Annotated in this window: 56 protein-coding genes (2 of these 56 only partly in view); 15 read left to right on the top strand and 41 right to left on the bottom strand. The window is 70.7% G+C overall.

Annotated elements, in window-relative coordinates; genetic code table 11:
* Positions 1-147: the 5' end (the start) of an HAD family hydrolase gene (locus BCF44_RS33145; protein WP_116178360.1), read on the bottom strand. It extends 600 nt beyond the left edge of the window; the window shows 147 of its 747 coding nt (coding positions 1-147); its start codon is at positions 145-147; its stop codon lies off the left edge, out of view.
* Positions 148-446: 299 nt separating this feature from the next.
* Here BCF44_RS33145 and BCF44_RS33140 point away from each other — a divergent pair, with 299 nt between their 5' ends.
* The gene (locus BCF44_RS33140; RefSeq protein ID WP_116178499.1) at positions 447-1667 is read left to right on the top strand and encodes an FAD-dependent oxidoreductase; all 1221 of its coding nucleotides are present in this window, start codon (positions 447-449) and stop codon (positions 1665-1667) included.
* 11 nt (positions 1668-1678) lie between these two features.
* On the opposite strand, the gene BCF44_RS33135 is transcribed toward BCF44_RS33140, so the two are convergent.
* The 3 genes from BCF44_RS33135 to cimA all read right to left on the bottom strand — a co-directional run bounded on the left by BCF44_RS33135 (position 1679) and on the right by cimA (position 4952).
* Positions 1679-2332, bottom strand: coding sequence for a LuxR C-terminal-related transcriptional regulator (locus tag BCF44_RS33135; RefSeq protein WP_116178359.1), 654 nt, complete (start codon positions 2330-2332; stop codon positions 1679-1681).
* Between the two features lie 173 nt (positions 2333-2505).
* A complete protein-coding gene (locus BCF44_RS33130; protein ID WP_116178358.1) occupies positions 2506-3279 on the bottom strand; it encodes a fumarylacetoacetate hydrolase family protein in 774 nt (257 codons plus the stop codon).
* A 59-nt stretch (positions 3280-3338) separates the two neighbouring features.
* Positions 3339-4952 carry a citramalate synthase gene (cimA, locus tag BCF44_RS33125; RefSeq protein WP_116178357.1) on the bottom strand — a complete coding sequence of 538 codons (1614 nt, stop codon included), beginning with the start codon at positions 4950-4952 and terminating at the stop codon, positions 3339-3341.
* 322 nt (positions 4953-5274) lie between these two features.
* On the opposite strand from cimA, the gene BCF44_RS33120 reads away from it, so the two are divergent.
* A complete protein-coding gene (locus BCF44_RS33120) occupies positions 5275-5943 on the top strand; it encodes a Tm-1-like ATP-binding domain-containing protein (protein ID WP_170217871.1) in 669 nt (222 codons plus the stop codon).
* 174 nt (positions 5944-6117) lie between these two features.
* On the opposite strand, the gene BCF44_RS33115 is transcribed toward BCF44_RS33120, so the two are convergent.
* The 10 genes from BCF44_RS33115 to BCF44_RS33070 form a co-directional block, all read right to left on the bottom strand.
* Complete coding sequence (locus tag BCF44_RS33115) at positions 6118-7158, bottom strand: 3-isopropylmalate dehydrogenase (RefSeq protein WP_116178498.1); 1041 nt, start codon at positions 7156-7158, stop codon at positions 6118-6120.
* Between the two features lie 249 nt (positions 7159-7407).
* Positions 7408-9006 (bottom strand): phosphoglycerate dehydrogenase, encoded by a 1599-nt coding sequence (gene serA, locus BCF44_RS33110; protein ID WP_116178355.1) that lies wholly within the window; start codon positions 9004-9006, stop codon positions 7408-7410.
* 128 nt (positions 9007-9134) lie between these two features.
* Positions 9135-9764, bottom strand: coding sequence for an SMI1/KNR4 family protein (locus tag BCF44_RS33105; protein WP_170217870.1), 630 nt, complete (start codon positions 9762-9764; stop codon positions 9135-9137).
* On the bottom strand, positions 9761-10579 hold the full coding sequence (locus BCF44_RS33100) for a hypothetical protein (RefSeq protein WP_116178354.1): 819 nt from the start codon (positions 10577-10579) through the stop codon (positions 9761-9763). The genes BCF44_RS33105 and BCF44_RS33100 overlap by 4 nt, the downstream gene beginning before the upstream one ends.
* Positions 10580-10587: 8 nt before the next feature.
* Positions 10588-11274 (bottom strand): NucA/NucB deoxyribonuclease domain-containing protein, encoded by a 687-nt coding sequence (locus tag BCF44_RS33095; protein WP_116178353.1) that lies wholly within the window; start codon positions 11272-11274, stop codon positions 10588-10590.
* The gene (locus BCF44_RS33090) at positions 11267-12001 is read right to left on the bottom strand and encodes a WXG100 family type VII secretion target (RefSeq protein ID WP_116178352.1); all 735 of its coding nucleotides are present in this window, start codon (positions 11999-12001) and stop codon (positions 11267-11269) included. The genes BCF44_RS33095 and BCF44_RS33090 overlap by 8 nt, the downstream gene beginning before the upstream one ends.
* Positions 12002-12146: 145 nt before the next feature.
* Entirely contained in the window at positions 12147-12416 is a 270-nt protein-coding gene (locus tag BCF44_RS33085) for a DUF397 domain-containing protein (protein ID WP_116178351.1), read from the bottom strand.
* Positions 12417-12476: 60 nt separating this feature from the next.
* On the bottom strand, positions 12477-13490 hold the full coding sequence (gene ilvC / locus BCF44_RS33080; protein ID WP_116178350.1) for a ketol-acid reductoisomerase: 1014 nt from the start codon (positions 13488-13490) through the stop codon (positions 12477-12479).
* 35 nt (positions 13491-13525) lie between these two features.
* Positions 13526-14032: an acetolactate synthase small subunit gene (ilvN, locus tag BCF44_RS33075; protein WP_116178496.1), complete on the bottom strand. Its 507-nt coding sequence runs from the start codon at positions 14030-14032 to the stop codon at positions 13526-13528.
* A 5-nt stretch (positions 14033-14037) separates the two neighbouring features.
* On the bottom strand, positions 14038-15876 hold the full coding sequence (locus BCF44_RS33070) for an acetolactate synthase large subunit (RefSeq protein WP_116178349.1): 1839 nt from the start codon (positions 15874-15876) through the stop codon (positions 14038-14040).
* Positions 15877-16258: 382 nt separating this feature from the next.
* On the opposite strand from BCF44_RS33070, the gene BCF44_RS55830 reads away from it, so the two are divergent.
* Together BCF44_RS55830 and ilvD are read left to right on the top strand one after the other, a co-directional pair.
* Positions 16259-16639: a PH domain-containing protein gene (locus BCF44_RS55830; RefSeq protein WP_170217869.1), complete on the top strand. Its 381-nt coding sequence runs from the start codon at positions 16259-16261 to the stop codon at positions 16637-16639.
* A 69-nt stretch (positions 16640-16708) separates the two neighbouring features.
* A complete protein-coding gene (gene ilvD / locus BCF44_RS33060; RefSeq protein ID WP_116178347.1) occupies positions 16709-18553 on the top strand; it encodes a dihydroxy-acid dehydratase in 1845 nt (614 codons plus the stop codon).
* 61 nt (positions 18554-18614) lie between these two features.
* Here the strand turns inward: ilvD and BCF44_RS33055 are convergent, their stop codons facing one another.
* From BCF44_RS33055 to BCF44_RS33045, 3 genes are read right to left on the bottom strand one after another with little or no spacing between them, the layout of a single operon-like run.
* On the bottom strand, positions 18615-19163 hold the full coding sequence (locus BCF44_RS33055) for a GNAT family N-acetyltransferase (protein WP_116178346.1): 549 nt from the start codon (positions 19161-19163) through the stop codon (positions 18615-18617).
* 3 nt (positions 19164-19166) lie between these two features.
* Positions 19167-19748, bottom strand: coding sequence for a DoxX family protein (locus tag BCF44_RS33050; RefSeq protein ID WP_116178345.1), 582 nt, complete (start codon positions 19746-19748; stop codon positions 19167-19169).
* 52 nt (positions 19749-19800) lie between these two features.
* Positions 19801-20226: a MarR family winged helix-turn-helix transcriptional regulator gene (locus tag BCF44_RS33045; protein WP_116178344.1), complete on the bottom strand. Its 426-nt coding sequence runs from the start codon at positions 20224-20226 to the stop codon at positions 19801-19803.
* Between the two features lie 74 nt (positions 20227-20300).
* Here BCF44_RS33045 and BCF44_RS33040 point away from each other — a divergent pair, with 74 nt between their 5' ends.
* Complete coding sequence (locus BCF44_RS33040) at positions 20301-21242, top strand: quinone oxidoreductase family protein (RefSeq protein WP_116178495.1); 942 nt, start codon at positions 20301-20303, stop codon at positions 21240-21242.
* Here BCF44_RS33040 and BCF44_RS33035 read toward each other — a convergent pair.
* From BCF44_RS33035 to BCF44_RS33025, 4 genes are read right to left on the bottom strand one after another with little or no spacing between them, the layout of a single operon-like run.
* Positions 21239-22165 carry a 2-hydroxyacid dehydrogenase gene (locus BCF44_RS33035; protein ID WP_246015863.1) on the bottom strand — a complete coding sequence of 309 codons (927 nt, stop codon included), beginning with the start codon at positions 22163-22165 and terminating at the stop codon, positions 21239-21241. The genes BCF44_RS33040 and BCF44_RS33035 overlap by 4 nt on opposite strands.
* 14 nt (positions 22166-22179) lie before the next feature.
* Positions 22180-22332 (bottom strand): hypothetical protein, encoded by a 153-nt coding sequence (locus BCF44_RS55825; RefSeq protein WP_170217868.1) that lies wholly within the window; start codon positions 22330-22332, stop codon positions 22180-22182.
* A complete protein-coding gene (locus BCF44_RS33030) occupies positions 22284-23879 on the bottom strand; it encodes an amidohydrolase family protein (protein ID WP_116178343.1) in 1596 nt (531 codons plus the stop codon). Before BCF44_RS33030 ends, BCF44_RS55825 begins: the two co-directional genes overlap by 49 nt.
* A gap of 2 nt (positions 23880-23881) precedes the next feature.
* Complete coding sequence (locus BCF44_RS33025; protein WP_116178342.1) at positions 23882-24526, bottom strand: VC0807 family protein; 645 nt, start codon at positions 24524-24526, stop codon at positions 23882-23884.
* 129 nt (positions 24527-24655) lie between these two features.
* Between BCF44_RS33025 and BCF44_RS33020 the strand changes: the two genes are divergently transcribed.
* A complete protein-coding gene (locus tag BCF44_RS33020; RefSeq protein ID WP_116178341.1) occupies positions 24656-25837 on the top strand; it encodes a PQQ-dependent sugar dehydrogenase in 1182 nt (393 codons plus the stop codon).
* A gap of 65 nt (positions 25838-25902) precedes the next feature.
* Here BCF44_RS33020 and gatB read toward each other — a convergent pair whose 3' ends face one another.
* From gatB to gatC, 4 genes are all read right to left on the bottom strand, one after another.
* Complete coding sequence (gene gatB / locus BCF44_RS33015; protein WP_116178340.1) at positions 25903-27405, bottom strand: Asp-tRNA(Asn)/Glu-tRNA(Gln) amidotransferase subunit GatB; 1503 nt, start codon at positions 27403-27405, stop codon at positions 25903-25905.
* Positions 27402-27602: a hypothetical protein gene (locus BCF44_RS33010; protein WP_116178339.1), complete on the bottom strand. Its 201-nt coding sequence runs from the start codon at positions 27600-27602 to the stop codon at positions 27402-27404. The genes gatB and BCF44_RS33010 overlap by 4 nt, the downstream gene beginning before the upstream one ends.
* Positions 27599-29122 carry an Asp-tRNA(Asn)/Glu-tRNA(Gln) amidotransferase subunit GatA gene (gatA, locus tag BCF44_RS33005; RefSeq protein WP_116178338.1) on the bottom strand — a complete coding sequence of 508 codons (1524 nt, stop codon included), beginning with the start codon at positions 29120-29122 and terminating at the stop codon, positions 27599-27601. The genes BCF44_RS33010 and gatA overlap by 4 nt, the downstream gene beginning before the upstream one ends.
* A gap of 76 nt (positions 29123-29198) precedes the next feature.
* Complete coding sequence (gatC, locus tag BCF44_RS33000) at positions 29199-29498, bottom strand: Asp-tRNA(Asn)/Glu-tRNA(Gln) amidotransferase subunit GatC (protein WP_116178337.1); 300 nt, start codon at positions 29496-29498, stop codon at positions 29199-29201.
* A 204-nt stretch (positions 29499-29702) separates the two neighbouring features.
* Between gatC and BCF44_RS32995 the strand changes: the two genes are divergently transcribed.
* Complete coding sequence (locus tag BCF44_RS32995) at positions 29703-30356, top strand: ACT domain-containing protein (RefSeq protein WP_170217867.1); 654 nt, start codon at positions 29703-29705, stop codon at positions 30354-30356.
* Between the two features lie 3 nt (positions 30357-30359).
* Here BCF44_RS32995 and BCF44_RS32990 read toward each other — a convergent pair whose 3' ends face one another.
* Positions 30360-31067 (bottom strand): 3-keto-5-aminohexanoate cleavage protein, encoded by a 708-nt coding sequence (locus tag BCF44_RS32990; RefSeq protein WP_116178335.1) that lies wholly within the window; start codon positions 31065-31067, stop codon positions 30360-30362.
* A 164-nt stretch (positions 31068-31231) separates the two neighbouring features.
* On the opposite strand from BCF44_RS32990, the gene BCF44_RS32985 reads away from it, so the two are divergent.
* On the top strand, positions 31232-31651 hold the full coding sequence (locus tag BCF44_RS32985) for a hypothetical protein (protein WP_147328722.1): 420 nt from the start codon (positions 31232-31234) through the stop codon (positions 31649-31651).
* On the opposite strand, the gene ligA is transcribed toward BCF44_RS32985, so the two are convergent.
* The 5 genes from ligA to BCF44_RS32960 form a co-directional block, all read right to left on the bottom strand.
* Positions 31637-33763, bottom strand: a complete 2127-nt coding sequence (gene ligA / locus BCF44_RS32980) for an NAD-dependent DNA ligase LigA (protein WP_116178333.1) — start codon at positions 33761-33763, stop codon at positions 31637-31639. The genes BCF44_RS32985 and ligA overlap by 15 nt on opposite strands.
* A 106-nt stretch (positions 33764-33869) precedes the next feature.
* Positions 33870-34619, bottom strand: a complete 750-nt coding sequence (locus BCF44_RS32975) for a hypothetical protein (protein WP_116178332.1) — start codon at positions 34617-34619, stop codon at positions 33870-33872.
* Between the two features lie 159 nt (positions 34620-34778).
* Positions 34779-35741 (bottom strand): serine hydrolase, encoded by a 963-nt coding sequence (locus tag BCF44_RS32970; protein ID WP_147328721.1) that lies wholly within the window; start codon positions 35739-35741, stop codon positions 34779-34781.
* A 200-nt stretch (positions 35742-35941) separates the two neighbouring features.
* Entirely contained in the window at positions 35942-36598 is a 657-nt protein-coding gene (locus BCF44_RS32965) for a response regulator (RefSeq protein ID WP_116178330.1), read from the bottom strand.
* On the bottom strand, positions 36591-37631 hold the full coding sequence (locus tag BCF44_RS32960) for a sensor histidine kinase (protein ID WP_116178329.1): 1041 nt from the start codon (positions 37629-37631) through the stop codon (positions 36591-36593). Before BCF44_RS32960 ends, BCF44_RS32965 begins: the two co-directional genes overlap by 8 nt.
* A 111-nt stretch (positions 37632-37742) precedes the next feature.
* Between BCF44_RS32960 and BCF44_RS32955 the strand changes: the two genes are divergently transcribed.
* Positions 37743-39089 (top strand): alpha/beta hydrolase, encoded by a 1347-nt coding sequence (locus BCF44_RS32955; RefSeq protein ID WP_116178328.1) that lies wholly within the window; start codon positions 37743-37745, stop codon positions 39087-39089.
* Between the two features lie 116 nt (positions 39090-39205).
* On the opposite strand, the gene BCF44_RS32950 is transcribed toward BCF44_RS32955, so the two are convergent.
* Together BCF44_RS32950 and BCF44_RS32945 are read right to left on the bottom strand one after the other, a co-directional pair.
* Complete coding sequence (locus BCF44_RS32950) at positions 39206-41065, bottom strand: glycoside hydrolase family 9 protein (RefSeq protein ID WP_116178327.1); 1860 nt, start codon at positions 41063-41065, stop codon at positions 39206-39208.
* A 327-nt stretch (positions 41066-41392) separates the two neighbouring features.
* Positions 41393-42427, bottom strand: coding sequence for a methionine synthase (locus tag BCF44_RS32945; RefSeq protein ID WP_116178493.1), 1035 nt, complete (start codon positions 42425-42427; stop codon positions 41393-41395).
* Positions 42428-42671: 244 nt separating this feature from the next.
* On the opposite strand from BCF44_RS32945, the gene BCF44_RS32940 reads away from it, so the two are divergent.
* On the top strand, positions 42672-43415 hold the full coding sequence (locus BCF44_RS32940) for a 3D domain-containing protein (protein WP_116178326.1): 744 nt from the start codon (positions 42672-42674) through the stop codon (positions 43413-43415).
* Positions 43415-44746, top strand: coding sequence for a cellulose binding domain-containing protein (locus tag BCF44_RS32935; protein ID WP_116178325.1), 1332 nt, complete (start codon positions 43415-43417; stop codon positions 44744-44746). The genes BCF44_RS32940 and BCF44_RS32935 overlap by 1 nt, the downstream gene beginning before the upstream one ends.
* A 63-nt stretch (positions 44747-44809) precedes the next feature.
* Here the strand turns inward: BCF44_RS32935 and BCF44_RS32930 are convergent, their stop codons facing one another.
* From BCF44_RS32930 to BCF44_RS32920, 3 genes are read right to left on the bottom strand one after another with little or no spacing between them, the layout of a single operon-like run.
* Positions 44810-45202 (bottom strand): hypothetical protein, encoded by a 393-nt coding sequence (locus tag BCF44_RS32930; RefSeq protein WP_246015862.1) that lies wholly within the window; start codon positions 45200-45202, stop codon positions 44810-44812.
* Entirely contained in the window at positions 45202-46008 is an 807-nt protein-coding gene (locus BCF44_RS32925) for a heavy metal-binding domain-containing protein (protein WP_246015860.1), read from the bottom strand. The genes BCF44_RS32930 and BCF44_RS32925 overlap by 1 nt, the downstream gene beginning before the upstream one ends.
* A gap of 1 nt (position 46009) precedes the next feature.
* Positions 46010-46816, bottom strand: coding sequence for a heavy metal-binding domain-containing protein (locus BCF44_RS32920; protein WP_116178324.1), 807 nt, complete (start codon positions 46814-46816; stop codon positions 46010-46012).
* A gap of 74 nt (positions 46817-46890) precedes the next feature.
* Between BCF44_RS32920 and BCF44_RS32915 the strand changes: the two genes are divergently transcribed.
* Together BCF44_RS32915 and BCF44_RS32910 are read left to right on the top strand one after the other, a co-directional pair.
* Positions 46891-47241, top strand: a complete 351-nt coding sequence (locus BCF44_RS32915) for a DUF1304 domain-containing protein (RefSeq protein ID WP_116178490.1) — start codon at positions 46891-46893, stop codon at positions 47239-47241.
* Positions 47242-47313: 72 nt separating this feature from the next.
* Complete coding sequence (locus BCF44_RS32910; protein WP_246015858.1) at positions 47314-48555, top strand: GGDEF domain-containing protein; 1242 nt, start codon at positions 47314-47316, stop codon at positions 48553-48555.
* On the opposite strand, the gene BCF44_RS32905 is transcribed toward BCF44_RS32910, so the two are convergent.
* Positions 48533-49426, bottom strand: coding sequence for a LysR family transcriptional regulator (locus BCF44_RS32905; RefSeq protein ID WP_116178323.1), 894 nt, complete (start codon positions 49424-49426; stop codon positions 48533-48535). The genes BCF44_RS32910 and BCF44_RS32905 overlap by 23 nt on opposite strands.
* Positions 49427-49496: 70 nt before the next feature.
* Here BCF44_RS32905 and BCF44_RS32900 point away from each other — a divergent pair, with 70 nt between their 5' ends.
* Together BCF44_RS32900 and BCF44_RS56875 are read left to right on the top strand one after the other, a co-directional pair.
* A complete protein-coding gene (locus BCF44_RS32900; protein WP_116178322.1) occupies positions 49497-50405 on the top strand; it encodes a serine/threonine dehydratase in 909 nt (302 codons plus the stop codon).
* A gap of 132 nt (positions 50406-50537) precedes the next feature.
* The gene (locus BCF44_RS56875; protein WP_211353317.1) at positions 50538-52373 is read left to right on the top strand and encodes an Ig domain-containing protein; all 1836 of its coding nucleotides are present in this window, start codon (positions 50538-50540) and stop codon (positions 52371-52373) included.
* 48 nt (positions 52374-52421) lie between these two features.
* Here BCF44_RS56875 and BCF44_RS32885 read toward each other — a convergent pair whose 3' ends face one another.
* The 4 genes from BCF44_RS32885 to ngcE all read right to left on the bottom strand — a co-directional run.
* Positions 52422-52817: a hypothetical protein gene (locus tag BCF44_RS32885; RefSeq protein ID WP_116178321.1), complete on the bottom strand. Its 396-nt coding sequence runs from the start codon at positions 52815-52817 to the stop codon at positions 52422-52424.
* Positions 52818-52881: 64 nt separating this feature from the next.
* Positions 52882-53820, bottom strand: a complete 939-nt coding sequence (locus tag BCF44_RS32880; protein ID WP_116178320.1) for a carbohydrate ABC transporter permease — start codon at positions 53818-53820, stop codon at positions 52882-52884.
* Between the two features lie 13 nt (positions 53821-53833).
* Entirely contained in the window at positions 53834-54763 is a 930-nt protein-coding gene (locus tag BCF44_RS32875) for a carbohydrate ABC transporter permease (RefSeq protein ID WP_116178319.1), read from the bottom strand.
* A gap of 3 nt (positions 54764-54766) precedes the next feature.
* Positions 54767-55947, bottom strand: partial view of an N-acetylglucosamine/diacetylchitobiose ABC transporter substrate-binding protein gene (ngcE, locus tag BCF44_RS32870; RefSeq protein WP_116178318.1) — the 3' portion only. Its footprint extends 256 nt past the window's final position; the window shows 1181 of its 1437 coding nt (coding positions 257-1437); the start codon falls outside the window, past its right edge — the gene reads right to left on this strand; it ends in the stop codon at positions 54767-54769.

The raw sequence follows: 55947 nt of genomic DNA, 5'->3' as shown, positions 1-55947 counted from the left end.
GGGCCACGCGTTGTCGTGTCCGATGAGGGCTGTCAACGCCGTTCTCGCGGATCCGTCGTAGTCAATGAGCGTGTCGTCGATGTCCAGGCAAACGGCACGGATTTCGACGGTCTTCTCGGTGGTGAATGCGGAGAGAACTGGCGTCACCAGGAGAGGCTAGGTGCGGATCCCTTGTCCGCGATTCGGCTAACAAGGTGAAGCTGCCCCTTGCTCACGGTCACTCTCCGCCTCGACCCGATTCCGCTGCGCGTGCGGCACGGCTTGTTTCTTCCTGTCGGACAACGGGTTTCTCCGAGTGGTGGCGCAACGGTGACGCGCCGCGACCGGGTCGCGATGGGCGACGTGCTGGGCGTCACGTCTGACTGTCCGGGTGACACGTCTTGACGGCCTGCCGGGGCGGGAGCATCCTGAGCTTATTCAACAAGCGTTGAAAAGAGGGGATGACGATGGAACGGACGACGTGCTGCGTAGTGGGTGGCGGCCCGGCCGGCATGGTGCTCGGACTGCTGCTGGCCAGGGCCGGCGTGGACGTGACCGTGCTGGAGAAGCACGGCGACTTCCTGCGGGACTTCCGGGGTGACACGGTGCACGCCTCGACGCTGCGGCTGCTGGACGAGCTCGGCCTGACCGAGAAGTTCGCCAAGGTGCCGCACCAGCTCATCACCAGGCTCGGGCTGCCGGTGGGGCCGGACACCACCGTCACCGTCGACCTGAGCAAGCTGCCCGGCCCGCACAAGCACGTGGCGATGGTGCCGCAGTGGGACTTCCTCGACATGATCGCCGACGCGGCGGCCGCCGAACCGAGCTTCCACCTGCGGATGAACACCGAGGCGACGGGCCTGAAAACCAAGGACGGCCGCGTCACCGGCATCACCTACCGCACCCAGGACGGCGAGACCGGCGAGATCGCCGCCGACCTCACCGTCGCCTGCGACGGCCGCCGCTCGGTGCTGCGCGCCGCGCTGGGGCTGGGGATCCGCAGCTGGCGGGTGCCGATGGACTGCTGGTGGCTGCGGGTGCCGCGGCACGCCGGCGACCCGAGCGGCGTCGGCGGCATCCTCGGCCGCAAGCGCATGCTGGTCTACATCGATCGCGGCGAGTACTTCCAGCTCGCCTTCCTGATCGAGAAGGGTTCGGACGCGCGCTGGCGGGAGGCGGGCCTCCAGGCGTTCCGCGACAGCCTGGCCGAGATCGTGCCGTGGCTGGCCGACCGGGTCGACACCATCGAGTCGCTCGACGAGTGCAAGCTGCTCGACGTGAAGCTGGACCGCCTGACCAAGTGGTACAGCGACGGCCTGCTGTGCATCGGCGACGCCGCGCACGCCATGTCGCCGGTGGGCGGCGTCGGCATCAACCTGGCCGTGCAGGATGCCGTTGCGGCGGCAAGGATTCTGGCCGAGCCGCTGCGCCGCGGCGCCGTCACGACGGCGGATCTGGCCAAGGTGCAGCGCCGCCGCGGGCCGGCCACGAGGGTGACGCAGGGCATGCAGCAGCTGATGCACGACAACGCTGTCGGCCCGGCGCTGCGCGGCCAGATCGACCTGTCGAAGCGGACGCCGCTGCCGCTGCGGCTGCTGAACCGGTTCCCGAAGCTGGGTCTGATTCCCGGCTACCTGGTGGCGATCGGATTCCGTCCGGAACACGCGCCGGACTTCGCGCGGCGTTGATTCCCCGGAATTCAGGCGCCGCGCGGCACCCGTCCACTGAGGACCATCGCGACCACTTGCGCCCGGTCCTTCGCGCCCAGTTTGCGAAGAATCGCCTTCACGTGCGTCTTCACCGTGTCGGTGCTGATGAACAGGTGGTGCGCGATGGTCTGGTTGTCCAGGCCCTTGATCATCTCGGCCAGCACGTCGAACTCGCGGGCCGACAGCTGCGGCAGCACGGCGTGCGGCGGCAGGTCGGCGGACAGCTGGACCTGGCCGCCCAGGCGGGGATCGAGCACGTGGGTGGCGCCGGCGAGGACCTCGTTGAACACCGAGAGCAGTTCCCGCAGCGGCGTCGTCTTCAGCAGGTACGCGGCGGCGCCCTGGTCCAGCGCCGCCTTGGCCCACTCCGGGCTGTCCATCTCGCTGACCACCACGGTGGTCGCCGACGGGCGCTGCGCCCGCACGTCGCGGACCGTGCGCAGCGCCCCCGCGCCGGGCACCGCGAGATCGGTCACGACGAGGTCGACGAACAGGCCCCGCAGGCAGCGCAGCGCCTCCGACGAGGTGTGGGCCACACCCACCACGCGGAAGCGCTGGGTGCGCTGCAAACAGACGCGCAGCCCCTCCGTGATCAGCTGAGAGGCGTCGACCAGCAGCACCCTTGCGGGGTCGGGGACCACCATGCGATCACCTCCGCTGCGCCGCGGCAAACCGGTCGGGGCCAGATTGCTGACCTCACTGGTTTCGCAATCGGCTCAACGCGGGATAGCACGACATGGTTCAACAGCGGAAGCCACCGAAGGGCCGGTCAGCGCGAAGTTGCGCCGACCGGCCGTCCGATCATGGTCCAACGCGCCTAGACCGCGGCGACCTTGTTGGTGAGCGTCCCGATGCCCTCGATCGAGACCGACACCGACTGCCCGTCGGTCATCGGGCCCACGCCGGCCGGGGTGCCGGTGAGCACCACGTCGCCGGGCAGCAGGGTCATGCCGGCGGTGATCCACTCCAGGATCTCGCCGATGCCGTGCAGCAGGTCACTGGTGTTGCCGTCCTGCTTGAGCTCGCCGTCCAGCTCGGTGTGCAGGCTCAGGTTGGACGGGTCGAGGTTGGTCTCGATCCACGGGCCCAGCGGGCAGAACGTGTCGTGCCCCTTGCCCCGCGTCCACTGCCCGTCGGCCTTCTGCTGCTCGCGGGCGGTGACATCGTTGGCGATGGTGTAGCCGAGGATGGCCGCGCCGGCGTCCTCGGCCTTGAGCCGGCGCACCGGCAGGCCGCCGATGACGATCGCCAGCTCGCCCTCGTAGTCCACGCGACCGATGCCGGCCGGCACCTCGATGGTCGCGTCCGGGCCGATCACCGACGTCGACGGCTTGATGAAGATGACCGGGTCGGCCGGCGGCTCGCCGCCCATCTCGCGGGCGTGGTCGGCGTAGTTCTTGCCGATGCACACCACCTTCGACGGGCGGATCGGGGCCAGCAGCTGGACCGAGGCCAGCGGCCAGGTCCGGCCGGTGAACTTCGGGTCCTCGAAAACCGAGGTGAGAAGTTCCGCAGCGATCAGGCTGTCCGGCTCGCCGCCGATGGCGACGAAGGACGCCCCTTCCGAGTGGGAAATTCGAGCAAAGCGCACGGGCCCGAGCCTAGTAGGACCGGCCGCCGCGATGTCGCCGGCGGCCGGTCGTCTTCGTCTCAGGCCAGCGCCCGCACCCGCATCGCCTTGTGGGCCAGGGCGTCGCACAGGGCGAGCCAGCTCGCCTCGACGATGTTGTCGTGCACGCCGACGGTGGTCCACTCGTGCTCGCCGTCGGTGGACTCGACCAGCACGCGGGTGATCGCGTCGGTGCCGGGGTGGTCGGTGAGGATGCGCACCTTGTAGTCGGCCAGCTCCACACTGTCCATCCAGGACAGGTGCGGCCGAAGTGCCTGGCGCAGCGCGGCGTCCAGGGCGTGCACGGGACCGGTCCCCTCGGCGGTGGCGATCACGCGCTCGCCGCCGACGTGCACCTTGACCGTCGCCTCGGACACGATCACGCCGTCCTGCCGGTGGTCCAGCAGCACCCGGTAGGACTCCAGCACGAACGGCGGCTCGTCCACTTCGGACAGCTCGGACCGCAGCAGCAGCTCCAGCGAGGCGTCGGCGGCCTCGAAGGACCAGCCCTTGGCCTCCAGCTCCTTGACCTTCTGCACCGCGCTGCCCACGGCGTCCGGCCGGCCGGCCAGGTCGAGCCCGAGCTCTCGTCCCTTGAGCTCGAGACTCGCCCGACCGGCCATCTCGGTGACCAGGACCCGCATGCCGTTGCCGACGGTGGCCGGATCGATGTGGTTGTACAGATCCGGGTCCACCTTGATCGCGCTCGCGTGCAGCCCCGCCTTGTGGGCGAAGGCCGACGCCCCGACATAGGCCTGGTGGGTGTCGGGGGCGATGTTCGCGATCTCGGCGAGGGCATGGGACACGCGGGTCAGCTCGGCGACGGAGTCGGCGGGTAGCACCGGCATCCCGAGCTTGGTCACGAGGTTTCCCACGACGGCGAACAGGTCGGCGTTGCCGGCCCGCTCGCCGTAGCCATTGGCGGTGCACTGCACGTGCGTCGCGCCGGCCTGGACCGCCGCGATGGTGTTGGCCACCGCGCAGGACGTGTCGTCCTGGCAGTGGATGCCGACGCGCAGGCCGGTGCGGGCCATCACCTCGGTGACGGTCTGCCCGAGCTGCACCGGCAGCTGGCCGCCGTTGGTGTCGCAGAGCACCACCACGTCGGCGCCGGCCTCGCCGGCCGCCTGCAGCACGCGCAGCGAGCACTCGGGGTCGTAGGCGTAGCCGTCGAAGAAGTGCTCGGCGTCCAGGAAGACGCGGCGGCCGTTCTCGACCAGGTACCGGACGGTGTCCGCGACCATGGCGCAGTTCTCGTCGACGTCGGTGCGCAGCGCGCGTTCGATGTGCCGGCGGTCGGACTTGGCGACCAGCGTGACCACCGGGGCCTGCGAGTCGAGCAGCGCCCGCACCTGCGCGTCGTCCTCGACTTTCACGCCCGCCTTGCGGGTGGCGCCGAAAGCGACCAGTACCGCGTGCTTCAGCTCCAGCTCGCCGGCCGCGGCGCGGGCGAAGAACTCGGTGTCCTTGGGCAGGGCGCCAGGCCAGCCGCCTTCGATGAAGCCGACGCCGAGGCCGTCCAGCAGGCGGGCCACCGCGAGCTTGTCCGTGACCGAGTATGTGATGCCCTCACGCTGGGCGCCGTCTCGCAGGGTGGTGTCGAAGAGGTGGAAGCCGTCGCCGAGTGGCGTGCCGGCCGGGGTAGTCCTGCTCAACGGTCTGCTCCTTGCGAGAGGGTTCGTGAGGTGGCCCTGAAAAGCAAAAAGACCCCCTGCGGAAGCAAGAGGTCTGCGCGCCGGGTGCCTTCGGGGGCACTACCCGGCGCGCTGCGCAATGATGATCACGGTGTGGAGAGCCACACCGGCATGCTGCCACACACCGACCCTCGCGACCAAGCATCGGACGAAAAATCCCACCATCCGGGAAATTTCACCGAGACAGCCCATGAGCGGTCCACCTCGGCAAGATTGGACTGGTCCAATTTCCGGTTTAGGAGCAGCCTTGTCACAGCCGCCTTCGTCGAAGGGAGAAGGCTGCGTGGTCACTGTCGTCTTGCTGGGCGCGCCGAACGCCGAAGGCGCCGAGTACGCCTGGCTGATGGACCGCGTCCGCGTCGGAGGCTGCGATCCGGTCGTACTGGAGGGCCCCTCGGCCGCCGACGTGCTGGTCGAGCTGCATGAGCAGGGCCGACTGCACGGGGTGCTCGCGGTCGGCGGGCCCACCGGCGGCTCGCCCGCATACGCCGCCCTACGGGCGCTGCCGATCGGCGTGCCCAAGCTGCTGGTGACCGCGCGGGACCACGAGACCCACGGCGGCGTCACCGACCTGACCACCATGCACTCGGTCGTCGACATCGTCGGCATCGACCAGGTGTCCGAGCGCATCCTCGACAACGCCGCCGCCGCGATCACCGGTATGGCCCGCAGCTACCACGCGGGGCGGCACAACCCCACCCGCCACCACCGGCCGCTCGTCGCGACCACCGTGCCCGCCACCCGGCGGCAGTTGGAGCACTGGGGCTACGCCGTGGTCGTCGTCCCCGACAGCCGGCCCCTGCCGTCGCTTGTGGACAGCGGCTTCCTCGCCGGCGTCATCTCCACCGACCCCCTGGCGACCTACTCCGTCCCCCACGTCGTCTGCGACGACGCCGCCTTCGCCGTCGAAGCCGCCGACGACCTCCACCACGTCATAGCCGGCTCCCCCTAACCCCCGCGAGTCGCGCTCACAGACACACCGAATGTAAGTCTGGGGCAGAAACGAGTCTCAAGGCTCAGTTCTACCCGAAACCTACATTCGGTGTGTCCCAGAGCGCGACTCGCGGGGGTTCACACATGCGTGTGCCCCTCGGCCTGGGGCCGAGGGGCACACGTGTTTGCGATGTCAGGCGGTGGTGCGGGTGTTGCTGGAGACCAGTGCGGCCAGGCGGTCGCCGATGGCGTAGGTGGCGCCGGGCGAGGCGTGGTCGCGGGTGGCCAGGTCGAAGGCGACGGAGGCCTCGATACGGCGGGCGGACTCGTGCTCGCCGAGGTGGTCCAGCATCAGCGCCACCGACAGCACGGCGGCGGTCGGGTCGGCGATGCCCTGCCCGGCGATGTCGGGCGCGCTGCCGTGCACCGGCTCGAACATGCTCGGGTTGCGGCGGGTGACGTCCAGGTTGCCGCTGGCAGCCAGGCCGATGCCACCCGTCACGGCGGCGGCCAGGTCGGTCAGGATGTCGCCGAACAGGTTGTCGGTGACGATCACGTCGAACCGGGCCGGGTCGGTGACCATGTGGATGGTGGCGGAGTCGACGTGCTGGTAGTTGACCGTCACCTCGGGGTGCAGCAGCGACACCTCCTCCACCACACGCGACCACAGCGAACCGGCGTGGGTCAGCACGTTGGTCTTGTGCACCAGCGTCAGGTGCTTGCGCGGGCGGGCCGCGGCGCGGGCGAAGGCGTCGCGGACGACCCGGTCGACGCCGAACGAGGTGTTGATGCTGACCTCGGTGGCGATCTCGTGCGGGGTGTCCTTGCGCAGCAGGCCGCCGTTGCCGGCGTACAGGCCCTCGGTGCCCTCGCGCACCACGACCATGTCGATGTCGGGCGGGTCGGCGATCGGGCTGCGCACGCCGGGGTACAGCCGAGCCGGCCTCAGGTTCACGTGGTGGTCGAGCTCGAAACGCAGCCGCAGCAGCAGCCCGCGCTCGAGAATGCCGCTGGGCACGGACGGGTCGCCGACCGCGCCGAGCAGGATCGCGTCGTGCTGGCGCAGCTCGCCGAGAACCGACTCCGGCAGCAGCTCCCCGGTGGCGTGCCACCGCGCCGCACCAAGGTCGTACCGGGTGATCTCCGCCGTCGGAACCACCTCGCCGAGCACCTTCAACGCCTCGGCAACCACCTCGGGCCCGATCCCGTCACCTGGGATCACCGCGAGCCGCATCCACACACCTCCCGGAGTACGGTCCCCCTGCACGGGACCATCCATCTCTCGCGTGAGGCTACCCGTACTTCCCCTACTAATCGGAGTCCGGACACGCTTCTGGGGTGATCTCTCCCGAAGTGCGGGACACCCGGATGGCGCAATCGCCACCCGTACGGGTGACATTGGACCCCTGACCGGCCCCAACATGCGGTGAAGGGGGTCTTCCCGGCGTCGAACGCCGGGAAGGCCCCCTTCCGAACAAAACGGTCAGATCAGCGAGATGGCCCGCACGGTGTGCGCGCCCACGGCGGCGCCGATCGGCTCCAGCACGCCGGCGTCCACCGCGCGGTCGGCGCGCAGCAGCATGACGGCGTCGGAGCCGTCCTTGGTCTGCGAGATCTGGGCCGCCTCGATGTTCACGCCGGCCTCGCCGAGCAGGGTGCCGACGGTGCCCATCACGCCCGGCCGGTCCGGGTACTCCAGCAGCACGAGCTCGCCGGCGGCGCGCAGGTCGAAGCCGCGACCGTTGACCTCCACCAGCTTCTCCACGGCGTCCAGGCCGGACAGCGTGCCGGACACCCGCAGCGCCGTCCCGTCGGGCAGCGCGGCGCTCACGGTGACCAGGCTGCGGTGGTTGGCGCTCTCCGGCTCCTTGACCAGCTCGACGGCCACGCCAAGGGTCTCGGCCAGCGCCGGCGCGTTCACGAAGGTGACCTGCTCGTCGACGATGCCGGAGAACACGCCGCGCAGCGCGGCCAGCGGCAGCACCGAGACATCCTCGTTGGACAGTTCGCCGCGCACGGTCACGGTCACCGAGGCCGGGGCCTTGCCGGCCAGCGCCGACAGCACCACGCCCAGCTTCTGCGTCAGCGGCAGGTACGGGCGCACCTCGTCGTTGACGACGCCGCCGCTGGCCACGTTCACCGCGTCCGGCACGAAGTCGCCGCGCAGCGCCAGCCGCACCGAGCGGGCCACGTCGGTGCCGGCGCGGTCCTGCGCCTCGGCGGTGGACGCGCCCAGGTGCGGCGTCACGACCACGTTCGGCAGCTCGAACAGCGGCGAGGCGGTGGTCGGCTCGGTCTCGAAGACGTCGATGCCGGCGCCGCCGACATGACCGTCGCGAATGGACTCCGCCAGCGCCGTCTCGTCGACGAGGCCGCCGCGGGCCGCGTTGACGATGATCACGCCCGGCTTGGTCCGCGCCAGCTGCTCCTTGCCGATCAGGCCCTTGGTCTCCGGGGTCTTCGGCAGGTGGATGGAGATCGCGTCGGCGCGCTCCAGCAACTCGTCCAGGCTCACCAGCTCGATGCCCAGCTGCGCGGCGCGGGCCGGCGCGACGTACGGGTCGTAGGCGATCAGCGTGGTGCCGAAGGCGGCGAGGCGGGCCGCGAACAGCTGGCCGATCTTGCCGAGGCCGACCACGCCGACGGTCTTGCCGGACAGCTCCACGCCCGAGAACGAGCTCCGCTTCCAGGCGCCGCCGCGCAGGCTGGTCGAGGCCTCCGGGATGCGGCGGGCGACCGCCAGCAGCAGCGCGACCGCGTGCTCGGCGGCCGAGGTGATGTTGGACGTGGGCGCGTTGACCACCAGCACACCGTGCTTGGTGGCGGCCGGCACCTCCACGTTGTCCAGGCCGACGCCCGCGCGGGCGACCACCTTGAGCTTGCTCGTGGCCTCGAACACCTCGGCGTTGACCTGGGTGGCGGAGCGGACCAGCAGGGCGTCCGCGTCGGCGACGGCGGACAGCAGCGCGGCACGGTCTGTGCCGTCGACGTGGCGGATCTCCACCTCGTCGCCGAACACGTCGATGACGGACGGCGCGAGCTTCTCGGCGATCAGGACGACAGGGCGACTGGCATTGGTCACGACACAGCTCCAGGTTTGACGCGCGCGACTTCCTCGGACGGGCCCTCCCGCACGACGCTGTGCTGGACCTCGTCGCATCCTACGAGTTGGCCGCCTCGTGGGAAGGGGTGATGTTAACTTCGCCGTAACTACGACGTGCTGAAGCGGATCCGCGCGCCGTCGGGCAGATCGTGCACCTGCTGGGCGATCGGGCCGCGGATGCGCATGGCGGTGGCCGCGTCGCGGACGACCAGGTTGTCGGCGTCGTAGGCGCCCCCGCCGACGAAGAACTGGAGCGGGATCAGCCGCTGGTCCGGCTCCAGGGCGCCGTTCTCACGCTGGTAGTTCAGCGCGAACCCGGCGGCGCCGTGCACGTCCGGGTCGGCGAGCAGCCACTCCGCCCAGGACTCCAGGCTGTCGCCCAGCGACGTGGTGCGGGCGGTCTCCGGGTTGAGGGTGACCACCTCCTCGCCGTCCCTGATGGCGAACTGCACGCCGAACAGGTCCTGCCCGAAGCAGAAGTAGTCGTCGGCCAGCCCCTCGTAGGTGTACTTCCAGGTGTCCGCGTCGTTCCACGCTATGAGATCGGGCCCGAGGCCGTCGTCGCCGGCCCGGAACACCTGCACGCCCGCGTTGAACAGGAAGAAGCCGTTCATCCGGGTGAGCAGCGCCGCCAGCTCGGCCAGCGGCCCCTCCTCGACGCCGAAGTCCAGCTCGATCTGCGGGCCCATCGGCCCCCGCGCCCGTCCCAGCAGTTCCTCGGTCTTCGGACCGATCATCGCTTCTCCCTCTCAGGCCCGATCGGGTGGGTCAGGTAGTGCTCGCGCACCTCGTCGGTCACCAGCACCCGCAACACCGGCTGCACCACGGGATCCGGCGGCAGGCAGTCCCACACGGCGTACGGCCACCACAGGTCGTGCGCCGCCAGCAGCAGCCGGCGACCCTCGTCGGTCCGATCCAGCGTGGCACACCAACCGGCCAGCCACACGCACACCTCCCACTGCGGCGGCAGGCCCACGCGCTCGTGGAGGTCCCATGCCCGCTCGAACTGGTTGGTACGCAGCAACGCGTTCCACAGCGCCCGCTGCTGGTTGGGTTTCAGCTCGTTGTAATCGTCGTCCAAATAATCGGCGCCGATGACGCCGTCCAACGGCGACGGCGGCTCGCCCCAGGGTGAATAGTTCGGCAGCAGCGTCACCGCCGACCGGTCGGCCAGCTCGGCGGCCAGCCACGTGAGGCGCTCGCCGAGCACGCTGTCCGGCGGCACCGACGACGCCAGCCGCGCGCACCGCTCGGCGGCCGGCTGCCCCGCGTGCACCTCGGCGGCGAGCAGCGCCACGCTGAACGGCTCGTCCTCGTCCCGGATCGGGCTGTCCCGGGGCCCGTCGGCGGTGATCAGCTCCTCGGTGAGATCCGCGGCCTCGGCGAAGGCGTCCTGCCAGAACAGGATCGAGATCAGCACGGCGGCCGCCTGCGCACGCTGTCCGAGGGCGCGGGGGCCGTCCTTGGCGACCAGCGCGCGCAATGCCGGCAGCACCTCGCGGAACTGGCCGCTGCGGGCCCGGGCGGCCAGCTGCTTCGCGTTCTCGGCCATCGGGCTCCTCACTTCACGGTGATCTTCACCTTGGTCCCCTTGGGCAGGCCCCTCAACTTAGTGCCCATGGACGACCCGGACCCCTGATTGTCCGAACTGTCGATGTGTTTGACGCTGGCCCCCTTGCCGCCCTCCTCGAACATCGCCGGCGGATACTCGTCGCGGTCCTGGCCGGGCGCGGTGGGAATGCCGCGCAGCGATTCGTCCCGATTGGCCGCCTCGCCCTCCCGGTCGATCGTCACAATGGACGGTTTCGGCGCGCCGGCGGACTGCCGGTTGCCGCGCGAAATCGTGCCGGACTGGGCCTCCTGGATGTGCTGCGCCGATTCCGGGTATTTCCTGCTGTCGACGGTGATCTCGTAGTCGTGGGCCGGCGCGTGTTCCGGGTCGAGAATGCGCGTCACATTGCTGCGCACGGCGTCCTGCTTGGCCGACTGGACCTTGCTGGCCTTGGTCTTCCCCAGGCCCAGGTAGTCCTTCTCGCCGTCCTTGGGCTCCTTGCCGACCTCGTCCAACAGGTCGAGGAACTTCTTGCGGTGCAACGCGTCCGCGGACTCGAACTTCTGGACGACGTCCTCGGCGCCCCGGCCGGCGTCCTTGTACAGCCCGCTCACCGCGCGGCCGGCGTCCTTGCTCAGCGTCAGCCCGACCCGCTTCGCCGCCTGCTCCAGGGCGGCCACGATCGCGTTACTCACCGAAGCTCAGCCCCGCCACCGCGCCGCCGAAGTTGGACGCGTGCGTCGCGACCTGGTCGGCGTGCCCCTGGAGGGTCTGGGCGTGGGCGCGGACGGCGTCCGGCACGATGCTGAAGCCCTCGCCGCCGCCGCTGGCGCCGGGCTCGGGATCGCCCAGCGCGGCCTCCAGCCCCTGGAACACCAGGCCGCCGAGCGCCCGCTCGACCACCTGTTCCAGCGGTTCGACCGCCGCCTGGATCACCTCGCCGACGATCTGCTGCTCCAGCTGCTGGATCAGCCCGTTGACGACCTTCTCCGCGGCCTCCACGATCAGCGCCTCGGCCGCCTCCGCGGCGCCCAGGGTCGCGACGGCGGCGGCCTGGTCGGCGGCGAAGGACACCGCCAGCCCGACCAGTTCGCCGATGGCCACCATTTTCGCGGCGACGATTCCGTCGGCCGCCAGATCCAAGGCGGTGGCGACGACCCCGCACGCCTGGGTCAACTCGGTCATGTGGCTGTCGGACATTCGAGCCCACGACTCGACCAACTGCTCGTACGAGGCGCCGGAATAGCTCTGACCCATTTCCTGGATCGTCGCGGACGCCTGCTGGTGCGTGTCGTTGATGTTGTTGGCGAAATCCCGGACGTGCGAGGCGAATACCCGCACCTGGTCCTCGTCGACGGCCGGCCAGTTGATGCCGATCAGATTCAGCAGCCAGACGACCTGGTCCGGCAGTTCTATGCTCATCACAGCCCCCGTCCCGGCCTGCCAGCCCCGAGGGGATGGTAGGTCGGGGCCGACGCCGGTCAGCGCCGGTCACGGGGAAATACGACATCCGGGTACGGCTAACGGATTCGCCTGATGGCGCGGCTCCGCCGTGTTATGCGCCAGATCACCAGGGCTCGTCGAACTCGCCGTCCCTGGCCCCCTTCACGAAGGCGTCCCACTCCGCGGGCGTGAACACCAGCACCGGACCGGTCGGCTGGGCCGAGTTGCGCATCGCGACGTAGGTGACGCCGTCGGTGTGCGGCACGAAGGCCACCTCGACGTGCTCGCCCTCGCTCTCGGCGCCGTCGCCGCGCTGCCACTTCGCCCCGCTCAGGTCCAGGCTGCCGCGAACCTGCGCCTTGTCGTCGTAGATCGGTGCCGCCTCGTCGCTCATGGCGCGCAGCGTAGAACGGCCCCCGCTCCGGGCGGAGCGGGGGCCGTCGCGGAGAAAAGATCAGGCCGTCTCGGTGATCGGACGGTCCACCCAGGACATCAGGCCGCGCAGCTTCTTGCCGACCTGCTCGATCGGGTGAGCCTCGCCCTCCTGCTGGAGCTTGGTGAAGTTCGGCCGACCGGCCTCGTCCTCGGCCACCCACTCGTTGGCGAAGGTGCCGTCCTGGATCTCGCCCAGGATCTTCTGCATCTCGGCCTTGACCGACGAGGTGATCACGCGCGGGCCGCGGGTCAGGTCGCCGTACTCGGCGGTGTCGGAGATCGAGTAGCGCATCTTGGCGATGCCGCCCTCGTACATGAGGTCGACGATCAGCTTGAGCTCGTGCAGCACCTCGAAGTAGGCGATCTCCGGGGCGTAGCCGGCCTCGGTGAGCACCTCGAAACCGGTCTGCACCAGCGCGGAGGCGCCGCCGCAGAGCACCGCCTGCTCGCCGAACAGGTCGGTCTCGGTCTCCTCCTTGAAGGTGGTCTTGATGACGCCGGCGCGCGAGCCGCCGATGCCCTTCGCGTAGGACAGGGCGAGCGCCTGCGCGCCGCCGGTGGCGTCCTGCTCGACCGCGATCAGGCAGGGCACGCCCTTGCCGTCCACGAACTGGCGGCGCACGAGGTGGCCCGGGCCCTTCGGCGCGACCATCGCGACGTCCACGTTGGACGGCGGGGTGATCAGGCCGTAGCGGATGTTGAAGCCGTGCCCGAAGAAGATCGCGTCGCCGTCGTTGAGGTTGGGCGCGATGTCGTCGGCGTAGATCTTGCGCTGCTTGGTGTCCGGGGCCAGGATCATGATCAGGTCGGCCTCGGCGGCGGCCTCGGCCGGGGTGAGCACCCGCAGGCCCTCCTCCTCCGCCTTCGGCCGCGACTTCGAGCCCTCCGGCAGGCCGATGCGAACGTCCACACCGGAGTCGCGCAGGCTCAGCGCGTGGGCGTGGCCCTGGCTGCCGTAGCCGATGACGGCCACCTTGCGGCCCTGGATGATGCCGAGGTCGGCGTCGTCGTCGTAGAAGGTCTCGACAGTCATGACTTTCCTCAGGTTCCTTCCGGAATTTTCGGGATTCAGCGGGCCGCTGTGGCGGTGATGGACCGTGCGCCGCGTCCGATGGCGACCATGCCGGACTGCACCATCTCACGCAGACCGTAGGGCTCCAACATCCGCAGCAGCGCGTCGAGCTTGTCGCCCGTTCCGGTTGCCTCGATGGTCAGCGCTTCGGGCGAAACGTCGACCACCTTGGCGCGGAACAACTGCACCGTCTCCAGCACCTGGCTGCGCACGGTGGCGTCGGCGCGGACCTTGACCAGCAGCAGCTCCCGCTGCACGGCCGTGGTCGGCTCCAGCTCGACGATCTTGATGACGTTGATCAGCTTGTTCAGCTGCTTGGTGACCTGCTCCAGGGGCAGCTCGTCGACGCCGACGACGATGGTCATCCGGGAGATGTCCGGGTGCTCGGTGGGGCCGACCGCGAGCGACTCGATGTTGAAGCCGCGCCGGGAGAACAGGCCCGCCACGCGGGCGAGGACACCGGGCTTGTTCTCGACCAGGACGGACAAGGTGTGCTTGCTCATGCTCATCACTCGTCCTCGTCGAACAGCGGGCGGATGCCGCGGGCGGCCATGATCTGGTCGTTGCCGGTGCCGGCGGCCACCATCGGCCACACCTGCGCGTCCTTGCCGACCACGAAGTCGATGACGACCGGGCGGTCGTTGATCTCCATCGCCTGCTCGATGACCTTGTCCACGTCCTCCTTGCTCTCGCAGCGCAGGCCGACGCAGCCCAGCGCCTCCGCGAGCAGCTTGAAGTCCGGGATGCGGTGCTTGTGCGTGCCCAGGTCCGTGTGCGAGTAGCGCTCGGCATAGAACAGGTTCTGCCACTGCCGGACCATGCCCAGGTTGCCGTTGTTGATGACGGCGACCTTGATCGGCGCGCCCTCGATGGCGCAGGTGGCCAGCTCCTGGTTGGTCATCTGGAAGCAGCCGTCGCCGTCGATGGCCCACACGACCTTGTCCGGCGCGCCGAACTTCGCGCCCATCGCCGCCGGCACGGCGAAGCCCATCGTGCCCAGGCCGCCGGAGTTGATCCAGGTGCTCGGCTTCTCGTACCGGATGAACTGCGCGGCCCACATCTGGTGCTGGCCGACGCCCGCCGTGTAGATGGCGTCCGGGCCGGCGATCTGCCCGATCCGCTCGATCACGAACTGCGGCGACAGCGCGCCGTCCGACGGCCAGTCGTAGCCCAGCGGGTAGGTCTCCCGCCAGCTGCTGGTCTCGGTCACCCACGGCTCGAGGTCGGCGGTGGCGGTGTGCTCCCGCTCGGCCTGCACGGCGGCGATCAGGTCGCCCAGGATCTCCTTGCAGTCGCCGACGATCGGCACGTCCGCGCGGCGGTTCTTGGAGATCTCGGCCGGGTCGATGTCGGCGTGCACGATCTGCGCATCCGGCGCGAACGAGTCGAGCTTGCCGGTGACGCGGTCGTCGAACCGGGTGCCCAGCGCGATCAGCAGGTCCGCCTTCTGCATGGCGGCCACCGCGGCGACCGTGCCGTGCATGCCGGGCATGCCCAGGTGCTGCGGGTGCGAGTCGGGGAACGCGCCGCGCGCCATCAGCGTGGTGACGACCGGGATGCCGGTCAGCTCGGCCAGCTCGCGCAGCTCGGCGGTGGCGCCGGACTTGATGATGCCGCCGCCGACGTAGAGCACCGGCCGGTGCGCGGCGGTAATCAGCTTGGCCGCCTCCCGGACCTGCTTGCCGTGCGGGCGCGTCGTCGGCCGGTAGCCCGGCAGGCGCAGCTCCGGCGGCCAGGAGAAGGAGGTGGTCTCCTGGAGCACGTCCTTGGGGATGTCGACGAGGACCGGGCCGGGTCGGCCGGTGCTCGCGATGTGGAACGCCTCGGCGATCGCCCGCGGGATCTCCGCCGGGTCGGTCACCAGGACGTTGTGCTTGGTGATCGGCATGGTGATGCCGCAGATGTCGGCTTCCTGGAACGCGTCGGTGCCGATCAGGGCCCGGCTCTGCTGGCCGGTGATGGCGACGACCGGCACCGAGTCCATGTAGGCGTCGGCCAGCGGGGTGACCAGGTTGGTCGCGCCCGGGCCGGAGGTGGCCATGCACACGCCGACCTTGCCGGTGGCCTGCGCGTAGCCGGTGGCGGCGTGGCCGGCGCCCTGCTCGTGGCGGACCAGCACGTGCCGCAGGCTCGTGGAGTCGAGCAGCGCGTCGTAGGCCGGCATGATCGTGCCGCCGGGAATGCCGAACACGACCTCGCAGCCGACGGCCTCGAGCGAGCGGACGAGCGAGGCGGAGCCGGTCACACGGACCGGGGCGCCGCCGGGCGGCGCCGGTTTCGGGGGCGGGCCGGGGCGCGGCGGTGTCGCGCCGGGGACCGGGGCTTGTCGCGAGGGTGCGCTGGTCATCGGGGCTGCCTCGGGGTCGGTGGTACTGCGGAAAGTACGTGGTCCAACAAGCATGAAAAAACCCCCGCCAACCACATGTGGAACGTGGTCGAACGAGGGTCGCGCGCCGACGCGGACTCAGCGGTCCTAGGCGTCGGCGCGCCTCGGAAGTACGAGGCCGGTGTTGCGCAGCATGTCCGGCACGTTACTGCCGGGTCGGCGGCAGCGTCAACTCTGCGGGAAAACGCTCCCGGATGGTGGAACGAAAAGACCAGGTGCGAGGATCGCCGCTGAGGGAGCTTGCGACCTCAGCCATCAAGAACTGCGACTGCTCGGTCAACGCCAGGCCGAGCGTAGCGAGGAGCTGTCGTTGACCGAGTCCGCTCCCTCCTCAGTCCAACGAGTGATATTCCGCGCTCCCACCACCGGCCTGCTGCCGGTGGGTTTCCTCGCGCTGTGCGAGACGCCGGTCGTGGCCACCGCCGGACCCGTCTTCACGCTGCTCTACCTGGTGCCGATCGGCCTGGCGGCATGGATCCTGCGGACCAGGACGGTGGTCGACTCCGAGCAGCTGCGCACCCGCAGCCTGTTCGGCGCGCGCACGCTGGCGTGGGCCGACATCCGCTCGCTCAAGCTCCCCCGCCGCGGCTGGGTGAACGCCGTGCTGGCCGGCGACGAGCTGGCCCCGCTGCCGGGCGTGCGCACCCGGCACCTGCCGATGCTGGCGGCACTGTCCGGCGGGCGGCTGGCCGATCCCAACGCCGCCGCCGAGGACGCGGAGTAACCTGAGGTCCGAGCCGCGACCCGGTCCACGTCAACTTTTCCGCAAGGCCAATCCGTTTTTGGAGGAGCAGTGCCCCAGCTGCGCTCCCGCACCACGACCCACGGCCGCAACGCCGCGGGCGCCCGCGCGCTCTGGCGGGCGACCGGCATGACCGACACCGACTTCGGCAAGCCGATCGTGGCGATCGCCAACTCCTACACCCAGTTCGTGCCGGGCCACGTGCACCTGCGTGATCTCGGCGACATCGTGGCCGAGGGGGTGCGCGCGGCCGGCGGCGTGCCCCGCGAGTTCCACACCATCGCGGTGGACGACGGCATCGCGATGGGGCACGGCGGCATGCTCTACTCGCTGCCCTCCCGCGAGATCATCGCCGACTCGGTGGAGTACATGGTCAACGCCCACCAGGCCGACGCGCTGGTGTGCATCTCCAACTGCGACAAGATCACGCCGGGCATGCTGAACGCGGCGCTGCGGCTGAACATCCCGGTGGTGTTCGTGTCCGGCGGCCCGATGGAGGCCGGCAAGGCCGTCGTGGTCGGCGGCGTGGCGCAGGCCCCGACCGACCTGATCACCGCCATCTCGGCGTCGGCCAGCCCGGCTGTCGACGACGAGGGGCTGACCGCCGTCGAGCGCTCGGCCTGCCCCACCTGCGGCTCGTGCTCGGGCATGTTCACGGCCAACTCGATGAACTGCCTCACCGAGGCGCTGGGCCTGTCGCTGCCCGGCAACGGCTCCACGCTGGCCACGCACGCGGCCCGCCGGGCGCTGTTCGAGAAGGCCGGCAGCACCGTCGTCGAGCTGTGCAAGCGCTGGTACGAGCAGGACGACGAGTCGGCGCTGCCGCGCTCCATCGCCAACCGCAAGGCGTTCGAGAACGCGATGGCGCTGGACATGGCGATGGGCGGCTCCACCAACACCGTGCTGCACATCCTCGCCGCCGCGCGCGAGGGCGAGATCGACTTCACGCTGGCCGACATCGACGCGATCGGCCGCCGCGTGCCCTGCCTGTCCAAGGTGTCGCCGAACTCCGACTACCACATGGAGGACGTGCACCGGGCCGGCGGCATTCCCGCGCTGCTGGGCGAACTCTGGCGCGGCGGGCTGCTCAACGAGGACGTGCACGCGGTGCACAGCCCGACGCTGGCGGAGTGGCTGTCCACCTGGGACGTTCGCGCCGAGTCGCCGTCCGAGGAGGCGCTGGAGCTGTACCACGCGGCGCCGGGCGGTGTCCGTACGACGCAGGCGTTCTCCACCGACGCGCGGTGGTCCTCCTTGGACACCGACGCCGAGGGCGGCTGCATCCGGGATGTCGCGCACGCGTACACGAAGGACGGTGGCCTGGCGGTCCTGCGCGGCAACCTGTCCGTCGACGGCGCGGTGATCAAGTCCGCCGGCATCGAGGAAGAGCTGTGGCGCTTCCAGGGCCCGGCGCGGGTGGTGGAGAGCCAGGAGGAGGCCGTGTCGGTCATCCTCAACAAGGAGGTCCAGCCCGGCGAGGTCATCGTCGTGCGCTACGAGGGCCCGGCCGGCGGCCCCGGCATGCAGGAGATGCTGCACCCGACGGCGTTCCTCAAGGGCTCCGGCCTCGGCAAGAAGTGCGCGCTGATCACCGACGGCCGGTTCTCCGGCGGCTCGTCGGGCATCTCCGTCGGGCACATCTCGCCGGAGGCGGCGCACGGCGGCGCGATCGGCCTGGTCGAGAACGGCGACCAGATCCTGATCGACGTGCACGAGCGCAAGCTGGAACTGCTGGTGGACGAGGCGGTGCTGGCCGAGCGCCGGGCGAAGATGGAGTCCAGCGAGCGGCCGTGGCAGCCGAAGGACCGGCAGCGGCAGGTCACGCTGGCGCTGCGTGCCTACGCCAAGCTGACCACATCGGCGGCGACCGGCGCGGTGCGCGACCCGGGGCTCTAGTCACTCTGGTGTTTGGAAGGGGCCCTTCCTGACGTCGAACGTCAGGAAGGGGCCCTTCACATCACTTCCAGGGCCGGGGATCGGTCACCAGCAGGGACCAGATCTCGGCGTCGTGGCGGCGTCCGCCGAACAGGTACGACTCCCGCATCACGCCGTCCAGGCTCATGCCCAGCCGCTTGGCCACGGCCTTGCTGCGCTCGTTGGCCGGCATGGTGATCCATTCGATCCGGTGCATGCCGCGCACCTCGAACGCCCAGTCGATCATGAGCTGGGCGGCCCGGGTGATCAGGCCGTGGCCCTGGGCGTGCGGGGCGAGCCAGACGCCGAGCTCGCAGTTGCCGGCGGCCGCGTCGAACTGCGGGAACAGGATCGCGCCGACCAGCTCGCCGCGCAGCCGGATGCCGAGCAGCCGGCCGGCGCCGTTGGCCTGCCGGTCGGCGTAGCGCTGCAACAGCTCGCGGGCGCTCTCCGTGTCGGTCACCGTGTGGGCCAGCGGCACCCACGGCGCGAGGTGCTCGCGCAAGCCGTCGATGTGCTCGGCGAACTCGCCGGCCTGCCAGGGTTCCAACGTGGTGAGCTCGGCGTCCGGCGCCAGCGGCAAGGAAAGCATGGGTCAGTTATGCAGCAGCAGCTGCAACGCGGCAACCGCGATAACGGCCAGCGAGAACAGCGAGGTGCCGTACGCCAGGGCGTGCCGGTACCAGGGCAGGCCGCGGTCCAGCGAGATCCGGCCGGGGCCGCAGAACTGCACCGCGAAGGCCGCGCCGGCCAGCGACGCCGCGACCTCGTAGGCGTTCAGGCCGCCGTTCCACTGGAGGATGATCGAGTTGCCGACCACCACCAGCACGGCCGCCGCGGCCAGCGGCGTGAACAGGCCCAGGATCAGCAGCACCGCGCCGCCCAGCTCGGCGTAGCCCAACGCCGAGGCGAGGATGTCGGTGTACTTGAAACCGGCCTGCTGCAAGGACTTCGCGAAGTCGCCGAGCCCGTGGCCGCCGAACCAGCCGAACACCCGCTGCGCGCCGTGCACGCCGACCAGGCCGCCCAGCATCAGCCGCAGCCCGAGCAGGCCCAGGTCCGCGCCGCCGTGCCAGAGCGCCACGGGCCGTGACGGCTCCTCGTAGGCAAGCGTGTTGCCGAACGGCTGCTCTTCGTCGTCGTCGAGGTGATGCAACCCCGTCTCGAAACTGCTCACCGCCGGCAGGGTAGGCAACCTTTGGCCGTCCCGGGACCGCCGAACAGAGCAGCTAGACGTGCGCGATTCGTTCCAGAAGGGCCTTCAGGCACGCCCGGTCGTCGGCCGACAGCTCGTCCATCAGGAGGCCGTCGGCCTCGGCGACCAGCAGGTCGAAGCCGGCCAGCGCCGTCCGGCCGACGTCACTGATGGTGACGATGTTGCGCCGCCGGTCGGCCGGGTCGGGCTCGCGGGTGACGTAGCCGTCGCCCTGGAGGTCGTTGAGCACGGCGACCACGTCGCTGCGGTCGAGGCCCAGGCGGCGGCCGATGTCGGCCTGGGACTGCTGACCGTGCTCGGTCAGCGTGGCCAGCACCGCGTAGTGCCACTTGCCGATGCCGGCCGCGGTCAGCCGGTCCCGGGCGAGCACGTGGGCGCGCTGCGCCGCGCGGCCCAGCAGCCAGACCACGGTGCCGCTGAGCCGATGCGGTTCGGACATGGCGTCACGGTACCCGCGACGCTATTGTTGGTGTCGCCAACGTTGGCGAGACCAACAATAAGGGGTGGATGTTCGTGCGACTCGTTCGCTTCCATGCTCACGGCGGTCCCGAGGTGCTCCAGGTCGAGGAGGCTCCGACGCCCGAACCGGGGGCCGGCCAGGTGCTGCTGCGCGCCGAGGCCATCGGCGTCAACTTCGCCGACACCAAGATCCGGGCCGGCGCCGACGGGATCTTCGCCCGTCCGCTGCCCGGCAGCCCGACCGGCGACGTCGTCGGCTCGGTCGTCGCCATGGGCCCCGACGTCAGCGGATTCGCCGTCGGGGATCGGGTGGCCGCCCTCGTGGCGGAGGGTGCGTATGCGGATTTCGTTGCGGTGGACGCAGCGTGGGCGGTTCCAGTGCCAGCCGGCCTGGACGCCGCGTCTGCCACCGCGCTGCCGATGCTCGCGCCGGTGGCCTTGCGGGTGCTGCGCATGGGCCGGCTCGCCGCCGGCGAGACCGTGCTGGTGCAGTCGGCCGCCGGCGGCATCGGCCACCTCGCCGTCCAGCTGGCGAAGCTGCTCGGTGCCAAGGCGGTCGGTGTTGTCGGATCCGCCACCAAGGCGGACTTCGTACGCTCCCTCGGCGCTGACGACGTCGTGACCACCGAAGGCGAGTGGCCCACCGGCGTCGACGTCGTGGTCGACGCCGTCGGCGGCCAAACCCTGTTGCGGGGCCTGGACTCCCTCGCCCCGTTCGGTCGGGCGGTCATGTACGGGGCCGCCAGCGGCGAGATCCCGACCGTGCCCGGGCGGAGCCTGTTCGGCCTCAAGTCGCTCGCCGGCTTCGGCGTGATGCCCTGGCGGCAGGCCCGCCCCGAGCAGGCCCGCGCCGAGGTCGCGGAGCTCACGCAACTGATCGTCGAGGGCAAGCTCCGTGTTGCCAAGCACGCCGAGTTTCCCTTGCCGGAGGCGGCAAAGGCGCACCAGGTGCTGGAAGACCGGACGAACCTCGGCCGGGTCCTGCTGGTCCCCTAGTACTCGCCACGCACCAGGTTACGCGGCTCCTCGCCACGGACGAAGCGCGCCACCTCGGCGGCGGCGACGCCGTAGGCGCGCTTCTCCCGACCGGTGCAGCTGCCGGCGACGTGCGGGGTGAGCAGCAGTCCGTCAACGCTCCACAGTGGATGGTCGGCGGGCAACGGCTCCGGGTCGGTGACATCGAGCGCCGCCCGGAGCCGGCCGGTGCGCAACTCGGCCACGAGGGCATCGGTGTCGACCACGGGACCCCGCGCGGCGTTGACGAGAATCGCGCCGTCGGCCATGCGGGACAGGAACTCCGCGTCGACCATCCCGGAAGTGTCAGACGTGAGTGGTACTACCAGGACGACCGCGTCGTGCGAGCCGAGCAGCCCGGGCAACTCGTCCTCCCCGCGCACGCCGTCCCGCGCGGTGCGGCCGACCAGTGTGGTCGTCACGTCGAACGGCTCCAGCCGCCGGGCAAGCTGGACGCCGAGGTCGCCGGCGCCGACGATCAGCACCCGCTTGTCCTGCAACGTGTCGGTGACCTGGAAGTCCCACCGGCCGGCCCGTTGCGCGTCCAGGAAGAAGGGAAGGTGGCGATAGAAGGACAACAACACTGCGACGACCCACTCCGCGGTGCTGCCGCCGTGCGCGCCCCGGCAGGTGGACAGGGCCACGCCCGCGGGCAGCCGGCCGAGCCACACCTCGGCACCGGCGCTGAGCAGCTGCACCAGCCGCAGCTTGGGTAGCTTCTCGACCAGCGGCACGGCCCGTTTGCCGGCCAGGAATGGCGGGATGAGCACTTCGGCCTCGGCGGCCTCGACCGGCAACTCGCCGTCGACGTCGTAGCGGACCGGGTGGACGCCCTCGATCGCGGACAACGCCTCGAGCGCGTGCTCGTCGGGCACCAGCACGGTGATCCTGTCGTGATCGGTCACGCTACGACCCTAGTTCAGTCCACCCGCAGCTCGGCGAGGTGCAGCCGGCGGCCGCCCGGCTGAACGGCGTTGAGGCCGACCGAGTGCACCCGGCTGCGGTCCAGCGGGCCGAAGGCGGTCAGCGGCAGCACGTGCGTGCGGTGCTCGGTGCCCAGCTCGACGGGCACGACGGCGGCTTGCCGGGCGGGAAGCCGGCGTCCACCGTGACGACCACGAGCGTCGGCTCGTCGGACCGCGCGGTGACGGTCACCGAGTGCTTGCCGGTGAGGTTCGCGCCGTCGGCGTCGTCCGCGGTGGTGCGGAACTGCACGCCCGCGAACGCCGGGGTGAAGCCGCCCTGGTCGCCGACCTCGGTGTCGATACGCAGCGCGTGCCCGGACGGCGCGGTGGCGTCGGCCTCGACGCTGAGCTCCACCTTGGAGTTCGCGCCGGCGATCGCGTGCAGGCCGGTGCCCCAGCGAGTTTCGGCGGTGCCGTCGGCGAAGTCGCTGACGAGCCCGTGCTCGGAACCCGCCGGCGCCGGGCGGCCGCCGGTCGTCGTCACGCGGGCGTCGAGGTGCGCGCCCCAGGCGTCGCGGTCCACCCGCCGGCCGGCGATCCACACTCCGTCGATCCGCCGGGTGTGCCGGATGTCGGTGAGCGGATCGCCGTCGACGAGCACGAGATCGGCGCGCAGGCCCGGGGCGATGCGGCCACGGTCGCGCAGCCCGAACACGGCTGCCGGCGCGGAGGTCGCGGCGGCCAGTGCCTCGCGCGGCGACATGCCGGCGTGCACGAGCAGTGCCAGCTCCTGGTGCAGGCTCGCGCCGGGCGCGGTCGCCGGCATGCCGACGTCGGTGCCGGCGAGCACCGTCGCGCCCGCGCGCCGGGCTGCCCGCACGTTCTCCTCGACCGTGTCGTAGGTCCAGCGGTCCGGGATCTGCCATGTCTGGCCGAGGTTGTCGCGAGAGTCCTGACTGAGCAGCGGGCGCAGGTGGCGGTCGTCGAGCACGTCGCCGGTCTTGTGCGGGAAGAACCCGTTGTAGAGGGTCGTGAGCGTGGGCACCACCACCGCGCCGACCAGCCGCGACGGGTCCTGCCAGGCGTCGACCGGGGCGTGCATCAGCAGGTCCGCGCCGGCGGCGATGGCGACGGCGGCATCGGCGGCGATGGTGACGTGCACCATCGCCATCCGGTGCTGCGCGTGCGCCGCCTCGATCAGCGCGACCAGGGTCGCCTCGTCGATGCTGAGCTCGTCGCCGTGCGTGGTGTCGTAGATGATCTTGATGTACGCCGCGCCCTCGGCGATCCGTGCGGCGACGAAGGCCTCGGCGTCGACCGGGTCGCTGAGCGTCGGCACGTCGACACCGAACTCCGTGCAGTGCCCGCCGGGCACGGTCGCCGGGTAGCTCGCCGTCCGGACGTCGGCCACCGGGCCGACCTCGGACAGGCCCCGTCCCCACTGTGCGGCGACCTCCGGCGGGCTGAACATGTCCAGCGCGGTGGTCACGCCGAACACCGCCGCCTCGGTGGTGGCCAGCGGGGCCCACAGGTGGACATGCGAGTCGATCAGGCCCGGCAGCAGCGTCCGGCCAAGGCCGTCCGCGCGCTCCACGTCCGGCTGGTCCGGATCGGCACTCAGGGTGACGATCCGGCCGTCCCGCACCAGGACCGTGCAGTCGGGGACCGCGCGGTAGCCGTCGAAAACGGTGACGTTGGTGAACAGCGTGTCCATGGTCAGGCTCCCTGCTCGATCTGACGGCGGGCCTCGCCGGCGCGGCGGCCGTAGCCGGCGGTCCAACTCATGAGGGCGATCAGGACAACTGCGGTCAGCACCGGCGACAACGCCGCGGCCAGGTCCAGCGAGGCGCCGCCGTAGACGATCGCGATCCGGCCGAGCGCCTCGACCAGCAAGCCGATTCCCCACACCGCCGTCATCACGCGCATGCAGCGCCGGAACAGCGGCGACAGCCAGGACCGGTTCCACTCCTCGACCTTCGCCGGGTCGCCGTCCTCCGTCGCGAACGGCCTGATCAGGTAGAACATCAGCGGCCTCGGCGCCAGCATGCTGGCCAGCGTCACCACGCCGAAGACCCCGGTGTAGAGCGAGTCCTTGGCGACGCCGAAGCGCGGGTCGCCGGTGACGACCGTCAGCGCGACGCCGACCGCGAGGCCGAGGAGCACGCAGAGCGAGACCGCGTTGACCTTGCCGGTCCGGGCCACGCCGAACCCCGTCCAGGCCGCGCCGAGCAGGATCGAGACCAGCAGCGCCGTCGCCGTGGAGACCGACGTGAACGCCTGGATCAGGAAGAACGCCGCTGGCGCGAGCGCGATGTCGAGCAGCAGCTGGACCACCCACGGCCGTCCCTTGCGCTTGCCCATGCCCACCTCCCAAGTTGGATACTTGAGTCTCACATAAGACTTCAGTTCCAGTCTAGAGAGACGCGGGTCTCAGTTCCGCCGATGAGCACTCACTCCGGGTTCACGCAGGCCCGCTTACGCTCGGGCATCATGCGGAGTGCTAGCCGGGTCGTCGCCACATCGGTGGCTCTCGGTCTGCTGCTGGCGGGCTGCGCGAGCTTCCCGGACCAGGGCAATGGCGGGAACGCGCAGAGCTGGCAGCCGCAACCCAAGCTCACCGACGCCCCGGGGCCGCAGCCGAACGCGCCCGGCAGCGGCTCGGACAGCGGCGGCACCATCCCCGGCCCGGGCGGCGGGTCGCGCACCCCCGTGCCGCCACCACAGGGCTGCACCGACTTCGACGCCAACGTCATCGGCACCTGCATGGCCCCGCTGGCCGCCGTCGCCGCGCTGCCGGGCGGCGCCACCGGCCTGGCCGCGGAACGCACCACCGGCCGGGTGCTCGCCGTGCAGCACGGCGCCGACCCCAAGCCCGTCGCCACGATCGCCGTCGACGCCTCGACCGACGGCGGGCTGACCGGCCTCGCGCTGTCGCCGACGTACCAGCAGGACCAGCTGGTGTACGCCTACGTCACCACCGCCACCGACAACCGGATCATGCGGTTCGCGGTCGGCGACGTGCCCAAGGCCGTGCTCACCGGCATTCCCAAGGGCCCCAAGCACAACCGCGGCGTGCTGGCCGTCGACCGCAGCGGCGCGCTGCTCGTCGCCACCGGCGACGCCGGAAACCCGGCCGCCGCAAGCGATCCCACCTCGCTGGCCGGCAAGGTGCTGCGCATCGACGGCTTCGGCCACGCCGCGTCGGGCAACCCCAACCCGGCCTCGCCGGTGGTCGTGAGCGGGCTCCAGGACCCCGGCGGCATGTGCACCGCCGCCGACGGCAGCTCCGCGTGGGTCACCGACCAGACCGACGCCGCCGACCAGCTGTTCCGCATCACGCCCGGGCAGCCCCAGCTCGGCAGCCCGGCCTGGACGTGGCCGGACCGGCCCGGCGTCGCCGGCTGCGCCGCGTTCACTGACGAGGTCAGCGTCGCCACCGTGCACAAGCCGGGCCTCCAGGTGCTGTCGCTGGCCAAGACCGGCGGCTTCAGCGGCCGGCCCAGCACCATCCTGGACGGCCAGGGCGGCTACGGCCTGATCGGCGCGATGGACGTGATCGACCAGAACACGCTGCTGGTCGGCACCGTCAACAAGGACGGCGGCAAGCCGGTCTCCAGCGACGACCGCGCGATCGTCCTCCCCAAGCCCAACGGCAGCTCGCCCAAGGACTGACCCCCAAGACCAAGGGCCCCTTCCTGACGTTCAACGTCAGGAAGGGGCCCTTGCAAAGACGAAAATCAGCCGCAGCGCTCGATGATCAGCTCGCGGACCCGCTTGGCGTCGGCCTGGCCCTTGGTGGCCTTCATGACCGCGCCGACGATGGCGCCGGCGGCGGCGACCTTGCCGCTGCGGATCTTCTCGGCCACGTCCGGCTGCGCGGCCAGGGCCTCGTCGATCGCGGCGGTCAGGGCCGAGTCGTCGGAGACGACCTTGAGCCCCCGCTTCTCCACGACCTCGTCCGGCTCGCCCTCGCCGGCCAGCACGCCGTCGACGACCGCGCGGGCCAGCTTGTTGGTGAGGCTGCCGTCCGCGACCAGCGCCGCCACCCGGGCGACCTGAGCCGGGGTGATGGGCAGCTCGGCCAGCTCCTGGTTCAGGGTCTTGGCCTGCTGCGACAGGTACGAGACCCACCACGACCGGGCGTCGTCGGGCTTGGCGCCGGCGTCGACGGTGGCCGCGACCAGCTCCAGCGCGTCGGCGTTGACGAGGTCGCGCAGCTCCAGGTCGGTCAGGCCCCAGTCCTCCTGGAGGTGCTTGCGGCGCACCCACGGCGGCTCGGGCAGGCTGGCCCGCAGCTCCTCCACCCACTCCCGCGACGGCGCGATCGGCACCAGGTCGGGCTCGGGGAAGTAGCGGTAGTCCTCGGCGGTCTCCTTGGCCCGACCGGCCCGCGTGGTCGCGGTGGACTCGTCGAAGTGCCGGGTCTCCTGCCGGATCGTGCCGCCACTGGCCAGCACGGCCGCGTGCCGGGTCATCTCGTAGCGCACGGCCCGCTCGACCGACCGCAGCGAGTTGACGTTCTTGGTCTCGGTGCGGGTGCCGAACTCGGTGGCGCCCTTGGGCATCAGCGACACGTTGGCGTCACACCGCAGCGAGCCCTGGTCCATGCGGACGTCGGAGACGTCGAGACCGCGCAGCAGGTCCCGCAGCGCGGCGACGTAGGCGCGGGCCACCTCGGGGGCGCGCGCGCCGGTGCCGACCAGCGGCTTGGTGACGATCTCGATCAGCGGCACGCCGGCGCGGTTGTAGTCCAGCAGCGAGTAGTCGGCGCCGTGGATGCGGCCGGTGGCGCCGCCGACGTGCAGCGACTTGCCGGTGTCCTCCTCCATGTGCGCCCGCTCGATGTCCACCCGGTACGTGCTGCCGTCGTCCAGCTCCACGTCGAGGTAGCCGTTGAAGGCGATCGGCTCGTCGTACTGGGAGGTCTGGAAGTTCTTCGGCATGTCCGGGTAGAAGTAGTTCTTCCGGGCGAACCGGCACCACTCGGCGATCTCGCAGTTCAACGCGAGACCGATGCGCATCGCCGACTCTACGGCCTTGCCGTTGACGGCGGGCAGCGCGCCGGGCATGCCCAGGCACACCGGGCACACGTGCGTGTTGGGCTCGCCGCCGAACACGTTGGCGCAGCCGCAGAACATCTTGGTGTTGGTGTTGAGCTCGACGTGCACCTCGAGACCCAGCACGGGGTCGAATCGCTCGAGGACCTCGTCGTAGTCCATCACCTCGGCCACGGCGGTCACGCCTCTTCCCCGTCCTTCCGAGCCCCACGGATGGCGAGCGCGCCGCCGGTGACGGCGACCAGCACGCTGGCGATCGCGTTCACCAGGGACAGCTTGTCGCCCTTGGCCACGGCCTTGCGCGCCTGCACGCCGGCCGCGACCACGCCGATCGCCGAGCCGATCACGGTGACGGCCAGCCGGATCTTGTTGACGTTCATCGGGAGATCGCCTCCAGTTCGGGCACGCGGTTGATCAGCGGGCCGCCCTGCGCGGCGTCGCGGGCGACCTCGTAGGCCGCGGCCACGCGGTACATCCGCTCGTCGGCCAGCGCCGGCGCCATCACCTGGAGGCCGACCGGCAGGCCGTTCTCCGCGGCCAGGCCGCACGGCACGCTCATGGCGGCGTTGCCGGCCAGGTTGGACGGGATGGTGCACAGGTCGTTGAGGTACATCGCGAGCGGGTCGTCGATCCGCTCGCCGATCTTGAACGCGGTGGTCGGCGTCGTCGGCGCGACCAGCACGTCCACCTGCTCGAACGCGGCGGCGAAGTCCCGCGAGATCAGGGTGCGGACCTTCTGCGCCGAGCCGTAGTAGGCGTCGTAGTAGCCGGCCGACAGGGCGTACGTGCCGAGGATGATGCGCCGCTTGACCTCGGGGCCGAAGCCGGCCTCGCGGGTCAGGGACATGACCTGCTCGGCCGACAGCTCGCCGAGGGTGTCGCCGTCGACCCGCAGGCCGTAGCGCATGGCGTCGAAGCGGGCCAGGTTGGACGAGGCCTCGCTCGGCGCGATCAGGTAGTACGCGCCCAGGGCGTACTTGAAGTGCGGGCAGGACACCTCGACGACCTCGGCGCCCAGGTCGCGCAACTGCTGCACGGCGGCGTCGAAGGAGTCGATCACGCCCTGCTGGTAGCCCTCGCCGCGGAACTCCCGCACCACGCCGACCTTGACGCCCTTGAGGTCGCCGGTCGCGCCCTGGCGGGCGGCCTCGACGACCGGGCGCACCGGGGCGTCGATGGAGGTGGAGTCCATCGGGTCATGGCCGGCGATCACCTCGTGCAGCAGCGCCGCGTCGAGCACCGTGCGGGCGCAGGGACCGGCCTGGTCCAGCGACGAGGAGAAGGCCACCAGGCCGTACCGGGAGACCGTGCCGTAGGTCGGCTTGACGCCGACGGTGCCGGTGACCGCGCCGGGCTGGCGGATGGAGCCGCCGGTGTCGGTGCCGATGGCCAGCGGGGCCTCGAAGGCGGCCAGCGAGGCCGACGAGCCGCCGCCGGAGCCACCGGGGATGCGCTCCAGGTCCCACGGGTTGCGGGTCGGGCCGTAGGCGGAGTTCTCGGTGGAGGAGCCCATCGCGAACTCGTCCATGTTGGTCTTGCCGAGGATCACCACGCCGGCCTTGCGCAGCCGCTCGGTGACGGTGGCGTCATACGGCGGCAACCAGTTCTGGAGGATCTTGGAGCCGACCGTGGTGGGCTCGTCGATCGTGCAGAGCACGTCCTTGAGCGCCAGCGGCACGCCGGCCAGCGGCGAGGCGACCTCGCCGACGGCGATCTGCTCGTCCACCGTCGCCGCGGCGGCCAGCGCGCCCTCGGTGTTGACGTGCAGGAAGGCATGGACCGCGCCGTCGACGTCGGCGATCCGGTCCAGGTGCGCCTGCGTCACCTCGACCGCGGAGACCTCGCGCTTGTGGATCTTGTCCGCCAGGTCGGCGGCGGACAGCCGAATGAGCTCGCTCACGACATCCTCCTCGCAGGGCTCGTCGGAGTCGCGAGCTGACGCTCGCTGTGCTGAATGGTGAACTCGGCGAGCTCGTTCACTGCTCCTCCCCCAGGATGCGGGGCACGCGGAAGCGGCCCTCCTCGGCGGCCGGCGCGCCGGCCAGCGCCTGCTGCTGGGTCAGGCACGGGCGGACGACGTCCTCGCGGAAGACGTTGGTCAACGGCACGGCGTGCGAGGTCGGCGGCACGTCCTGCTGGGACACCTCGCTGACCTGGGCCACCGCGTTCAGGATGGCGTCCAACTGGCCGGCGAACAGGTCCAGCTCGTCGTCTGTCACGGCCAACCTGGCCAGCCGGGCGAGGTGCGCGACCTCGTCTCGGGAGATGCTGGGCATGCGGAGGTGCTCCTCCAAGCGTGAACGGGCTCTTGCGGGCTTGACCGACCGAGTCTAGGACGCAGCCCCGCGCAGCTCCGAGCGGGTATCGCGGCCGCTGGGTGGACGACGGTCCTCATCCCGCCCGCCGGTCTGCGACAATCGGCGGCCGGACGCGGGCGGCGAGGTCCCGCGCCGGGACAGATGGCATGGAGGCGTTCCGCGGTGTCCTTCCTGATCCGGGTGCAGCTCCCGGACCGACCCGGCACGCTGGGCGCGGTCGCGACCGCGCTCGGCCTGATCGGGGCTGACATCCTCAGCGTGGACGTGGTGGAGCGCGCCCCCGGCCTGGCGATCGACGACCTGGTGGTGGAGCTGCCGTCCGGCCGGCTGCCGGACGCGCTGATCACCGCCGCCGAGTCGGTCGAGGGCGTCGAGGTGGACGCCGTGCGGCCGTACGCCGGCGTGCTCAACACCCACCGCGAGCTGGAGCTGGTCGAGGAGATCGCCGCCCGGCCCGAGCAGGGGCTGGAGATCTTCGCCGAGGGCGTGCCGCGCATCGTGCGCGCCGGCTGGGCGCTGGTCGTCACCCAGGACGGCGAGGGCGTGAGCCGGCTGGCCGCGAGCACCGCCGCGCCGGAGACCCGGATGGTCGCCGTGCCGTGGATGCCGCTGCCGCGGGCCACCATCCTCGACGGCGAGGAGGACTGGGTCCCGGAGACCTGGCAGGAGCTCGGCACCGAGCTCGCCGCCACGCCGCTGGGCAAGCCGGAGCGGGTGCTGCTGGTCGGCCGCCCCGGCGGGCCGATGTTCCGCGCCGCGGAGTTGGCGCGGCTGGCGCACCTGGCGGGCATCGTCGCGGTCGTGCTGCCGGACTGACCGTCAGCCGATACCGAGCATTGCTCGGGCGGCGGCGATCAGGTCGGCGTTGCCCAGGGCGGGCGTGTGGTCGGGGCGGTGCAAGGTGTCCTCCAGGCCCATACGGGTGGCGAGGCCGAGTCGCATGGCCGCACCGAACACGGGCCACGCGGCGTCGTCCTCGCCGTGCAGCAGGATCGGCAGCGTGGACCAGGAAAGGGCGTCCAGCAAGGGTTCCGGCGAATCGCCGGCCTGGACTTCGGCCAAGACCCGGACGGATCCGGCCGGGAAGCCGTTGGCACGCAAGGCCTGTGCGGCCTGCACGTGAAAGACGCCGAGCTCGATGCCGATGCCGGCGGCGTGCAGGGCGGCGCAGACGGCGAGCCAGCCGTCCTCGTGCACGTTCACGGAAGCGGTGTCGGGACGGCCGGCGGCGAGACCGGCCCAGCCGGCCACGAGTTCGGCGCGCCGCACGGGATCCGGCTGGATCCAGGCGCCGGTGGTGACGCCGATCTCCACCCCGGGCACGGCCGCCCGGATGACGGAGACTGCGGTCGCGACCTCGGGCCCGGCCAGCACTTCGAGGCCGGCGGTGTCCCGAGGATGCACGTGCAGCGCGGTCACGCCGAGGTCGGCGACGGCGGCCGCGTCGGCGGCCAACTCCTGGGGCGTCACCGGCAACGCGGAATGCGAGCCCCGCGGCCGATCTCCGTTCAGACAGGCTTGCAGCATGCCTCTGACCGTGCCCGCCCGCGGCCGCAACGGCAATGGCAGCGATTCATTCGATCGAGCTAAGACAGTGTCGGTTGGCGGACAACGGCTTGGACTGTCCGCGACTCCTCCAGTACGTTCCGTTCGGCCAGGGCGTGGGCTCGGCACGAAGCGAGGAGAACCTGATGCGTGGCGGCCATCACCGGGTGGTGCACCCCGAGGCTGCCCTCGCCGTCTCGGCGGGCATCACCGGCATCACGTTCGCGGCGGTGGTCGCGGTGATGGCCGTGCAGCACGCCAGCGACCAGGCGACGGAGGTCCGCAACGCGGGCCAGACGCCGGCGCCCACGCCGACCACCACCTCGGCCACCCCGACGCCGCAGCCGCCGACCACGATCATCGTGCAGCAGCCCGCGCCGGAGACGAAGGTCCTGGTGGTGACCAAGGAGGTGCCGGCGCCGCCGCCGACCACCACCGCCACGCCGCCGCGGAGCACTCCGGAGCCGAGGGACCTGCTGCCCTCGACCCCGCGCGACCCCTACGGCCAGATGATGACCGAGTGGCCCTCGATGGCCGGCAACGTCTTCGACCTATTCGTCCGCTGACTCCTCCTCGGCGCCGACGGTGGCGACCTCGGCCGCCGCGTCCGGCCCCTGCGCCAGCAGCACCCGGAAGCCGTCCTCGTCCAGCACCGGCACCTTGAGCTGGATCGCCTTGTCGTGCTTGGAACCCGGGTTCTCGCCGACCACCACGAACGAGGTCTTCTTGGACACCGAGCCGACGGCCTTGCCGCCGCGCACGATGATCGCCTCCTTGGCCTCGTCACGGGAGAAGTTCGGCAGCGTCCCGGTGACCACGATGGACAGCCCGTCCAACACCCGCGGCGTGGCGGCGTCCTGCTCCTCCTCCATCCGAACGCCGGCGGCGCGCCACTTCTCGATGATGTCCCGGCGCCACTCCCACTCGTGCCACTCCAGGACGGCCGCCGCGATGGTCGGCCCGACGCCGTCGGCCGCGGCCAGTTCCTCCTCGCTGGCGGCGAAGATCCGGTCGATGGAGCCGAACGTCACGGCCAGCGCCCGCGCCGCCGACGGCCCGACGTGCCGGATCGACAGCGACACCAGCACGCGCCAGAGTTCCCGGTCCTTGGCCGCGTCCAGGTTGGCCAGCAGCCGCTCGCCGTTGGCGGACAGCTTGTAGCCCAGCTCGGACTTCTTGTCCTGGGCCCGGAACAGCTCCGTGCGCAGCAACTTCTCCTCGTCGAGGTCGAACACGTCGCCCTCGTCCTCGATGACGCCGGCCTCCAGCAGCGCGGTCGCCGCCTCGTAGCCGAGCACCTCGATGTCCAGCGCCCGGCGGCTGGCCAGGTAGAACAGCCGCTCCCGCAGCTGCGCCGGGCAGGACTGCTGGTTGGGGCAGCGGATGTCGGCGTCGCCCTCCTTCTCGTAGCGCAGCGTGGTGCCGCACTCCGGGCAGTCCACCGGCATCACGAACTCGCGCTCGTTGCCCATGCGGGCGTCGACCACCGGGCCGAGCACCTCCGGGATCACGTCGCCGGCCTTGCGGATGACGATCGTGTCGCCGATCAGCACGCCCTTGCGCTTGACCTCGGACGCGTTGTGCAGCGTCGCCCGCGCCACCGTGGAACCGGCCACCAGCACCGGCTTGGTCACCGCGAACGGCGTCACGCGGCCGGTCCGGCCGACGCCGACCTGGATGTCCAGCAGCGTGGTGGTGGCCTCCTCGGGCGCGTACTTGTACGCGATCGCCCAGCGCGGGGCCCGGGACGTGGAGCCGAGCCGGCGCTGGAGCGCCACCTCGTCGACCTTGATCACCACGCCGTCGATCTCGTGCACGGCGTCGTGCCGGTGCTCGCCCCAGTACTCGACGTGCGCCTCGACCTCGCCCATGCCCTTGACCAGCTTGGTGTGCGGGGACACCGGGAGGCCCCACGCGGCCAGCGCGCGGTAGGCGTCGGACTGGCGCTGCGGCTCGAAGCCCTCGCGCTTGCCGAGGCCGTGGCAGATGAAGCGGAGCGGACGGCTCGCGGTGACCTTCGGGTCCTTCTGCCGCAGCGAGCCCGCCGCCGAGTTGCGCGGGTTGGCGAACGGAGGCTTGCCCGCCGCGACCAGGCCGGCGTTGAGCTCCTCGAAGTCCTCCACCCGGAAGAACACCTCGCCGCGCACCTCGACCAGCCTGGGCTTGGGGAACTCGTCGGTGCCGGTCAGTCGCTCCGGGATGTCGCCAATGGTGCGGACGTTCAGCGTGACGTCCTCGCCGGTGCGACCGTCGCCGCGGGTCAGCGCCCGGACCAGCCTTCCGTCCTCGTAGAGCAGGTTCAGCGCGAGGCCGTCGATCTTCAGCTCGCACAGGAAGTGCGAGTCCTCGCCGATCTCCTTGTGCACGCGGTCGGCCCAGGCGCGCAGGTCCTCCAGGTTGAAGACGTTGTCCAGGCTGAGCAACCGCTCAAGGTGGTCGACCGCGGTGAAGTCGGTGGAGAACGTGCCGCCGACCCGCTGCGTCGGCGAGTCGGGCGTGACCAGGCTCGGGTACTTGTCCTCGATCGCCTGCAACTCCCGCAGCTGCTCGTCGAACTCGCCGTCGGTGACCGTCGGCGAGTCCAGGACGTAGTAGCGGAACTGGTGCCCGCGGATCTGCTCGGCGAGCTCCCCGTAGTGCGCGCGAACGTCGTCGGGAACCTCTTCGGTGCTGGTCACGGGCCTAGATTAGCGGTGACCACCGACAGTTTTCGCGCGCCGCGGGCCGCGGCGGGCGAGGTCGCCCGATGGGTCGACGTCCCCGCGTCGACCGAGTGTCGGACCGCTACGCCTCACCGCTTGGAGTGGTGTGCTCCATGGGATTGCCGTCGGCGTCCTGGCCGGCCAGCCCCCGCACGATCGTCCTCAGCTCCACGAGCGTGATGCCGTGCTCCGGGGCCGCCTCCGCGGTCTCCACGCGGCGCAGGCGCTCCGCCGCCAGCCGCTCGCCCAAGGTCGCGTCGAGCGGCAGGAAGGTCATCGCCGTGCGGGCGTCGTCCGGCAGCGCCGCCAGCTTCGGATGGTGCACGGCGACGTCGACCACACCGGCGTCGCGGTCGACCTGCGCCACCACGCGCACATCGGCCAGCCGCAGGCGGTGCTCGCCGATGTTCACCGTGACCTGCGTCGGGTCCGGCACCGGCGGCACCGAGTCGTGGTACTCCCAGATCAGGTCCTCCGGCGGCGCGGCCAGCTGCCACGCGTCGGTGTACGGCCGCAGGTCGGGGCGCTCCTGGCCGGTGACGACCAGGGCGTAGACGGCGCGCTGGCCGCGTTCCACCGAGAAGTGCAGCTCCGGGTGGATCGCCGCGACCTCCTCGCACAGCAGGTGCTCGATCCGCTTCGGCTCGCTGTCGCCGAGGGCGGAATTGATCCGCGGCAGCAGCTCGTGCCAGCGGACCCAGAAACGCTCGGCCCTGGCCTGCGGGTTCTCCACAGCAGGTTCCAGCCACTCCGCCACCTGGTCGGAGTCGGGCTCGACGGCGGGCGAGGTGTCGTGCGCGGCGTGACGGCGCCGCCACGGGAACCACTTCATCGGCCTATTGTCCGCCTCGGCGCGGGTTTGTCTGCCCTGTTTAGGCCATTCAACCCAGTGAATGCGGCCGGATGCGACCAACCCGTGCGGATACATGAACTAGTTTCGCGTTGACTCGACTCGGCCCCGTGACCAGCATTGACGGAGCGTAAAGCCCGCTCAGCCACCGGCGACGGCCGCGACGGCGGCCTTGCAGACCGCCGAGGCCTGGTCGATGCCGGTCTGCTCGTCGGGCTGCGAGCTGGACAGGAACGCCACCAGGTAGCTGTGACCGCCGTGGCTGATCTGGCCGATGCTGTTGATCGCCCACAGGTCGTTGTCGGAGTCCACCGGCAACCAGCCGTTCTTCAGCGCCGGCGTGGTGCCGGCGTCGGCCGCGGCGGACACGCCCCACACCTGGTCCGGCTCGATCTGGCGCATCAGGCCGAGGGCGTAGTTGCGGGACGCGGCGTCCAGCGGCGACTTGGCCGAGGTGAGCGCGCTCATCACCGACAGCTGGTCGGTGACGGTGGTGGTGGTCAGGCCCCAGTAGTCGTCCGAGCCGGGCACGGTCGCCTTCAGCCCGAACGCGGCGTTGGCGGTGGACATGCCGGCGGCGCTGCCCACGTCGTCCCACAGCGTGGTGGCGGAGTCGTTGTCGCTGTTCTCGATCATCTGAGTGGCGGCCGTGTCCTCGTCGTCGGTGAGCGGCGTGCCCTGCTGCTGCGCCTGGAAGAGCAGCACGGCGAGGATGTCGGCCTTGACGATGCTGGCCGTCGCGTAGGTCTCGGCGGCGTTGTAGCTGGCGGTGACGCCGGTGTCCTCGTCGAGCACGGCGACGGAGAAGTCCCCGGTCTTGTTCGCGGCCAGCGACGCCATCGCATTGGACAGCGCGGCGGTCGGGTCGACCTTGGCCGGCGCGGCCGCGGAACTGGTGACCGGCGCCGGCGTCGGGGTCTTCGCGAGCGTGCCGGTGGACGCGGCGGACTTCGCCTTCGGCTGCGCGGCGCCGGCGACCGAGGTCGTCGCCACACTGCCGTCGACGCCGACCACGACGGCCGCCAGCCCGGCGCCGGCCACGACGGCCGCCAGCAGAACGAGCACACGGTGGCGCGTCCACGCCGGCCCGGAATTTCGACCCATGCCGTTAGCCTCGGCCATACACCTGCGGAGAAGCTGAAGAGGAAACCGTGAAGACCCTAAGAGTTGGCTGTACGGATTGCCAGGGTGCGATCGCCGACACGGTGAACCGAATCGAGTTTTCCCAGCTGGAAACCGGTTTCAACGGCATTCGCAGGCTCCCCGGGAACGGGATGAATCGCCCTCCGGGGTGAAAACCATGATCACGGCGAACCGGGCCGATTCGGCGTGATCAGGCCGGTTTCATAGGCCAGCACCACGAGTTGCGCCCGGTCGCGCGCGCCGAGCTTGCCGAGCAGGTGGCTGACGTGCGTCTTGACGGTGCCGACGCCCAGGTGCAGCTCGGCGGAGATCTCCGCATTGGACAGTCCACGGCCGACCAGCCGCAGCACGTCCTCCTCGCGCCGGGTGACGCCGGACAGCGTCGCCCGCGACGGCGCCGGCGTGCGGCCGAACTCGGCGATCAGCCGGCGGGTGACCGACGGCGCGAGCAGCGCGTCACCGGCGGCGACGATCCGGATCGCGGCCAACAGTTCGGCCGGCGGCGTGTCCTTGAGCAGGAAGCCGCTGGCCCCGGCGCGCAGCGCGCCGAACACGTGACTGTCCAGGTCGAACATGGTCAGCACCAGCACCCTGGTGTCCAGCTCGGCGCAGATCTGCCGGGTCGCCTCGACGCCGTCCAGCACCGGCATCCGGATGTCCATCAGCACCACGTCCGGGCGCTCGGCCCGGGCGAGCGCGACCGCCTCGGCGCCGTTCTCGGCCTCGCCGACGGTGATCAGCCCCGGGTCGCTGTCGATCAGCAGCCGGAAAGTGCCGCGAAGCAACGCCTGGTCGTCGGCGATGAGGACGCTAGTCATAGGGAAGCCTTGCCGACACGGCGAAACCGCCGCCGGGCCGCGGGCCGGCGGCGAGCGAGCCGTCGAACATCACCACGCGTTCCCGCATGCCGACCAGCCCGTGCGACCGGCCCTGATTCGTCACGTCCACCCGCACCTCGGTCGCGGCGACGTCCACCAGCACCTGACAGCTGGTCGGGGCCGCGTGCTTGACGACGTTGGTCAGCGCCTCCTGCACGATCCGGTACACGGCCAGGTCGACGCCGTCCGGCAACGGGCCACCGCGCACGTCCAGGCTGACCTCCACGCCCATTTCCCTTGCCACCGCGGCGAGTTCGGGCAGCTCGTCGAGCCCCGGCGCGGGGCGCAGCGGCTCCTCGGCGCGCAGCACGCCCAGCATCCGCCGCATCTCCGCCAGCGCCTCGCGGCTGGTGGCCTCGATGACCCGCAACGCATCCGGCGCGGAGTCGGGCAGATGGTTGGCGACGCCGGCCTTGACTGCGATGACGCCCAGGCTGTGCGCCACCACGTCGTGCAGCTCCCGGGCGATGCGCAGCCGCTCCTCCACCACCGCCTGTTCGGCCAGTTTCGCGGCGTAGCAACGGTTTCGGCGCACGGAACGGCCGATCGCCCACGCCCCGCCGAGCACCAGCGCACCGAACACGACCGCGCCGATGTTGGAGAAGGTCCAGAACGGACCGGTCACGCCCCGCCCGACCAAGGCCCCGGTGGCGCCCAGGCCGGTGATCGCCAGCACGGTCGGCCAGCGCCGGCCGGTCTCGTCGAGCGCGACCACGTACAGGCAGCATCCCGCCGCGACGAACGGGTCGACCATGATACCGAGCAGCACCGACAACCACGTCATGGTCAGCACGAACGCGAACACCGGCAGCGGCCACAGCCGCCGGATCCCGATCGGCAGCGCGGTTCCGGCCAGCACGAGTATCCGCAGCCACACCGGCGCCGGCGCGTTCACACCGGTGGCGGCCAGCAGGAACATGAGGTAGGAGACTGCGAGCACGCAGTCCCTTGCCGCAAGCCGCCGGATCCCCATCACGCCAACGCTAGCGGACCCGCGCGGCGCTCACATCTGCCTGGAGACAGAGATCGGAACGGGCCTCCAGACAGACGCGCCGCCCCCGCCCTCCCCGGCATCGTGGCCGGCATGAAGCCACTGCTCCTGGCACTCGCCACAGCCGTGTTGCCCCTGACGCCAGCTGCCACGCCCGCGTTGAACTGGTCGCCGTGTCCGAACGACGGCCCCGACCACATGGAGTGCGCCACGCTCTCCGTGCCGCTGGACTGGAACGACCCCGGCGGCCGCAAGGTGACCCTCGCGCTCGGACGGCTCAAGGCGACGGGCCCGTCGCAGGGCACGGTGCTGGTGAACTACGGCGGCCCGGGCGCGCCGGGGGTCGAGGTGATGGGCGGCCGGCTGCTCTCACCGGGCTCCCAGCCGTTCGACCAGCTGCGGCAACACATGGACGTCATCACCTGGGATCCACGCGGTTACGGCCTGCTCGGTGGGATGGGCACCCCGACCATCGACTGGTCGTGTCTCAAGTCCTTACCGAACTCTGGTATGCCGACACCGCCCACGACCCAGGCCGGCTTCGCGGCGCTGGCCGCGTCCAACGCGGCCGCCGCAAACGCCTGCCGCGCGCAGGATCCGACGCTGTTCGACCACATGGACACGCTGTCCAACGCCCGTGACATGGACGCCATCCGCCGTGCCCTGGGCCAATCGAAGGTCAACCTCTACATGGGGTCGTACGGCGGCGTCTACGGCCAGACCTATGCCGACCTGTACCCGGATCGGGTGCGCACCATGGTGATGGACGGCACCGGCGACCACAGCATCGACTTCGACCGCGCCCAGGACGCGCTCGCGCGGGACAATGTCGCTCGCCTGCAACGGTTCTCGGACTGGTGTGCGGCCGACGACACCTGCGCCCTGCACGGCCAGGACGTGCCGAAGGTCGTGGCCACCGCACTGGACGACTGGAGCTCCAGGGTGACGATGTCCATCCGGCTGATCCGCTCCGGCCGTGCGGACTTCCCGCAGCTGGCGACGGACCTGACCAAGGCGGAGCACGGTGACAAGTCGGCGTTTCCCGTCTCCCACATGGGATATCCGGTGTCCGAATGCCACGAGTGGCCCGCGCCGCGCAGCCTCGCCGACCTGACGGCATCCGAGACCCGACTGACCCGTGTCGACCCGGTTCTCGGCGCCGCCGGCACGATGGTCGCCTTCACGCTGGCCTGCGTCGGCTGGCCCGGCGCCGCGAACAACCCACCTCGGCCGCTGCCGGCGCACCTCCCGCCCATGTTGGCCGTCGGGACCTGGGGCGACTTCCCGGCGACGAACCGGGTCGCCTCCCGCGTTCCCGGCAGCGGCTGGATCCGCCACGACGACAGCGGCCACGAGCTCTACGCCACCGGCAATGCGTGCGTGATTCCATTGGTGGACAGGTACTTACTCACGGGCGTCCCGCCGAAGGCCGAGTGCTAGGGGTCCGGCGCGCGTTCTCGGCGTGACGGGAGATCCGGTCCAGGTGACCCTGAAGCTCCGGTGACACGGCGAAGGGCCGCCCGACCAGGAGGCGGGCGGCCCTTCCTTCCCTGCCGTCAGCCTGCCGCAGTCAGGCTGAACGCGAGCGCGGCGGTCGAGGTGAAGTCGATCGCCGGCTCAGAGCTCTGCCACGTGCGCGCGTCGTCCATGTACCGCGACGTGGTCGAGTCGTACGTCTTGTAGGAGGTGATGCCGCACTTCTTGCCGCCGTCGGGCAGGCTGTCGATGCTCTTGAAGAGGCTGGCGTTGTTCGGGCCGTTGACCACCGCGCCGACGGCGACCTTGGTGCCGCCGGTGAGGCTGCCGGCCAGGTTGGCCACCTGGTGCTGCATGCAGTCCGGGAAGGTGCTGCCGACGCCGACCACCAGCGAGGTGCCCCACGCGTTGGAGCCGAGGGTGAAGTCGCGCTGCTGGGTGGCGAAGGCGTCGTAGTCGTGCTTGCCGGTCAGCTGGCCGTAGAGCAGGGCGGTGGCCACGAAGCCGAAGCTGTGGCTGGCGACGTCGAAGTCGGTGACGGAGGCGCCGGTGCGGAACGGGCTCTTGGCCGCCTCGGCGACGCCGTCGGACAGCTGGCGGGCCAGGTCACCGGTCAGCTGCGCCTCGGTGACCGCCAGCTTCGGGGCGTTCGGCGAACGCAGCACCTTGACGAGGTCGGCGTGGGCCTCGGCGCTGGTGTCGTAGACGTTAAGCGTGCCCTTGTCGCTGCTGGCCAGGTAGGAGCTGGCGTACTTGCCGGCGTCGGTGGCCCAGCCGGTGGCGCGGCTGTCGCCGAGCGCGGTACCGGCCAGCGACAGTTCGGTGGCGCCGAGCTCCAGGTCGTCCAGATAGGACGACTCGGGGTAGTAGCCGTGCGGGTAGGCGGAGACGATGCTGCCGCCGGAGGTGTCGGCCAGTGCGTAGATCGCGGCAGCGGTGGACAGGTACTGCTGTGCCTTGGTCTTGTCGGTGGCGGCCAGGTTCTGCGCGGCCACCGCGAACGCCGCCGCCACCCGGCCGGCGAGGTTCGGGCTGATCTTCGCGCCGGCCTTGTTGGCCGCGAACACCGGGCGGAACTTGACGTAGTAGTCGGCGTCGCCGGGCTTGACGTTGAGCGCGTCGTCGGCCTCCGGCAGTCGCCACACGTCGTGGTCGCCGTCGAAGTTCTCCTTGCTGCTGCCGCCGCCGACGCCGACCTGCGCGTACAGCACGCCGTTCTTGGCGTCCCACATCTTGCCCAGGAAGTCCAGGCCGTACCGCGCCTCGGTGGTCAGCGACGCGCTGCCGCGGGCCCGCTCGGACAGCAGCAGGTTGGTCACCGCGTACGAGGTGGTCTCGGTGAACTTGAGGAAGTCGCCGGCGTCGAACCAGCCGCCGGAGGCGTCGACGGTGACGCCGGTCTTGGTCATCTTGCTGGTGATCGTGTCGTCGCCGGTGAAGGTCGGCACGGCGTAGACGGACGCGGTCTTGTCGGCGAGGTGGCTCGGCTTGCGGTTGAGCACGCCCGGGATGACGTTGTCGCCGTCCCGCTGGACCTGGAAGAACTTCACCACGTCGTCGGCGATCGGCGAGTACAGCGCGGCGGCGCTGTCCACCTGGAACTTCGGCGACACCGTGCCGCCGACCTTGATCTGGTAGGTCCCGGCGGTCTGGAGACCGGAGATGTCGATCGGGTAGACGGCGGAGTACGCCGTGCTCCAGTTGCCGGTGCTCGCGCCGACCTTGCCGGTCAGCACCGACTTTCCGGTCGAGTCGACCACGGAGAACGAGGCGCCCGCGTTCGAGGTCGTGCCCATCAGGTAGGCGGCCTTGGTCTCCCCGGTGGCGTAGCCGACCTGGTCGACACGGATCTGGGCGGTGGTGGCGGCCGCCGCGGGCACGGCGAACGTCACCGATGCGGCCGCGGCGAGGGTCGCGATCGCAGCTGTCCCAACTCGCATGGGGTCCTCCGGTACAGGGGCCGGCGGCGGTGGAGCCCAAAAAGTTAAGAAAGTTTCCTAAACGATTGGGTGAAAGCTACGTCACACTCCAGTGGAGGGTCAAGGGGATCTTCTGGACGAAACCGGCCTGAATCGAACCACCAACGCCGGCCGGGAAGCCAAGCGAGCGGCGCAGTTGGCGGCGGGAGCGAAACGAGCCACTCACGTGCGGCGGAAGGTGGCGCGGGCGCGGTGGCGCGGGGGCCGTCGGGCTGCGTCCGGAGAGAAGCCATGGGAGTGGCTCAGGTGGCCCACGAAGCCAAGTGAGCCACTCACGTGCATGGAGACTCACCAGGAGTCCGGGGGCTCCAGGAAGGCCTTGGCGACGTCCCGCGAGAGGGCCATGGCGCGGCGGGCCCAGGCGTGGTCGGCGCCGGAGAGGCCGCAGGTGGGGGTGGGGACCGCGCGCTCGGCCAACAGGGTGCGGGGGAAGCCGAGCTGGTCCACGAGGTCCAGGGCGGGGTCGGCGACCGACTTCAGGGTTAGGGGGCGGCCGGGGTCGGTGCTGGGCACCAGGCCCAGGAACAACACCGCGCCGTCGTCCCAGGTCTCGCCGACCTCGTCGAGTACCTGGGCGGAGGCCTTCCGGAGCAGGGTGACGTCGAACGCGAGGGCGTCGGCGCCGGCTTTGCGGAGGAGGCGGAGCGGGGGTTTGTCGGCGCAGCAGTGCACGATGACGGGCTGGCCGGTGGCCCGCCGGGCGGCCTCGACGACGGTGCCGAGGAGCTCACGGGCCTCGGGCTCGGCGACCGGCGGGACGGTGCCGAGCTTGGACGGGGTGGGCAGCAGGCCGTTGAGCACGGCCGGGAGCATCGGCTCGTCCAGTTGCACGACGACGTTTGCACCCGTCCGCTTGGACACCTCGGCGACGTGTGCGGCGAGCCCCTCGGACAGCGACTCGGTGAACTCCCGCAGCGCGCCGGCGTCGGTCAGCACGCGGTGCCCGCGCGGCAACTCCACCAGCGAGCTCAGGGTCCACGGGCCGGTGAGCTGGACCTTCACCGCCGACGGCTTTGCGCCCCGCTCGACGGCGTCCTGGAAAGCGTCTAGATCGAATCGCATCAGGTCGACGGCCCGGCGGTGGTCGCGGCCGGGCCTGGTGGCGACCCGGTAGCCGGACGGCACGACCTCCACGGCCAGGTCGACCAGCAGGCCGGCGGTGCGGCCGATCATGTCGGCCCCGACCCCGCGCGCCGGCAGTTCGGCCAGGTGCGGCAGGTCGGGCAGCTCACCGACGACGACCCGGTTGGCCTCCCCCGGGTCGGTTCCGGGCAGGGACCCGATCCCGGTCGCCGCGGCCGCGGGCCAAGGTGCGTTCTCCACGGTCACCAGTCTTTCCTCTTTCCCGAAATCTCCCTAAAAAGGTCTAGACCCATTGACGTTGTGGTCTAGGCCACTTACGGTCTGAATGCGACGTGAACCCACCGGGTCGCCCGCCGCGTAGAGCGGAGGGTCACCCCCAGTGGGCGACAGCCGTGGTGTGGGGGCGTGACGCGCCCTCGCCCCCACACCACCCCGCTGTCCGTGCACCACTCTCCGCTCCCCTGCCGCAGAGAGGCCCACGAACATGCGCCCTTCCGCCCTGCTCGCGGCCGCCCTGATGATCATCTCCGGTGCGGTCACGGCCGCCCCGGCCCAGGCGGCCACCTCCTTCCCCGCATGTCAGCACTTCTACACGGGTCCGATCCCGGACCGACCGGTGACCGGCGGCCACGGCCCCGGCACCCTCGTCCCGCCCGTCAACGTCAGCGGCCGGCTGCCCGCCCCGACCGGCGTGGCCGGCGGAGTCTCCGGCAGCACCGTCACCTTCACCTTCAACCGGGTGGCCGGCGCGGTCGCCTACCGGGCGTTCCGCAACGGCCAGGCGCTCCAGTGGATCAGCGACTGGGGCCAGCCGACGCTCACGGTGACCGACAACAGCCCCTGCCAGAACGCGAACTACCAGGTCTACGCCATGAGCGACGCCTCCGGCTCGGAGCCGTCCATCGGCCAGATCTCGACCTCCTACCGGGTCGGTGCGGACAACAAGCTCGCGCCCTGGGCCCTGCCCAAGGGCACGGTGCTCAACTACCGCGTCACCTCCTACAACGACAGCGGGCAGACCGCCCTGGGCTACAACGCCGGCCCCGGCTTCTGCGCGGTCGACGCCCGCAACATCCCGTGGGGCACCAGGTTCACGGTGCCCGGCTACGGCAGCTGCTACGCGGCCGACATCGGCAGCTGGATCAAGGACGACATCGTGGACGTGTGGTTGCCCGGCAACGAGGCCAACGACTGGGGCATCCAGCGCCTGAACCTGGTGGTGAGCTGATGCGCAAGGCCATGCTCGCGCTGGCGGCCGCCCTGCCGGTCGCCGGCCTGCTGATGGCGGCCGGACTGAGCGACGCGGGCGCGGCGACGGCGTCCAGCGCGGTGATCTCCACCGATTCCTCGTGGTCCACGGGCTACCAGGACAAGGTGACGATCACCGCCGGCAGCACGGCGATCACCAGCTGGAAGGTCGAGTTCGACCTGCCCGCCGGCTCCACCATGGGCTCCTACTGGGACGCGCTGGACACGCCCAGCGGGCAGCACCAGGTGTTCACCAACCGTGAGTACAACGGCTCGCTGGCCGCCGGCGCCAGCACCACCTTCGGCTTCCTGGTCAGCGGCACCGGGCAGCCGGTGAACTGCAAGCTGAACGGCCAGCCGTGCGGCGGCGGGAGCACCCCGCCGACGACCACCACGACAACGACCACCACCACGACGACGACCACTTCGCCCCCGCCCCCGACCGGGGCGAAGTTCTCGCCGTACATCGACATCACCTCCGCCACCCCGGCGCTGGCCGACGTCGCCCGCGCGACCGGCCAGAAGACCTTCAACCTGGCGTTCGCGCTGGCCGACTCCACCGGCTGCAACGTGGCCTGGGGCGGCACGATCCCGCTCAACGACTCGCGGGTCATCGGCGAGGTGAACGACCTGCGGGCGCTGGGCGGCTCGGTGACGGTGTCGACCGGCGGCGCACAGGGTCCGTACCTGGAGAACACCTGCGGCTCGGTCTCGGCGCTCACGGCGGCGTACGAGAAGGCCCTGGACGCCGTCGGCAGCAACAGCCTGGACGTGGACGTCGAGGCGTCCATCCCGACCGCCACGGTCAACCAGGCGCTGCTGGCCGTGCAGCAGGCGCGCGGCACGACGATCAGCTACACGCTGCGGGTGCAGGGCCAGGACTACGGCGTCGACCCGTTCTCGGTGTCCATCCTCCAGGACGCCGCCAGCCGCGGGCTGAACGTGCTGGTCAACCCCATGGTGATGGACTTCGGCTTCACCGGCGACTGGGGCCAGGCCATGGTGTCGGCGGCCAACGCCACGATCGGGCAGATGAAGACCGTCTGGCCGTCGAAGTCGGACGCCCAGATCAAGGCCATGCTCGGCCTGACGCCGATGATCGGCGTCAACGACAGCGGCATGGTGACGACGAAGGCGGCGGCCCAGACGGTGCTGGGCTTCGCCCAGTCCAACCACATCGGCCGGCTGGCGTTCTGGTCGGTTGGCCGGGACAACGGCAACTGCGCGAGCGGCGGCGTCTCGCCGACGTGCAGCGGCATCGCCCAGGGCCTGTACGACTTCACCAACCTCTACAAGGGTTTCAACGGCTGACGACGTGATGCAGGGAAGGACGCCTTACCCGCGTTGAGCGAGGGTAAGGCGTCCTTCCCTGCATCAGGGACCGAAGAGCCGGGTGAGGGCCTCGCGGGCGGCGGCGTCCTGGGCGGCGATGCCGTTCAACACCTCGGCGAACACCGTCAGCCACTCGTCCACGCCGACCTGCTTGCGGCTGATCACCACGCCCCGCACCACCTGCCGGATCTCGGCCTCGACGCCGCCGTGCTTGCCGGCGCGCAGCTCCAGGTGCCGCTCGGGCGTCCGAACCACCACGGACGTCGCCTGCCCGCCGCGTCCGAACAGGCCCTTCTTGCGCTCGACCTCCACCATGCCCTCGGGCAGCGCGTCGCCGAGGGTCTCGGTCAGGACCCGGGTGTACGACTCGACGTCCGACCGGTCGGCCTTCAGCGCGGCGACGACCTGGTGCGTGTCCCACATGTTGTCGGCCATCAGTCCACCAACGGCAGCACGAGCTGCGGCTTGGCGATGGTGTGATCGGCGCGCAGCGGCTTGACCGCGGTGCCGATGGCGAAGAACTCGGTGGTGTGCCCGCCCCACCGGTGCGGCAGCGACAGCAGCTGCACGCCGACGATGCCCTCGGCCTGCAACGACTCGGCCTCGGCCTGCATCCGGCTCATCGCCAGCTCCCGGGCGTCGTACAGCGCCTCGGTGAACTGCGGGATCTCCACGTTCTGCCCGACGTTGCCGAGCGCCTGCCAGAACCGCTGGTGCGCAACGTGATAGACGCAGGAGCCCATCACCATGCCCAGCGGCGCGTAGCCGGCCTGCACCAGCGTCCAGAAGTCCTGCCCGGACAGATCGGACGTGAACGGCTTGCCGGTGTTGTTGCGCCACTGCCCCGGCTCGTCGGCCTTCACCGCCGTGCCGACGGCGATGAACTCGGCCAGGTCGCTGCCGAACTCCTTGAACTCGATCTCCAGCCGGACCCCGACGATGCCGTCCGCGCCGAGCACGTCCGCCTCCGCCTCCATCCGGGTCATGGCCAGCTCCCGGGCGTGGTACATGGCGTTGGACAGGACCTCGAGCTCCTGGTTCTTGCTCCACCGGCCGAACTGGAAGCCGACGTGGTAGATGCTGGAGCCGAGCACCATGCCCAGCGGCCGGAACCCGGCCTCCCGCACCAGCAGGAACTCGTTGACGCTCAGGTCCGAGGTGAACAGCGAGGTCTTCTGGCCGGGTTTCATCTCGGCCAGTCGACGCATGGCGTCCTCGGGAATCCCGTCGACGGTGGTCATCTCACTCTCCCTGCCGGCGCAGCGGCATGACGGTCAGCGTGGAGACCGGGGCGGGCCCGGTCGGGTGGAACTGGGCGACGGCCGTGCCGCGGACGTACGCGAGCGCGGCCACCAGGCGCTCGCCGGGCTCCCAGGTGGACAGTCCCATGTGGGCGACGATGCCGCCGTCGGCCCGCACCGACGTCACCGTGTCGTGGAACCGGCGGCGGGCGGCGGCCCGCACCCGGTTGATCAGCGTGGTGTACGAGTCGACCTCGGTGTTCCCGGCGTAGAGCGACATCTGGTACTGCGTGTTGGCGCCGGTGAAGATCGCGTAGGCGGCGCCGACCCAGACCAGCTGCACCGGCGCCCAGCCGGCGAGCATCAGCTTGGCCACGTCGCTGCCGGACAACTCGGTGGTGAACACCGACTTGGGCCGGACGGTGGATCTGGCCCGCACGGCGGTGCCCATGGCCAGGAACTCCTCGCCCTGGCCGAGCTCGGTGGTGGTCAGCCGGACGTCGACGACGCCGTCGGCGCCGAGCGCCTTCGCCTCCTCGCGCATCCGGTCCACCGCTGTCCGGTAGCCCATGCTCAGGCCGTCCAGGTACGGCTGCGCGATGCTGCTGGCGTTGTAGTTGTACGTCGCGGCGTACGTCTGGTAGCGGGCCACCATGCTCTGCACGGTGCAGCCCATCACCTCGCCGACGGGCTCCAGTCCGACGGTCTTGATGCCGGCCGCGGACGGCGCGGACAGCAGCGAGGTCCGCACGCCGGAGCGCTTGGCCCTGTTCAGTCGCTCGACGGCGGCCGGGGGCAACCCGTGCATCGATGACCTCCTCGTCTGTCCACCATCGTGTCACTCACGCGCGTATCGGCAACGTGATCCAGCAGACTGGCCCGATGCTGATCGTCGCCGATGTCCTGGTCGCGCTGGTTGCGCTGATCCACGTCTACATCCTGGTCCTGGAGATGTTCCTGTGGACCGCCCCACGCACCCGCGCCGCCTTCGGCGTGTCCGCCGAGCTCGCCGAACAGACCAAGGCGCTGGCCGCCAACCAGGGGCTCTACAACGGCTTTCTGGCCGCCGGGCTGATCTGGGGGTTGATCGGCAGCCGACCGGCGGAGATCTTCTTCCTGGCCTGTGTGATCATCGCCGGGATCTACGGGGCACTCACCGCCACCAAGCGCATCCTGTTCGTGCAGGTCGTGCCCGGGGCGCTGGCGCTGCTGTTCGTTCTCCTGGCCGGTTGAGCACATTCGGCGCTGGCACTGTCGGCCCGACCCGGTCGATACTGCCCGGACACGACGAGGGGGTGACAGGCGGTGGCCCGACCGTTGCTGGTGCGGCCGGCGAACTGGGCCATCCGCCGCCTGCCGCCCGGCCTCGTCGCGTTCACCGTCGTGGTCGAGCTGGTCGCGGTGGTGCTGCCGTTCCTCTTACCCGGGCAGCCCCCGACGGCCGGCGACTGGCTGCGCTTCGGGGTGCTGCTGGGGATCGGGGTGGCGCAGGCCGAGCTGTCCCGGCGCACCGAGCGGATGCGCCGCTACCTGGCCAGCACCGTGCACGTGAACATGACGTCGGTATGGATCTTCGCCGGCGCCGTGGACCTGCCGGTGGGGCTGGCGGTCACGCTCACCGTGCTGCTGTTCGCCCACCTGTGGGAGCGCATCTGGCGGCAGCTGGCCAGCCGCCCGGCGCACCGGGTGATCTACACCGCCACCACCGTGGTGCTGTCCGTGCTGCCGGTGCGGCCGGTGATGGCCGCGGTCAACGCCGCACTGCCGTTCCTGGACCGTGACGCCCGCGGGCTGATCGCCGTCCTGGTCGCCATGGCGGCCTTCTTCGCCACCAACAGCGTCCTGGTGACGGTCGCCCTCAAGCTTCGCTACCCGGACCTGACGGTCGCGGAGCTGTTCGGCGGCTGGGACGTCAACGCCCTGGAGCTGGCCACGTTGTGCCTGGGCGGGCTGACCGCGGTGGTGCTGATGGCCCACGTCTACCTGGTGCCGCTGGTGGTGCTGCCGATCGTGGTGCTGCACCGAGGTGTCCTCATGCGACAGTTCCAGGAGATGGCCACCACCGACCACAAGACCGGCGTGCTGAACTCGGTGGCCTGGCACGACGCGGCCGCCCGCGAGCTGGACCGGGGCGCCGAGTTCGGCGTGCTGATGATCGACCTGGACCACTTCAAGCGGATCAACGACACGCACGGGCACCTGGTCGGCGACTCGGTGCTGCGCGAGGTCGCCGACACCGTGTGCGACCAGGTCCGCGAGGTGGACGCGGTGGGCCGCTTCGGCGGCGAGGAGTTCGTGGTGCTGTTACCGGGGGCCGCGCTGCCCGACGCCATCCGCGTGGCGGAGCGGATCCGGACCGCCATCGCGGACCTCACCGTCACCGAGGGCACCGCAGCCGTTTCCGCGTTATCGGCCTCCATCGGCGTCTCCGTGCACCCGATGGCCGGGGCGGTGCTGGAGCAGGTGCTCCTGGCCGCCGACAACGCCCTGTACGAGGCCAAACGCGGCGGCCGTAACCGCGTGGTCAGCGTGCTCGACCCGGCGTGAGCAGCCCGACCAGCTCCGCCACCAGCCGCGGCGGCCGCTTCCGGTGGACCACGAAGATCTCCCGGGCGGGTTTGATCCCCGGCAGCACACGCACGGCCAGCCGGTCGCAGTCGACGTCGCCGAGCACGGTCACCGGCACCAGCGAGATGCCCAGGCCGGCGGTGACCAGCGCCAGCGTCACCTCGTAGTCCCGCGTCTCGTACGCCACGTGCGGGCGAATGCCCGCCTGCGTCGCCAGATGCTCCAGGCAGACCCGGTTCGGCACGCCGTGCGCGCCGGAGATCCAGTCTTCGCCGCCGAGGTCCCGCCAGGTGAACTTCCCGTGCGCCAGCCGATGTCCGGCCGGCAGCACCAGCCGCAGCGGGTCGGCGAGCAGCCGCTTGCGGTGCAAACCGTTGTCGGACGGCAGGGTTCCGCCCGGATAGCGGTGCGTGATCAGCACGTCCAGGTCCCGCGAGGTGACCAGGCCGTAGCCGCCGGGCGGCTCGATGTCCACAAGGGACAGTTGGGCCCGCGGGTGCCGTTCCCGCAGCGCGGCAAGGGCTTCCGGCACCAGGAACTTGCCGGCGGAGGAGAAGGTGCCGATGGACAGCGACTCCGGCACGGTCTCGATGGACGCCCGCACCGCGCGTTCGGCGTCCCGCAGCTCGCCGAGCACGCGCTCGCCGTGCCGCAGCAGGACTTTGCCCTGCCGGGTCAGGGTGACGCCGGTCGGGCCGCGCTCGACCAGCCGGCAGCCCAACTCCCGCTCCAGCTTGGCCAGCTGCTGCGACAGCGCCGACGGCGTGAAGGCCAGCCGGGCGGCCGCGGCGCTGATCGAACCGGCATGCCCGATCTCCACCAGCACCCGCAGCCGGGCCGGGTCGAGCATTAAGCGCTCCTAAAGTCGGCTCTGAAATCCTCGCTGGCGATTATGGCCCCGCGGGGTCAGGGTTGGCCTCATGACAACGTTCGTCCCGGCCGCCGAGGTGGCCGCCGCAGCCGCACGGATCCGCCCGCACGTCCGGCGCACGCCGGTGCTTCGGACGTCGCTGCGCGGCCGACCGGTGGTGTTGAAGCTCGAACATCTCCAGCTCAGCGGCTCGTTCAAGCTGCGCGGCGCGGTCAACGCGCTGCTGCGGGGCGAGCGGCCGGCGCGGGTCGTGACGGCCTCCGGCGGCAACCACGGCCTCGCCGTGGCCACCGCCGCCGGGCTGCTCGGGATTCCCGCGACCGTGTACGTGCCGGAGCTCGCCCCCGAGTCCAAGACCCGGCGCATCGAGGCCGCTGGGGCGAAGCTCGTCCGCCACGGCGCCGTCTACTCGGACGCGGCGAAGGCGGCCTTGAGTGCGGTGGGTGCGGGAGAACGTTACCTACCGGCGTACGACCACCCGGACGTGATCGCCGGCCAAGGGACCATGGGCGCGGAGATCGTCGCCGACGCGCCCGACGTGGACGCCGTCCTGGTCGCTGTCGGTGGCGGCGGACTGGCCGCCGGCACCGCGCTGGCGATCGGCGACCGGACGACCGTGGCGGTCGAGCCCGAGGGCTGCCACGCCCTGCACGCGGCGCTCGCGGCCGGCCGGCCCGTCGACACCGCGGTCGACTCCGTCGCCGCCTCGGCGCTGGGCGCGACCCGCGTCGGCGACCTGCCGTTCGCCATCCTCAACTCGCCGCGAACCCGGTCGGTGCTCGTGTCCGACGCGGAACTCCTTGCCGCACAGGACTTCCTGTGGGAGGAGTTCCGCATCGCGGTGGAGCCCGCCGCCGCGGCACCGCTCGCGGCGTGGCTGGCCGACCGGGTGCCGGCGCAGCTGCCATGCATCGTGCTGTGCGGCGCCAACAGCGCGTGGACAGCCGCTGTTAGTTAACAGTTTCGGCTGTTCAGCGGCACTATCGCGCCACTGACACAACAGTGCCACCACGACCGAAATCCGCAGGGTAGACACCTCCGAACGCCGGCATCCCACCGGCGTACGCACCACACACCCTGCGGAGGAACAGTGCGCGCCCTATCCCGAAGACTCGTCGCGCTCGTCGGCGTCGCGTCGCTGCCCCTGCTCGGCCTCGCGGCCACCGCCGCGGCGTCGACGGCAGGCAATCCCTACTCACCCGCCTACGGCCACACCTACCGTCACGGCGCGGTGCCAACCCGGGAACAACTCGGCAAGATCAAGGACTACGAGGCGGCGCACCCGACCGCCACACCCGACGCGACGGCCGCCGGCAACACCCTCGCCTACGGCGGCGGCATCGACGGCATCGGCGTCACCAGCGGCCACGAGAAGGTCTACCTGGTGTTCTGGGGCAGCCAGTGGGGCAGCCAGGGCACCGACGCGAACGGCAATCTGACCTTCTCGTCCGACTCGGCGGGCGGCGCGCCCAAGCTGCAGAACATGTTCAAGGGCCTCGGCACCGGCAACGAGGCGTGGTCCGGCGTGATGACCCAGTACTGCGAAGGCGTGTCCACCGGCGCCACCTCGTGCCCGGCGAGCGCCGCGCACGTCGGGTATCCGACCGGCGGCGCGTACGCCGGCGTCTGGTACGACAACTCCACATCCTCGCCGGCCGCGTCCAGCGGGCACCAGATCGGCGTGGAAGCGGTGAACGCGGCCGCGCACTTCGGCAACACCACCGCCGCCGCCAACCGGTACGCCCAGTACGTGATCCTCTCGCCCAAGGGCACCGACCCCGACAACTACAAGACGGGCGGCTTCTGCGCCTGGCACGACTACAACGGCGACTCCACCCTGTCCGGCGGGGCGGTGTCCTCGCCCTACGGCGACATCGCGTTCACCAACATGCCGTACGTGATGGACCAGGGCACCAGCTGCGGCCAGAACTTCGTCAACTCGGGCTCCAGCGGCACCATCGACGGCTACACCATGGTCGAGGGTCACGAGTACTCGGAGACCATCACCGACCAGAACCCGGCCGGCGGCTGGACGGCCAGCTCCGGTGAGGAGAACGCCGACGAGTGCGCGTGGCTCAACCCGGGCACGCAGGGCGGCGCGACCAACGTCAGCATGGGCAACGGCTCGTACGCCGAGCAGGGCACCTGGTCCAACGACACCAACCGGTGCGACACCTCGCACACCATCATCGGCGGTGGCGGCGGCACCGGCCTGAGCGCCAGCAACCCGGGCAGCCAGAGCGGCGTGGTCGGCACGGCGGCGAGCCTCCAGCTGTCCGCGACCGGCGGCACCACCCCGTACAGCTGGTCGGCGACCGGCCTGCCCGCCGGCCTGTCGATCAGCTCCGGCGGCTTGATCTCGGGCACGCCCAGCACCGCCGGCAACTACACCGTCAACGCCACCGTGCGCGACGCCGCCGGCGCGACCGCGTCGACCTCGTTCGGCTGGACCATCTCCCCCGCCGGTGGCGGCGGCTGCTCCGGCCAGAAGCTGGGCAACCCCGGCTTCGAGTCCGGCAACACGGTGTGGAGCGCCTCCTCCGGTGTGATCGGCCAGAACGGGTCCCAGGAGCCGACCCACTCCGGCACCTGGAACGCCTGGCTCGACGGCTACGGCAGCACGCACACCGACACGCTGACGCAGTCGGTGTCCATCCCGGCCGGCTGCCACGCCACGCTGTCGTTCTACCTGCACATCGACACCGCCGAGACCGGTTCGACGGCGTACGACAAGCTGACCGTCAAGGCCGGCTCGACGACGCTGGCGACCTACTCCAACGTCAACGCGGCCAGCGGCTACACGCTGCGCAGCTTCGACGTCTCGGCGCTGGCCGGGCAGACCGTCACGGTCAGCTTCTCCGGAACCGAGGACAGCTCGCTCCAGACGTCGTTCGTCCTCGACGACACGGCATTGACCCTGAGCTGACGTGAATGTGGACGGGGTGGGCGGCAGGCCCACCCCGTCCACCGTGGACTACGGGACGGTGACCGTCACCGTGAAGGCCTGCAACGACTTGCAGCTCATGCCGCCGGGCGGGGTGGACGGGCACACCGGCCGGCTGGAGGTGAGCTTCGCGGTTCCCTTGTGCCGGGCCACGAAGTCCGCCTGGGTGCCGCTGATCGGCGGCGACCCGGTGAGCAGCAGGACGTCCACGGCGTCGGAGTCGCTGGTCAGCGCCGACCAGTGGCCCTTGCCGTCGTCCGGCAGCTTCACGGAGAACTTGGTCCCGACCGTCGCGCAGACGGTGTGACCGTTGTCCGCCATGGTGATCTGGCTCGGCGACTGACAGGCCGCCGTTGTGGTCGTCTGGGCCGGCGGCGACTCGGGCGGCACACGCGAGCCGCAGCCGGCGACGAGGATCGCTGACACCGCTAGAACCACAGAGGCTGCTCGCATGTCACCAGGACGGTGCGAGCAGCCTCCGGGGTTGCAGCTACTTGAGCGTTCCAGCCGTCAGTCCGGCCTGCACCTGCCGCTGGAACAGCACGTAGACCGCCAGCATCGGCAGCATGGCGATGGTCATGCCGGCGAACAGGCCCGACCAGTCCGACTTGTAGCCCTGCGTGACGGCCAGGTTGAGCAGGCCCTCCGCGAGCACCGAGTGGTCGGTGTCGAAGCTGGACTGCGGCTGGAGCAGCACCAGCGGCAGCAGGTACTGGTTCCACTGGCCGATCACGTTGAAGATGCCGATGCTGATCAGGCCCGGCCGGGCCATCGGCAGCATCACCCGGGCGAACAGCGTCGCGTGCCCGGCGCCGTCGAGCAGCCCCGCCTCCGCGATCTCCGTGGGCAGCGTGCGGAAGAAGGAGTGCAGGAAGAACACCGTGAACGGCAGCGAGAACGCCACGTACACCAGGATCAGGCCCAGGTAGGAGTTGAGCCCGAGGTACGGCCCGACCACCGGCAGGTTGCCGAGGTTGCCGACGATCTTGAACAGCGGCACCAGGGCCAGGAAGATCGGCAGCGTCAGCCCGGCCACGAAGCCGTAGTAGATGATCCGGTTGCCCGGGAACGAGTAGCGGGCCAGCACGTAGGCCGCCATCGCCCCGACCACCATGGTGATGGTCACGCCGCCGGCCAGCACGATCACCGTGTTCAGGAAGAACGTGCCGATGTGCCCGCTGCTCCAGGCGCGGGCGAAGTTGTCCCACTGCGGGGACGCCGGCAGCGACCACGGGCTGGACAGGATCTCCTTGTCCGTCTTGAACGAGGACATCACCGCCCACAGCAGCGGCAGCACCACCATCGCCGCCCACAGCAGCAGGAAACCCTGCGAGAACACGTTCACCACGCCGAACTGGCCGCGCGGCGGCTTCGCCGTCTCGGGCTGCTCCTCGGGAGCGGTCGGCTCGGCCGTGACGAGCTGGGTCATGGGTCAGCCTCCCTCAGAACTCGATGCGGTCGCGCCGGGTGACCCGCAGCTGCACGATGGCCAGCAGCAGCGAGAACACGGCCAGGGCAACGCCCATGGCGCAGGCCAGGCCGAACTTGCCCTGGGTGAACGCGGTTCGGTAGAGCACGTTGGAGATCAGCTCGCTGGCGTGGTCGGGGCCGCCACCGCCCGTGTCCGGGGTCAGGCCGGTGACCAGCGCGAACCCGTCCAGGGCGATGAAGCCCAGATACACCCAGGCCACCGAGATGTTCTCCCACAGCAGCGGCAGCGTGATGCGGAAGAAGGTGGCGCCCCGGGTGGCCCCGTCCAGCAGCGCCGCCTCGTAGATCTCCCGCGGGATCGACTGCATGGCCGCCGAGAACAGCACCATGTAGAAGCCGACCCCGCTCCACACCATCACCGCCAGCAGGCACCACAGCACCAGCGTCGGGCTGTTGAACCACTGCACCGGGTCGTTCGGACTGACCAGGCCGACCGCCATCAGCAGCGCGTTGAGCAGGCCGCGCCCGTCGGTGCGGAACACCGACTGGAACAGCACCACGATGATCGCCACCGACAGCACCTGCGGGAAGAACAGCACCACCTTGTACACGCCGGAGCCGCGCACGCCCCGGATCCCGGCGCTGTCCCCGCGCCCGCCCACGTTGAGCATGAACGCGAGGAACAGCGCCAGCAGGATCGTCACCACGGGCATCAGCACCAACAGGAACGCGTTGTGCAGGATCGCCCCGACGAAGATGTCGTCGGAGAAGATCCGCACGTAGTTGTCGATGCCGATGAAGTTCTGCGTGTCGGTCAGGCCACCCCAGTCCGTGAACGAGTAGAAGATCGTCTGCACGAACGGCGAGACGACGAAGATCACGTACAGCACGACGGGGACGACCAGGAAGCCCGCGATGAAGGGCAGACGACGAAATTTCATCGGTTACTTGTCCCGGTGGTACTTCTGGATCGAGCTGTCGCCGGCGACCTTGTCGGCCGCGGCCTGGACCTTGTCGATCCACTGGTCGGCGGTGAAGCGGCCGGCCATCAGCTCGCCGGTGGCCGCCTCCCACTCGTTGATCAGCGTCGGGTACCAGTCGGTGACCGAGCGGTAGTGCAGCAGGTTCTCGCCGGCCGCCTGCACCGCCTTGTTGGCCGAGGTCAGCGCGGTGGAGGTGGTCACGCTGTCGGCCGAGCCCTTGACGATGGACAGCGAGCTGGTGGCCTGCGCGAAGTTCTTGGCCGCGTCCTTGCTCAGCATGACCCGCAGGAACTCCAGGCCGCCGGCCTGGTTCTTGGCCTTGACCGGCACGATGAACGGCTCGCCGGCCTCGGCCCGCAGCGTGCCGTAGGGCTGCGCGTCCTTGTCGGTGAGGTCCGGCATGGCGACCAGGGTCAGCTCGGTGCCGGCCGGGATGGTCTTGCGCATCTCGTTCTCGAACCAGGTGCCGACCGGGATGAAGGCGGCCTTGCCGTCCAGGAACGCCTGCTGCGACTCGATGTGGCTCATGCCCTCGGCGCCGGGCAGCACCCAGCCGTTGTGCACCATGTCGACGACGGCGTTCAGCGAGGCCTTCACCGCGTCCACGCGCCAGGCGTTGGGCTTGAGGTTGTCGATGTCGATCAGGACCTGGTTGCCGCCGGCCTTGCCGATCCAGTCCATGATCGGCACGCCCATGTAGTACGGGTACTTGCCGGCGTGCACCCACGGCGCGATGCCGGCCGCCTTGATCTGCGGGGCCAGCGTCTTGAAGTCGTTCCACGTCTTGGGCGGCGTCCAGCCCTTCGAGTCGAACAGCTTCTTGTTGTACCAGAGGCCGTATGCGGTGTAGCTGTAGTTGAGCAGGTACACCTTGCCGTTGTAGGTGCCGACGTCCAGCACGCCCGGCAGCAGGGTGTCCCTGACCTTGACGTTCGGATCGTCGTAGCTCGGCGCGTCCAGCAGCGGCTGCAGGTCGGTCAGCGCGTTGCTGGTGACCAGCGTGCCCGGCTTGATCTGGTTGTCGCCGGAGTCGTCGATCACGTCCGGCGGCGTGCCGTTGGCGAAGCGCGGCTGCAGCTGATCGGAGATCTTCTGGGTCGACTTGACCGCGGCGTTCGCGCTGGGGAACGCCTTCTTGTACA

This window comes from Kutzneria buriramensis, assembly GCF_003387475.1.
In the GTDB taxonomy this organism is placed as follows: Bacteria; Actinomycetota; Actinomycetes; order Mycobacteriales; family Pseudonocardiaceae; genus Kutzneria; species Kutzneria buriramensis.
This window is presented reverse-complemented; position numbering and strand designations above follow the sequence as displayed.

Excerpts from the sequence above, each read along its gene's own strand:
- BCF44_RS33045 (WP_116178344.1), bottom strand. The coding sequence starts at position 20,226 with ATGTCCGAACCGCATCGGCTCAGCGGCACCGTGGTCTGGCTGCTGGGC.
- BCF44_RS33115 (WP_116178498.1), bottom strand. The coding sequence starts at position 7,158 with ATGCGGCTCGCGGTGATCCCAGGTGACGGGATCGGGCCCGAGGTGGTT.
- BCF44_RS32990 (WP_116178335.1), bottom strand. The coding sequence starts at position 31,067 with ATGCTGCAAGCCTGTCTGAACGGAGATCGGCCGCGGGGCTCGCATTCC.
- BCF44_RS32960 (WP_116178329.1), bottom strand. The coding sequence starts at position 37,631 with ATGGGGATCCGGCGGCTTGCGGCAAGGGACTGCGTGCTCGCAGTCTCC.
- BCF44_RS33090 (WP_116178352.1), bottom strand. The coding sequence starts at position 12,001 with ATGAGCATAGAACTGCCGGACCAGGTCGTCTGGCTGCTGAATCTGATC.
- BCF44_RS32925 (WP_246015860.1), bottom strand. The coding sequence starts at position 46,008 with ATGACCACCGTCGACGGGATTCCCGAGGACGCCATGCGTCGACTGGCC.
- BCF44_RS32975 (WP_116178332.1), bottom strand. The coding sequence starts at position 34,619 with ATGAAGTGGTTCCCGTGGCGGCGCCGTCACGCCGCGCACGACACCTCG.
- BCF44_RS32880 (WP_116178320.1), bottom strand. The coding sequence starts at position 53,820 with ATGACCCAGCTCGTCACGGCCGAGCCGACCGCTCCCGAGGAGCAGCCC.
- BCF44_RS32930 (WP_246015862.1), bottom strand. The coding sequence starts at position 45,202 with ATGGCCGACAACATGTGGGACACGCACCAGGTCGTCGCCGCGCTGAAG.
- BCF44_RS32940 (WP_116178326.1), top strand. The coding sequence starts at position 42,672 with ATGCGCCCTTCCGCCCTGCTCGCGGCCGCCCTGATGATCATCTCCGGT.
- BCF44_RS32935 (WP_116178325.1), top strand. The coding sequence starts at position 43,415 with ATGCGCAAGGCCATGCTCGCGCTGGCGGCCGCCCTGCCGGTCGCCGGC.
- BCF44_RS33070 (WP_116178349.1), bottom strand. The coding sequence starts at position 15,876 with ATGACCAGCGCACCCTCGCGACAAGCCCCGGTCCCCGGCGCGACACCG.
- BCF44_RS33025 (WP_116178342.1), bottom strand. The coding sequence starts at position 24,526 with ATGGGCAAGCGCAAGGGACGGCCGTGGGTGGTCCAGCTGCTGCTCGAC.
- BCF44_RS33030 (WP_116178343.1), bottom strand. The coding sequence starts at position 23,879 with ATGGACACGCTGTTCACCAACGTCACCGTTTTCGACGGCTACCGCGCG.
- BCF44_RS32900 (WP_116178322.1), top strand. The coding sequence starts at position 49,497 with ATGACAACGTTCGTCCCGGCCGCCGAGGTGGCCGCCGCAGCCGCACGG.
- ilvC (WP_116178350.1), bottom strand. The coding sequence starts at position 13,490 with ATGACTGTCGAGACCTTCTACGACGACGACGCCGACCTCGGCATCATC.
- BCF44_RS33140 (WP_116178499.1), top strand. The coding sequence starts at position 447 with ATGGAACGGACGACGTGCTGCGTAGTGGGTGGCGGCCCGGCCGGCATG.
- BCF44_RS32955 (WP_116178328.1), top strand. The coding sequence starts at position 37,743 with ATGAAGCCACTGCTCCTGGCACTCGCCACAGCCGTGTTGCCCCTGACG.
- BCF44_RS32970 (WP_147328721.1), bottom strand. The coding sequence starts at position 35,741 with ATGGGTCGAAATTCCGGGCCGGCGTGGACGCGCCACCGTGTGCTCGTT.
- BCF44_RS32985 (WP_147328722.1), top strand. The coding sequence starts at position 31,232 with ATGCGTGGCGGCCATCACCGGGTGGTGCACCCCGAGGCTGCCCTCGCC.
- ilvN (WP_116178496.1), bottom strand. The coding sequence starts at position 14,032 with ATGAGCAAGCACACCTTGTCCGTCCTGGTCGAGAACAAGCCCGGTGTC.
- BCF44_RS33055 (WP_116178346.1), bottom strand. The coding sequence starts at position 19,163 with ATGCTTTCCTTGCCGCTGGCGCCGGACGCCGAGCTCACCACGTTGGAA.
- BCF44_RS33135 (WP_116178359.1), bottom strand. The coding sequence starts at position 2,332 with ATGGTGGTCCCCGACCCCGCAAGGGTGCTGCTGGTCGACGCCTCTCAG.
- BCF44_RS33105 (WP_170217870.1), bottom strand. The coding sequence starts at position 9,764 with ATGATCGGTCCGAAGACCGAGGAACTGCTGGGACGGGCGCGGGGGCCG.
- BCF44_RS32875 (WP_116178319.1), bottom strand. The coding sequence starts at position 54,763 with ATGAAATTTCGTCGTCTGCCCTTCATCGCGGGCTTCCTGGTCGTCCCC.
- gatC (WP_116178337.1), bottom strand. The coding sequence starts at position 29,498 with ATGCCCAGCATCTCCCGAGACGAGGTCGCGCACCTCGCCCGGCTGGCC.
- BCF44_RS32965 (WP_116178330.1), bottom strand. The coding sequence starts at position 36,598 with ATGACTAGCGTCCTCATCGCCGACGACCAGGCGTTGCTTCGCGGCACT.
- BCF44_RS33085 (WP_116178351.1), bottom strand. The coding sequence starts at position 12,416 with ATGAGCGACGAGGCGGCACCGATCTACGACGACAAGGCGCAGGTTCGC.
- BCF44_RS32915 (WP_116178490.1), top strand. The coding sequence starts at position 46,891 with ATGCTGATCGTCGCCGATGTCCTGGTCGCGCTGGTTGCGCTGATCCAC.
- BCF44_RS32920 (WP_116178324.1), bottom strand. The coding sequence starts at position 46,816 with ATGCACGGGTTGCCCCCGGCCGCCGTCGAGCGACTGAACAGGGCCAAG.
- BCF44_RS32950 (WP_116178327.1), bottom strand. The coding sequence starts at position 41,065 with ATGCGAGTTGGGACAGCTGCGATCGCGACCCTCGCCGCGGCCGCATCG.
- BCF44_RS32905 (WP_116178323.1), bottom strand. The coding sequence starts at position 49,426 with ATGCTCGACCCGGCCCGGCTGCGGGTGCTGGTGGAGATCGGGCATGCC.
- BCF44_RS33020 (WP_116178341.1), top strand. The coding sequence starts at position 24,656 with ATGCGGAGTGCTAGCCGGGTCGTCGCCACATCGGTGGCTCTCGGTCTG.
- BCF44_RS33010 (WP_116178339.1), bottom strand. The coding sequence starts at position 27,602 with ATGAACGTCAACAAGATCCGGCTGGCCGTCACCGTGATCGGCTCGGCG.
- BCF44_RS33100 (WP_116178354.1), bottom strand. The coding sequence starts at position 10,579 with ATGGCCGAGAACGCGAAGCAGCTGGCCGCCCGGGCCCGCAGCGGCCAG.